Source organism: Paenibacillus sp. LK1 (assembly GCF_002750415.1).
In the GTDB taxonomy this organism is placed as follows: domain Bacteria; phylum Bacillota; class Bacilli; order Paenibacillales; family Paenibacillaceae; genus Paenibacillus; species Paenibacillus taichungensis.
The window spans coordinates 403,701-461,371 of sequence record NZ_PEII01000004.1 but is presented as its reverse complement, the minus strand read 5'-3'; the positions used below and the strand labels follow the sequence as shown (position 1 = coordinate 461,371).

Below are 57,671 nucleotides of genomic sequence, written 5' to 3'. Positions count from 1 at the left end.
GACAATCTTTGGCCAAGCTCCGGGTCAGACATAATCTCGACTAGGCGTGAAGCGGCTTCCTGCGGATGATGAGGATCAAAGTAAAGCCCAGCTTCCCCACATACTTCCGGAATGGACCCTCGAGAAGATACAATCACCGGACACCCGAGCGCCATCGCCTCCAGCGGCGGTAAGCCAAATCCTTCATACAACGACGGGAAAATGAAACCAGCAGCATGTTCGTACAACGCTTTTAACTCTTCGTCCGTCACATAACCCACCCAATTTATGCCATCCGATTCGCTCAATGCGTGATTGCTGAATACCTTGCTGTTTTTCGAACCAACAATGACCACACTCAAATTTTGCGCCTTCACCTCAGGCAAAATTTCTAAAATCAGCTTGAAGTTCTTATATGGATTCATGGTGCTGACAGCCAGGACGTACGGTGATTTAATCCCGTATTTCTCCAGCGTTCCTTGAGCAGCTTGCCTATGATGAATATGATCAATGCCCAAATGAGTGACGGTTACTTTCTGTGCGGCAATTTTGCAGTGTTGGATCAGTTCTCCTTTGGAGAAATTGGATACCGTGATCACCTTTTTGGAAATCTTCCCCAATCTAACGGTCAAAAACTGATACCATGAACGAAAAGCAAAAGAAAATGCCTTCGGATAACTGAATACGGATGCATCGTGGATTGTAACGACCTGATTTCGTTTGAACGCCGGGCCTGTGTTACAAAGGTTGATCAGTAATCCTTTCCTCGCATAGAGCGGAAGCTCAAGCTGCTCCCACACATGTCCCTTGAATCTGCCGACCACCTGGTGACGGATATGCTTTAATTCAAGTTTAGTGATAACATTTGCGGGTGAAAGCAGACAAAACTCATATCTTGTTCCATCCACCTCTCCTGCCTCAATGAGTTTGTCTATTTCCTTTATAAGCTCAATAGCATACCGCTGTACTCCGGTAACGGTCTGAGTTAGGAAGCGGGCATTAATATATATTCTGATCATGTTATTCTCCATTTCTCTTTGAAATTTCCAAACGTGAAGCAGGATGAACCCCCTGGAAGGCAACCCCGATATTCCTCGCTTCATAATAGAGACTAACGAACTCTTCATTCATTCGATCAGAGCTGAACTTCTCCTTGTAAATGCCATGACCTACTTCGCCCATGGCGGCCAGCGTCATTTTATCCAGACTCATAAGAATCTCTCTCAGCTCTTCGGGTCGGTCGAGATCAAAGATGTATCCGTTCATGCCATGTGAGACTAACTCCGGCAAAGAGGCCCGATTGCTTGCGATCACTGGCTTGTGGTTCTTCATAGCTTCCAGAGCTACCAAGGGTAATCCCTCCCACCTTGATGGCATGATAATTGCATCACATTGCTCGTAATAGTTATCAATTTCCGCATTGTCCACCCAACCCAACCGAACAACATTTTCAGGGAAGCTCCATTCATTCTTTTCCAGCACACTATCACCGATGACATATAGCCGGATTAACTGCTGAAGTTCAGGATATTTACCCATGACATCTAGAAGGATATCTAGTCCCTTCTGTCGATCATATCTGCCAACGAATAAGAGCTGAATGACACTCGTCTTATCCAAATCATCTTGAACAACTGGTGAAGAATGATCTGGTCGTTGGATATTTTTCCGATCACGCAGACCACTGTATACAAATCTCGATTTAGCAGGGGACATTCCTAGTCGAACGGATTGTTCCAACTCATACTTCGAAATATTGATGATAAAATCTGTTTTGAACTCCAGCACTTTCTCGATCATGAAATACGCCTTTTTATGTAAAGGCTTAGTATCCATTAGAAAGGACCATCCATGTGAGCAATAAAACACGCTCGCTTTTCGAGGCGTTATAAAAAATAAGCCCCTTGCGAGCATACCCGCAAATGAGCTGTGAACATGAATTATATCCGGTTGAATGCGTCGTATGGTTTGGTGAATCTGTCTCATGGCCGAAAAAAAGTGCTTGGGGTGCCGTTTATACTTGTAACGAAAAATGCGATCTGGCTCCAAATCAAAATCAGAAGCCGAATTATGGTCGCTCATCAGCAAATAAACATCAAAAATATGACGTTGGTATGCAACAAGCTCGTTTAAATATGTCGCTACCCCGCCAACAACGTATTCTCCTATATGCAAAACTTTCATTTAAGCTCACCCGCTTTGTAATGTATATCGTCTGCTTCGCGATACTGATAGAGAGCCATGCCAATGAACATCCAGAAGAAAACGTTGGCAGGAAGCAACTCAAGTACATTCGTTGTTAAACTTGCGGCTGCCACTCCTGCGCCAAGAGCGAGCCCTACCTGAGGCAGACGCAAAGAATTCGAATCAGGAAGTTTATCCATTCTCTTCACGAGCGAGACAACGATCCACATAAAAAATGCGATAAAATAAACGATTCCGATCCAACCTGTCTGTTCGTATAAGGAAAAGTACTGATTGTCTACCGCAAAATTACTGGAGTTTAGTCCTATCATATGTGTTCTCCGGCTTGCAGCCCCTACTGAGCCAATTCCATTACCGATCATTCCATTCATCGTGAACGGAGAGGTCAGATTGCTGCCCCATGACTGCAATCGATCTAATAGGGAAGAACTGGAAAGAAGATTTTTGGATTGCAGCATTTTTCCTCCGAAAAATACAGCTGCTGGGAGTAATATGAAAGTAACGCCTAAGATCAATGTATTTTTTTTGGTATATTTACGAATATGCAGAAAAAACATGCCTACTTGATATACGAACCATAGTAACAGTGCTGATCGAATGGTAGATAACAGCAAGAAGCTGATTGTCAACAGCTGGATCAATATTCGAAAACTCCGATGGTTCACTGCAGCTCTGGTTCGTTCAGCAATTATACCTGTCATAAGAAGGGCGTAAGCGTAGCCGTCAGGTGAATAGGTAATAGAAGACAGGCGTGGTACTCCCTCAAGATAGTTTTTGATATTCACTCCGTATACAAATCCCATGGTGATTAGCTTTTCTATGCCCAAAGAGTATTGAATTAACCATCCCGCAATTAGCATCATAAAAATGATCAGGTTAGTTCTGGCAAATGCATAAATTCCATCATATTGAGCTATAAGCATGCCTGTAAATAACATCACGAGAGGCAAAAACGTAATTTTGATACCATAGATCAGCGTAACCACACTTGAACCCAGCAATACGTTCAATGCTCCCAGCACTACAATGGATCCCAGTATAAACAGGAACGGATTTAAGAAGGAAACCTGATGACGATAAACTCTAGCAAAAGAAAAAATGGAAATGAACACCATACCTACGTCTTTCAAAGAACGAATCACAATATTATCTACATAAATTGAAATCAAACCGTAGATGGATAGATAGATAAGCAAAAAATGCATGGACACCGTAAACAATGAGGACGGGGATTCGGATCTCATCTGTGCAAACGAATGTGATCTGGTTCTGGCATCCAAAGAAGTCATGTACATGTTAACCTCCACACCTGATTAGCTTCTCATAGATGTTGGCGTGCTCCTTGAGAAGGTAATCTTCATTAAAGGATTGACTGTGTGCAAAGCATTGAAGCTTCATTTGATTTTTTTCCAATTCAGACAACTCATAATAGTTGAGAATCGCCTTACTAATCTCATCTGCACTGTGGGCTGCAAATGTAAATCTCCCTGAATCCATCAAAATCTCCGGCATTCCTCCAACCTTTGAAGCATAGACGGGTGTACCTACCTGATAAGACTCAATGACCACTCTACCAAAAGGTTCATCCCATGTAGAAGGCACGATGGTCAAATCCATCCCTGCCATCCTCCGGGCGATTTGTGATTTATCCAATTTGCCCTTAAAAATGATACGCGGTTCTGACTCAGCCAGTTCTTGCAATTGATGCAGCATCGGACCATCTCCGTGAATAAACAACTTTCCTAAAACCTTCTGATCTAATTTTTTCACTGCATCAATCAAATAATGAACACCCTTTACTTCGGTTAATTGTCCAAAATATCCTATGTTCAGCGGCTGATCATGACGAACCTCCTTGTCAGCATACAAGTCCTGAACATTATCATTATTCTCTACAATATTATGAATCACATGTTTAGAGGCGTGTTCGAAGAACCCCATCGCTGTATGCGTCCTGAGGATATGTTGCGATATGCCAATTACCGATGAGATCATGCGGCTGTATCTCTTCGAAATTTGTCTGTACACTCTGGAATACGCTGATATTTGAATAGGCTCAATCAGTGAGAAATCCCGAAGTGTATGCACCACTGGAATCTCCAGTTCAAACGCTGCTTTCCAGATCGCCAGGCTGAGACCAGGGATATTCTGGGTATGAACTACAACCGGACGTGTCAGCGCAAGATATCGTTTAATATACCGATACTGTCTGATGTTGAATATGTCCTGAACTCGCCATAACACTTTGTCAGAGGTAGATACTTGCCTCGAAGAATCACCAATCCAGTAACGATTGTTAAACGGCAATCTCAAGATTTCAATTCCGTTAACGGAATCTTTCCGCACTTCGCCCTCCTTGTGTCCCCCTACCGTAATGACCTTTACGTCATAACTTAGATCCAGAGTCTGAGCAAGGATTTGTGTGGATATTTCAGCCCCACCAATGACATGCGGTGGATATAAACTGTGGGCAATCAATATTTTATGCACTTATCTCAACTCACTTTGTTCAGCTTCATGAAGTTTCCTGCAGCATCGCCCGGTAATGGTCGATCGTAAGTTGTAATCCTTCTTCCAAGCCAATCTCAGGTTCCCAATTTAAAATTTCTCGAGCCTTGTCAATGACCGGACGTCTAACCTTAGGGTCATCTTCTGGCAAAGGTAAAAAAACGAGATTGCTGTCTGATTGCGTAAGCTCTTTAACCAAACGAGCAACTTCAAGTACGCTATATTCCGTGGGATTTCCAATGTTGATAATTTCTCCATTTGCTCTATCTACTGCCATCAGTTGCTGTAGTCCTCGAATGTTATCATCCACATAACAGAAGGAGCGAGTCTGTGATCCGTCACCATACACCGTGATATCCTGCCCCGTCAGTGCCTGTGTTACAAAGTTGGAAATGACACGACCGTCATCGTTTCGTAGTCCTGAGGAATACGTATTAAAAATACGCGCTACCTTCACGGGAACACTGTGTTTCGTGTAGTATTCATAACAAAAAACTTCTCCCAAACGCTTGGCCTCATCATAACAGGCCCTTGGTCCCCAAGTGTTCACATTACCTCGATAACTTTCAGGCTGTGGATGAACTTCAGGATCTCCATAAGCTTCACTCGTACTAGAATATAGGAACTTTGCTCCTTTGGTACGGGCGAGCTCCAACAAATGATAGGTTCCTCGAGTGTTCACCCAGATCGTCCCGATCGAATCTGCCTGATAGAACTTGGGTGAAGCAGGTGAAGCCAAATGATAGACTTCATCCACTGGCTGATCTACCAGAAAATCCAGTGAGTCGGGTAGCGTAACATCAGCTTCACGGAAAAAAAAGAGGGGGCTGTTAGCCACCTCTTGCAGATTTTTAGATATGCCTGTTGAAAGGTTATCTATTCCGGTAACCTGATGTCCTTGATCAATTAATGATTTGACTAGATGTGAGCCCAAAAAACCCGCCGCGCCAGTCACTACAACATGTTTCAATGCGATCACGCTCCATATTATCTAAAGAGTTGGTTAAAATGTATTACTTTTGATCATAACGCCAACGGTTTTAAAAATGATAATGATATCCATCTTCATAGAGACGTTGGAGATATAGTGAAAATCATATTGCAGATTATGGTGAATCGGTTCCTTGCGAACATCACTTACTTGCCATAATCCAGTAATCCCTGGTTTCACCAGAAAACGTCTGCGCTCCAGATCCGTATAGCTTTCTTCTACGATTCGCTTCATTTCAGGTCTAGGGCCTATGAAGCTCATGTCACCCTTGATAATATTAAGCAATTGTGGCAGCTCATCTAGGCTAGTTTTACGCAGTAATCTACCCAGTCGTGTAATTCTCGGATCATTGCTTGTCGTTGGAGATATGCCATATTTGGGCGCATCCGTACGCATCGTTCTGAATTTATAAATACTAAATTTAACTCCGTTTTTCCCGTAACGTTCTTGTCTGAATATTACAGGCCCTTTGGAATCAAGCTTAATCAAAATTGCTGCAACAAGCATGACCGGTGATGTAATCAGCAACAGCACAGCCGCAATAATAAAATCGATTAACGGTTTTATTATGTCAGCATATCCGCCAACACGCTGGGAGTAAGGCTGTTCCAATACTGCCGAAGTGCCATCCTTGGCCAGGGCTTCTCCACTCCCAAAGTATTCCGGTCTTGAAAGTTTCACAGACTATCCCCTCCTGCGACAAGCATTTGGTTCAATTGTTCCTTCATCAGAATCTCTTCAATCGCCATTAGGACCGGCGCACGCAATTCTTTATTTTTGAGAGCAAAATCAAGTGTGGTCAGGATATAGCCCAGTTTCTCACCGACGTCAAAACGGGACCCTTCAAAATCATAAGCACTAATTCCTTCATCCCGGTTCAACATTTGCAGCGCATCCGTGAGTTGGATCTCACCACCTGCACCTACATTTTGTTCTTCCAGATAATCAAATACTTTAGGTGTCAAAATGTAACGGCCCATAATAGCCAAGTTGGAAGGTGCTGTACCCAATGTTGGCTTCTCAACCATGCTGTTTACAGAAGATAAACGCCCCTCTGTATGCAAGGGATCAATAATTCCGTAGCGATAGGTTTCACTTGGACTTACTGTTTTCACTCCGAGTACAGACTGGTTGACCTTCTCATATTGCTGAATGAGTTGCTTCGTGCACGGCACATCCGAAACCACAATATCATCGCCGAGCAATACAGCAAATGGCTCATTTCCAATAAAGTTTCGAGCACACCATACAGCATGCCCGAGTCCCAGCGCTTCCTTCTGCCTTATGTAATGAATATCAACGTTGGAGGACTTCCGGACTTCTTCCAGTAAGCTGAGCTTTCCTTTTTCGAGCAGATTTTGCTCCAGTTCAAACGCGCTGTCAAAATGATCTTCAATCGCACGTTTTCCCTTGCCCGTTACAATAATAATGTCCTCAATCCCGGAAGCTACAGCTTCTTCAACGATGTATTGAATGGTTGGTTTATCCACAATAGGGAGCATTTCTTTAGGCATTGCCTTTGTAGCGGGTAAAAATCGGGTTCCCAATCCGGCTGCGGGAATGATTGCTTTCCTCACTTTAGTCATAAATACCACCCTATCCATTATTATTTTTTATGTTTAAAAGCATGAGTTGGATCATTTATTAAAATCCATGAAATCATGAAATAAATTGATGCAATTCTTACTTTTAATTTCATAAAAGGGCATTAAACCCATCCTCACATCACACCCTTGACGATATACGTCTAAGGTACACTACCCACAGTGTGACCGAGTGCCTACCTTGATAAAGGTATAGTAGACATCACCTTTGATGATATTATCTTTAGTTTAATGCGCACATTCGTTATGCATTTCCACCATAATAAGAACTTCGACTTTTGGGCAGCTGAACATTATTCAAGACGGCTCCAAGGATACGTGCGTTCACATGCTCAAGATGGGCTTTTGCCTTTTTGACAAGATCTTTTTTCACCTTGCCCGCGCTCACAACAAGAATTACTCCATCACACAATGAACTAATAATTAAAGCATCTGTAACCGCCAGAACAGGTGGTGTATCAAATAAAATCACATCGTATTCTTCTTTCAAATCCTGGAGCAAAGCCGTCATTTTACGAGATCCAATCATCTCTGAAGGATTAGGAGGTATAGGGCCGGAAGACAAAACATGCAGCCCTTCCACTCCGGTTTCTCGAAGTACTTCCGTAACTTTATATTGACTGGATAAAACACTCGTTAGCCCCACATGGTTAGGAACATTAAACATGCGATGCACCGTAGGTTTGCGTAAATCGGTATCCATCAGAAGGACCTTCTTCCCTTCCTGCGCGTATGTAACTGCCAGATTACCGATTGTTGTCGTTTTCCCTTCACCGGACAACGCCGAAGCAATCATGATCGTTTGAATCTGACTATCAATAGAAGAAAATTGAATATTGGTTCTTAACTTCCGGTAAGATTCAGATGAAGTAGATTTAGGATTAGCCATTGTTACAAGGGTCCCTTTCTCATTGGTTAACCGTGGCATACTGGCCATCACCTACCTGTTTTTGAGATGTTGTTGATTGCTTGGATAAACGAGCTTCCTCTTTTCTGATTCTGGAGATAACAGCAAGTGTGGGGATACCCAGTTCTTTTTCCAATTCATCCTCCGTCTTCAAGGTATCATCCAGATATTCCAACAGGAATATAAATCCTATAGATAGTAAGAGACCAACAAGGAAACTAATCAGAATGTTTATAACAGGATTTACATTAATAGGTTTAGAGGAATCCGTAGGCTTGGCTTCACTCAGAATGGTTACGTTGTCCACTTTCATGATTACGGGGATTTGGGATTTAAACACTTTGGCAACGGCGTTTACTGTTTTCGCTGCTTTTTCAGAAGATAAACCGGTGGCGGTCAAACTCATAACCTGGGATTCGTTCGCGGTCGTTACCCTTATGCTCTGTGCTAGTTGATTCCCGCTCATATCTAGATCGGGATATGTAGCAGCAACTTTATCGAGAATTGCTGAAGATTTAATAATTTCGATATAGGAATTAATCACTTTAATATTGGTTTGAATCGAACTAATATCAAGGCTTGGAACACCTTGAACGTTATATGCCTGGTTCACGATTAATTTGGCATTTGCCTCATATAAAGGTACAGTCAAAAAATAATTTTTAACACCTGCCCCTATGCAAGCAACCGCAACAAAGGCAACAATAATCCAAATTCGTTTTCGTAAAATTTGCATATACTCTTTTAACTCCATCTCGTATTCCTCCCATTTAAATCAGCAATTATGATGAAGAACGGTGTCTTATATATTTTCATCCAGTTACCAGAACAACAATTTACGCTTCATCATTACGGGTTTTTCCGGCTCTATGATTTGATTGTTCCATACCGACCAAGCATTATTTTGCAAACTTTGAACCAGTTGATTTCCAAATCGGCGTTCAAGCAAACGGTAAGCGGCTTTCATTGAAAATGTTCTTTTTTCCATATCATGGGCATCTGATGAAATGAAATGAAATCCGTTTTCTTTGCAAAAATGAAAACACCATCTCTGAACTTTTCGTCCGAAAAGTCCTATGACCGATTGAGCCGTGATTTGACATAGAGCACCTTGCCCAACATATTCAACCAATAAATCGGGATTGTTCTGGATTGGACGATTTCGTTCGGGATGAGCAATAATAGGAATGATACCCGCCAACTTAAGTTCATGGAGTATCCCGGGGAACTGCGAGGGGATATGACCAAAGGGCAATTCCAGCAACATGTATCGGCTCCCGGCGAGTGTACAGCACTTTCCTGCGTATAAGTCTGCAATCAGGTTGTCATGTACCCTGATCTCCTGTCCGGGACGGATCTCCAAGCAAATGTTGCGTTTGCGAAGTTCTGCATGTAGCAGGTCCACTGCTTGATTGACCACGTTGGGTTGATTGTTGTACTGCCCGTTCAGGTGATGCGGAGTAGCAATGATCGAGGTAATTCCTGAGGTTACCGCTTTCTCAGCCATCGCAATGGACTGCTCCATTCGAACAGGGCCATCATCCAGACCGGATAAAATGTGGCAGTGCATTTCAACCATATCTAAACTTCCTGAAATAGTATGATCCCCCTCGCCCCTTTATTCATTGCGCAAATGCTTTTGGTGTTAAAGAACTAATGCATAACGCTATGAAATATAGTAAAATGGCGTTAAGTACATGCTTGTTCAGAATATGTTTAGAATGTGTTCAACTCATATGGTAAAATCAATGTAATGATAGGGTTCCTTTAAGGCACATTGTTCGCTCGCTTTCTCATATTGAAAGCGGGAAACCGTGGGAAACTGAACGTCACGAATCATCGCATTTAACTGTCCCGTTATATATAGTGTCTGCTCTTGCCGAATATGCAAACTTGAATGATACAATGTGAGCTCTCCGAAGGGCTGTTTCCATTGCAACCTTGCGTGAAGTCGTACACATACATGGCTATCTTCTACATCCAAACCAATTAACATCTCTGATGATATTGGCAAGTCCAGGTCGCTCAGGAAGGTGATCGCTCGTGTGTCCATACCAAGCAACAGAACGGGGCGTCTTTTGCGGTCTACCAATTTGCCATGAAACTCCTGAATGTACATATGGACATTTAACTTGAGATCCGCCCATTCCTGAATCATTGAATTCATGGCTTCATTCCTTTAGAATGGATTAGCTTACAAGAGTTGCCTATACTCCTTCTCACAGGTATATTGGCTAGGCAACGTGGTCATACTTAAAATATCCCAAATGATACATTTTGTAACTCCATACGTCCAATTTACGATACAATTTGTATCATGTCAAGCAGTATTTGGACATGGTTCTTTTGATTTACGACAATATGAGATGTCCTTAGACAGACCTATATACAACTAGGACTACTAAGGCATTACGATGATGCAGGAAAGCTGCCCTGATCAAACACTTGGCTCAGGATTGTTCTAATATATATTTGATGGCGTTCAGGGGGAAATAGCATATGAGCTACGGAAATCGCATTGCTGAATTAAGGGAACAGCGGGGACTTACTCAAGAAGAACTTGCGAGCTCCATTCATATTACGAGAGCTGCTCTCTCCCACTACGAGAAAAACCGACGCAAACCGGATTTCGAAGTGTTAACGAGACTTGCTGACATCTTTGGTGTATCCATTGATTATCTCATTGGACGGACGAAACAAAGTGATGTCGTAATGGATGAGGACGTAAGAGAATTCGTGGACGCCCTTGAATTATCGGATAAGGAAGTGCTGGAACGCTTCGGCCTGATGATTGATGGCAAACCCTTAACAGAAGAAGAGGCACGTCGTTTTATTGCTTTTGTCCGTATGGAACGTAGTATGGATTAAACCGCAAAGAAGACCCAGTACCGAGAAATACCATTCTCCGGTTGCTGGGCTTTTTTATGTCTTGATTTCCCTCCATCTATTCTAGGCTTGTCGATGTGTTGTCAAGCGCGCTTGTTGTTGTCGGAGGATACGAAATGGTTCCAACGCTCCGGGTCGATTCCGCATTGCAGTAAAACTTTCATGATGTCCATCTGGGTTGCTTCGACTGGTTTACCTTTCGACTTACGATCGCCCCTGTTTGGTTGCTTCATATTCATTCCGCTAACCTCTCTTATCTTTATACTTTCCCTGCACTCCAAAACTAGCCTTATTATACTTGAGAAAGTTCTTCAATGTTGTCGTCTCATGGCGATAGCGTTTTTTGTACGGGTTCTAATTTTGTCGAAAACCAAATAGGAGCTCTACAGCGCCGCGTTGGACGCCATAAAGCTCCTATTATTCTTAATACAACCCGTTCATGAAATCGGACAGGAATATATTAACCTCCTGTACGTGCAAGTTCACGCATGTTTGCTTCAAATGCAGCCAGCAAAGCAGCCTCTCCGGTCAGGCCCGTTGCCTGAATCCGTTCGATTTGCTCAGTCATTCGTTTGAAGTCCTTTGGAATAACCCGAACAAATTGATCTAAAGATTGCTGCCAGTTATCCAGAATGCGCTGCCCCGCCTCACTGCCTGTGTTCGCAACATGACGTTGAATCATGCCTCGCAGATCTGCACTCTCAGAGACATCTTCGATACGCTCCAAAAGTACCATTTCCAGATTACAACGTTTCAGGAATGTGCCTTTCGGATCATACACATAAGCGATACCTCCGGACATCCCGGCTGCAAAGTTACGACCTGTATCACCCAGAACGACGACACGTCCCCCCGTCATGTACTCACAACCATGGTCGCCTACACCTTCAACAACCACTTTGGCACCCGAGTTCCGCACAGCGAACCGCTCTCCCGCAATACCACGAATATACGCTTCACCACTGGTTGCACCGTATAGAGCCGTGTTACCAATGATGATGTTATCTTCGGCATCAAATGTGGCTTTCGGTGAAGGCATGACGATCAGTTTACCTCCGGACAACCCTTTGCCTACATAGTCATTGGAATCCCCTTCAACGGTCAATGTCATACCTCTAGGTACAAAGGCCCCAAAGCTTTGTCCAGCGGACCCGACAAATTTGAATTGAACCGTATCTTCGGGCAATCCTGCTATTCCATATTTGCGCGTAATTTCACTACCCAAAATGGTACCTACTGCACGGTTTACATTGGTAATTGGAAGCACCGCTTCAACCGGTTGACCGGATTCAAGCGCAGGTTGCGCCAATGGCAGCAACTGCTGCATATCCAGCGTCTCTTCCAATTGGTGGTTTTGATGCTGTGTACGGTAACGTGCAGAGCCTTCTGGCATTTCAGGCACATGCAACAATACCGACAGATCTACACCTTTTTTCTTCCAGTGGTCTACAGCCTCTACCGTTTCGAGGCAATCGGTACGACCTACCATTTCCTGAATCGTACGGAATCCAAGATCAGCCATGATTTCGCGAACATCTTCAGCAACAAAACGCATGAAGTTAACGACATGAGCAGGATCTCCCGTGTAATTTTTACGCAATTCAGGGTTTTGTGTTGCTACACCTACCGGACATGTATCCATCTGGCAGACACGCATCATGATACAACCGAGTGCAACGAGTGGTGCTGTAGAGAATCCATACTCCTCAGCTCCGAGCAAAGCTGCGATAGCCAAGTCACGACCATTCAGCATTTTTCCGTCTGTTTCCAGTACGACACGGTCACGCAGATTGTTCAGCATCAACGTTTGATGCGTTTCTGCAAGTCCCAGCTCCCAAGGCATACCCGCGTGGCGAATCGAACCCTGTGGAGAAGCCCCAGTTCCACCGTCATAACCGCTGACGAGGATTATGTCGGCACGACCTTTAGCAACACCAGCAGCAATCGTTCCAACGCCGACTTCGGATACCAATTTAACGTTGATCTCTGCACGTGGATTGGCATTTTTCAAGTCATAGATCAACTCGGCCAGATCCTCAATCGAGTAGATATCATGATGCGGTGGCGGAGAGATCAGACCTACACCCGGTGTTGATCCACGAACCTCAGCAACCCAAGGGTACACCTTACGTCCAGGCAACTGTCCACCTTCACCCGGTTTTGCTCCCTGTGCCATCTTGATCTGAATCTCGTCGGCATTAACCAGATAGTTGGATGTTACACCAAAACGTCCGGATGCCACCTGTTTGATCGCACTGCGGCGAGAATCACCGTTACTATCTTTAATGAAGCGAGCCGGATCTTCGCCGCCTTCACCTGTATTGGATTTACCACCAACACGGTTCATCGCAATAGCAAGATCTTCGTGTGCCTCTTTGCTGATCGAACCGAAGGACATTGCCCCTGTTTTGAATCGGCGCATAATATCTTCGACGGACTCTACTTCTTCCAAAGGAATCGCAGGACCGACTGGTTTCAGTCTCAGCATGGAGCGAATGGTCAGCAACTGATCATTTTCGCCTTGCACGAGTTTGGAATACTTTTTATACAGTTTGTAATCACCAGTGCGTACTGCATGCTGCAGCGTATGGATCGTTTGCGGATTGAACAGATGCTCTTCTCCGTCGTTACGCCATTGGTATTCCCCGCCGGAATCCAGCACTTTGTCATTGCCATCTTTGTCCGTAAAAGCACGGTTGTGATGAGTCAATGCTTCGGCAGCCACTTCTTCCAGGCCAATCCCGCCAATTCGGGAAGGCGTCCACGTAAAGTAACGATCAACGAAGTCCGATTTCAGACCCACCGCTTCGAAAATTTGGGCCCCACGATAGGATTGAATCGTCGAAATTCCCATTTTGGACAATATTTTAATAACGCCTTTGGTAGCGGCTTTAATGTAGTTCTTCACGGCTTTCTCATGTGAGATGCCACGCAGCAGCCCTTGCTGAATCATGTCATCCAGCGTTTCAAACGCCAGATATGGGTTCACCGCACTTACGCCGTAACCAAGCAACAAGGCATAGTGATGAATATCACGCGGCTCTGCCGATTCCAGCAAAATGCTGACTTTGGTTCTGGTTCCTTTACGAATCAGATGATGATGCAAACCTGCTACAGCCAGCAATGCTGGAATAGCCGCATTCTCGGCGTCCACACCACGGTCAGACAGGATCAAAATGTTGTGACCTTTGTCAATGACACGGTCTGAAGCTTCGAAGAGCAGTTCCATCGCTTTGCGAAGTCCTTCTGCGCCCTCTTTTGCTGTAAAGAAGATCGGAATCGTCATGGAACGGAAGCCCGGACGACGAACATGGCGAATCTTCGCAAAATCTTCATTAGAAAGTACCGGTGTATCCAAACGAATCTGACGACAGCTCTCCGGTTCAGGATTCAGCAGGTTACGCTCAGGTCCGATCGTTGTTGCTGTAGACGTTACAATCTCTTCACGAATTGCGTCGATCGGTGGATTGGTAACTTGTGCAAACATTTGTTTAAAATAGTTATACAGACGCTGCGGACGATCCGATAGAACCGCCAGTGGTGCATCATAACCCATGGAGCCTGTAGCTTCCATACCTGTTGAAGCCATTGGCTCCAACACTTTGCGCAACTCTTCAAATGTATATCCATACGCCAGCTGAAGCTGCGTCACGTTATCATGTTTTGGATCAGGCAGTTCCGGTGCATCCGGCAGCTCATTCAGATCCATCAGATGCTCATCGAGCCAATCCTGATACGGATTCTCGGCCGCAATGAGAGCTTTCACTTCCTCATCCGCAATTATACGTCCTTGTTGTGTATCGACAAGCAGCATACGTCCAGGACGCAGACGATCTTTGTAGAGAATTTCTTCAGGAGCGATATCAAGTACCCCAACCTCAGAGGACAAAATAATGCGGTCGTCTTTCGTTACATAGTAACGTGCAGGACGCAGACCATTACGGTCAAGAGTTGCACCAATCTGTAAACCGTCTGTAAAGGCCATTGCTGCCGGTCCATCCCACGGCTCCATCATCGTGCTGTGATATTCATAGAATGCCTTCTTGGCAGGATCCATTCCCTCATCTGTACTCCAAGGCTCAGGAACCATCATCATGGCCACGTGTGGCAATGAACGGCCGCTCAAATACAGGAACTCCAGTGTGTTATCAAACATGGCCGTATCCGAACCATCCGGATTGATAACCGGTTTTACTTTCGAGATGTCGTTACCGAACAATTCGCTCTCAAACAGCGACTGCCGGGCATGCATCCAGTTCACGTTACCACGCATCGTATTGATCTCACCGTTGTGGATCATGAAGCGATACGGGTGGGCACGTTCCCAGCTTGGGAATGTATTCGTACTGAAACGGGAGTGAACAAGCGCAATCGCTGATTCCACGAGATCTTCCTGAAGATCCAGATAGAACTGTCCCACCTGTTCCGTTGTCAGCATGCCTTTGTAGACGATTTTTCGACAGGACAAGCTTGGCAGGTAGAATGAACCACCTTCTGCTTCATCCGCCGAATAACGAATAGCCAGCTCCGCACGTCTACGAATGACGTACAATTTCCGTTCAAATCCCAATTCATCCTTAACATCTGCCGATCTTCCAATGAACACCTGACGCACATAAGGCTTCGCTGCAAGCGCAGAACGTCCCAGCATCTCATCAAACGTAGGCACATCCCGGAAACCCAGGAACGTCTGGCCTTCTTCTTCGATGATCTTCTTAAGGCTCTCTTCATGCGCGCTCCGAATGACAGGGTCCTGTGAAAGGAACAGCATCCCTACGCCGTAAAAGCCCTGTTCAGGTAATGCAAAACCAAGACGGTCCGCTTCCTGTGCAAAATAGCGATGTGGAATCTGGATCAAGATACCGGCTCCGTCACCGGAATTCGGCTCACTGCCCTGTCCTCCGCGGTGTTCCATGTTACTGAGCATGGTCAGTGCCTGACTAACGATGTCGTGTGAAGGTACTCCTTTGATGTTGGCAACAAAACCCATTCCGCATGCGTCTTTTTCGAACTGTGGGTCGTACAGACCCTGTTTAGGAGGTAATCCGATGTGTCTCATGGAACGCAACCTTTCTATAGTGAAGTATTTCGGAAAGATCAAGAACATAGGCAACAAGCAACAATAAAACGGGAGGGGCGGGCATTTTCAACCTGAAAAATTGCCTGCTGGATGAACGAGGGCGACAGCAATAAGGGCTGTCAATCTTATAAATGCTGCTATTGCGGCAGAGGCCATCCATGAGATGAGCTGGTCCGGATCACCCGGTAAACAGCTTGGTATAACAACACGCAACCGCTGGCACGGCCGCTGATATGGAGCGACGTTTTTTGATATAGTTCTATTATTTTAACACCGACCTAACATCAGCGCAATTTAAACTTTTTAATACCTCTGATAAGAAATGTTTTGCAGTACAGCTTTAGTGTACTGATGCTAAAATTCATCTCTTTTTCGAATAATTATACACATTTTATGTCAGAGTACAACTAATTTTAATTACTGACAAAAGAAAATCATTCCATATGTGGCCTGCGTTTAACCATAGTTGGGCCAATTTCTCTTGCCATGATCCTGCGAATATCTTCATCCTTATGCATTTGTATACAAAAAGAGTCTGCAGCCCATTTTCGGGTCGCAGACTCTTTGCACTATTTGACTACTATATTGCATAATTTTGATACTTGAGTTCAAAGTTTATTTTCACTATTCTGTCCTATTCCGGTTTAATTCGGCTTATGCCGTCACCACTTGACCGGATTCAGTCACTTCGGCTTCTTTTTTGCGACGTCTGCCGCTCCAAAGGAAGAAAGCCAAGGTCAGCAACACAGATATACCTGCATAGATTGCCAGAATACCGACCTGATGCCACATCACATCGAAATTGCCACTGGATACAACTGCTTTGAAGCCCATGATGCTGTGCGTCATTGGCAGCCAAGGGCTAAATGCCTGAAGCCACGACGGAATCAGCTCTACCGGGAAGGTTCCCGCACTTGCTGCAAGCTGGAAGACCAATAACAGAATGACAACATAACGCCCTGGCAAGTCAAGCCAAGTTACGAGGGCTTGAACAATAAACATAAAGGTCAGTCCCGTAAAGATCGTGAACAGATAGAACAGCGGTACGCTGTGTGTTTCCAGTCCAAGACCGTACAGCATGAAGCTTGCCACGATCACGGATTGGATAATGCTCACAAAACCGAATACGAGTGTACGGCTGACAAAACGGTTCCAACCTGTTGCACCCGGTACGGAAGTTTCCCGCATTTTCAAAACAATCGTTGAAATCAGCGATCCAACAAACAAACCGATGGACAGGAAGAACGGCGTCAACCCTGTACCATAATTGCTCACGTTCTCTGTTGTGTTCTCGGACGTATTCACAGGTTCAGCGAACATATTCACCACATCGTCCGTTTTCTTGACTTCTGATGTTTTCTGAGCCGCATCGTTCAGCTTGGTAGCCAGTTCGCTTGAGCCGTCTTTCAGCTCAGTTAAACCGTCTGCCAGCTTGCCTGCTCCGTCACCGAGTTGTTTGGAGCCGTCCGTTAGCGAACTCACACCACCGCTCAGTTTACCCACACCCGTTTGCAGGGCTGTAGTTCCGGACCCCAGTTGCTTGGCTCCATCTGCCAGCAATGTGCCGCCACTTGCAGCCTCGCCCAGCTTGCCGCTAAATTGCTTCAGACCATCGGAGAGTTTCGCTCCGCCTTGGCTAAGCTGTCCAGCGCCCGCCAGCAATTGCTGCTGACCATCCACCAACTGGTTCGCACCTGTCAGAAGCTGCTCTTGGCCTCCATGCAGCTCGGACGCACCTGCTGCCAGTTGCTGATTGCCCTGGTGTAATTGATCTGCACCTTGCGCAAGCTTCTGTTCGCTCTCATGCAGTTGCTTACTGCCTTCAGCGACCGCTGCACTGGCTGCCAGCAGCTTCTGTACGTCTTCACTGGCTGCCAGTTCAGGGTTGGATGCAGCTAACTGCTTCAACCCATCAGCAACGCCCTGAGCACCGTCAGCAACCTTACTGCTGCCATCTACTGCCGATTGAAGGCCAGTGGCCAAGGTGCCACTGCCTTGGACTGCACTTTGCAGACCCTGAGACAGCTTCGCACTGCCTTGCTCTGACGATTGCAGACCCGCTTGCAGCTTGCCTGCTCCGTCCACGGAAGATTTAAGTCCAGTTTCCAGCTTGGCACTGCCGTCCTTCAACTGGTCTGCACCGCTCTGAAGCTGGCTTGTCGCCGCAGCTTGAAGCTGCTGCAAACCGGATACCAGATTCGATGTACCACTTTCAAGTTTGGTTGCCCCCGTGTGTAGTGCATTGACACCATCACTTAATGGAGACAAGCCATCCTGAAGTTCCAATGTACCAGATGCCAGTTTCGCCAGATTATCCTTGAGCTTCACAGCTCCATCATCCAGCTTGCCTGCGCCCGTATTCAAGTCTCCTGCACCATCGCCAGCTTCAGCCAATCCGTCCGATACTTCGGAAAATTTGTCGAGCAGGGTCTCCGCATAGGATTCCGTTACTTTGGCCGAAACTTTAGCTTTCAGATCTTTGATGGCCGTTTTGCCAATCTGCGCACCCACAAAGCTGTAATTTCCATTTGGTTCGTAGATCAGATCAGCCGGTTCTGGCTTATCATCAAGCAACGTGGTTGCCTGGGATGAAAAGTTTTCCGGGATCGTAATTTGCATATAATACTTGTCGTTTTCCATGCCTTCTTTGGCTTGGATGGCACTGACAAAATCCCATTTAAAATCTGCATTTTTCTTCAGTTCATCCACGAGGTCACTACCGACATGCAATGATTTACCTTCCAGTTCTGCACCTTTATCAAGGTTAACAACCGCAACCGGCATTTCATCGACATGACCATATGGGTCCCAGTAGGCAGCCAAATAGATACCACTATATAGAATCGGTATAAACAAAATTGCAATAACGGGGATCAACACCTTCGGGTTTCTCACGGCCGATCCCACATCCTTGAAAAACACGGATAAAGATTTCATGTCATTTTCTCCCCTTGTTCTCTCTGCTTCCTAAGCAGAATAACCATAATGAAATTAATTTGACGCGTTTCGGAAATTTACGGAAACACGAAGTGACTACTTTCCTCAAACGGTCACTTTAGAGCAAAAAAACAAACCTGTCTCTCGACAAGCCTCACTGCCTTCAATCGTATGACTAACCCATATTATAGTAATAATAAATTCGGGTTACGTTGCTGCAGCAATTCCTTCCATTAAGAAAAGGCGAAAGTAATTCTTGATTTCCTCTTTGCTCAGCGGCTCGTGTTGCTTGCTCCAGTCTGAGGTGAGGGCAATGTACAAACGAATCATCATAAAGGAAACTACCTGTGGATCACAATCACGAATCTCTCCGTTGTCTCTTGCCTTCTCAAGCTCCCGTGCCAGAAAATCGGAGATAACTTTCTCCACTTTCTCCAAACCTTCCTTGGCCTGAAGAGTTCCAAAATCCTTAAGCTCCTGGGACAATTTAACCAGCAAATCGTGATCACGACGAAACTCTAGCAATGAATCAAGCACACGAAACAGATTATCAAAAAAAGCACTTTCCTGATGAACTTCACGATGAGCAATGTTTTTCATTTCCTGGATTACTTCAACCAAAATCTGATCAAACAATTGTTCTTTATTCGTAAAGAACGTGTAGATCGTTCCCTTGCCAACATTCGCAATCTTCGCTACCTGATCCATCGTGGTTGCCTTGTATCCAAACATGGCAAAAGACTGCGCGGCTGCATGAATGACCTGCTGTCTCCTGTCAATCGGAGCCATCATATCCCTCCTCGTTTTCGTTGATCGTCCTCTTTAAATGACCAGAAATACAATTCGGTCATTCGGTCAAAACCAAGATTACCACTCTCCTCATCAGATTGCAACCCTAACATTAAAAAATTGTGTTAATTTTTTTTAACCGAAATGCAGTGGAAACTGCTTCTATCGTCGTCTATAGTGTATGATGACTCCAACAACTCGGATAAAGACGAAGTTTTGATGTATCAGAACATTAACTATGGTGTAAATATGTAACGAATGAACATGATTTTCCGCTTCGCTGTATATTCATGTAGTAATGCAACGTGCGGTATGACTGTGAATGTTAAATTTAAATTGATGAATAAAGGTGAACTCATGCGAAAACCAAGAGTGCTCTTGTTATCCGAAGGTTTCGGCACCGGTCACACCCAGGCCGCCCATGCGCTCGCAAGCGGCATTAAGAAAGTCAGTCCACATGTGCATAGTCGGGTTATTGAGCTCGGCAAATTTTTAAATCCAACCATGGCTCCGCTTATTCTGTCTGCATACCGCAAGACACTAACCGTTCAGCCCAAGCTGGTCAGTCTGCTGTATCGGACACAATATAACAAATCACTAAACGGATTTACCAAACTGGCCTTGCATCGGATTTTCTATACACAGACGGCTCAGGTCGTATCCCAATTGAAACCCGATGCCGTGATCTGTACTCATCCATTTCCGAATGCGGTCATCTCACGACTGAAACGTCAGGGACTTAATATTCCACTATATACACTGGTCACAGACTACGACGTACATGCAACGTGGATTAATCCCGAGGTCAACAAATATTTGGTATCCACGCCACAAGTTAAGGCTCTGCTTGAGATCAGGGGTGTTGAACCCTCTCGCATCCAAATCACCGGTATTCCTGTTCATCCTGACTTCTGGGAAGCAGGAGACAAGGTAAGCCTCCGACAGGAAATGGGGCTTCAGAACATGCCCACTGCTCTGCTAATGGGTGGCGGATGGGGACTTTCCTTTGATGAAGAGCATATGAAGACCCTCACGTCATGGGCGGATCGGGTACAGCTGCTTTTCTGTCTTGGAAGCAATGAGAAAATGATTGCCAAGCTGAAGGAAATGTCCTGCTTCCAACATCCGAATATACGCATTCTTGGGTATACTCGTGAGGTCAGCAAACTGATGGACGTATCCGATGTGCTCATTACGAAACCAGGTGGCATGACTTGTACAGAAGCATTGGCTAAAGGCTTGCCGATGTTATTCGTACCTCCATTGCCGGGACAGGAAGAAGAGAACTGTGAATATTTTGTACAAGCCGGATACGGTCAAATCATTCACTCTGCTGACGTTATTACCAATCGCTTCAGGCATTTGTGTGAGCAGATCTATGCACCACGTGAAGCTGAAAGCCAGCTGAAAGCAGTCCACAAACCAGGGAACAGAAACACCTACGATCCAACGTGTTGTGCCCAGGCTGTCCATGATTTATTGTTCCCGGCTACAGCGGAAGTCACATCGGCGCCCAAGGAGCGCTTCACAGCCGGAATCGGGGCAACTTCGCTGTCAGGTACCAGAATTCCATTCTAGCAGCTCTATGACCCCTTCTAGTCGTTCTACGAAGGTGTTTCATCTCTTAAAGACATGCACAAAGAAGGTTCCCCTCCATTAATCCGGAAGGGAACCTTCTTTTATTTCATTCTTATCTCCGTATGATTTGCTGCAAAAAAGGGTAATTTAAATAACAAACTCTCATCGCCAATAAAGTTAAAAACGACGAAATAAAACTGCATTACAGGGCTTTTCAAGGTCTATGTAGCGAATACATAGTTAACTACCCTGCCTGTTTGCAGAATTTACAGATCAATTACTTGTAAAAAGTATGATGCCCGATCGTTTTTACTTTTTTCTGGGAGCGAGCCACTGTCAGATCGTCCGCAAGCGTCAATGACAAGAAATAATACGTATCATCAGCGACTTCCTTTTTCCCATTCAACGCTGCATTAACTGCCTTGATACTGTCCTCATTAGGAGTAACACGTTTCAAGCGCCCGTTCGCTACAGGACTGAATTGAGATTTCTGGTAGATTACTTTGTAAATGGTATCGGGAAAATTGGCTGACCGCAGCCGGTTTAAGACAACATTGGCAACTGCCACTTTGCCTTCGTACGGTTCACCTTCCGCCTCTGCCATGACAATTTTTTGCAGCAGAAGCAGCTCTTTATCGGACACACTGTATGACCAGGTTGCAAGTTTCGAGTCTTCCTGGTTCAGGAGTTTGGTCCGTGTAAAGTAAAGTTTTTGGGGGGGAGTCGTAATTGCAGCTACCGCTTTGGCATGCTCTATCTTGGCCAATTTCAGAGCAGCCTCTTTCTTCGCTTTGGCCGCTGCTGCAGCTCTGGCCGCATGTTTAGCCTTGGCTTCTTTCTGTTCCTGCTCTTCCTGGGCAGCCGTCAGCCAGTTCTTGGCCGGGAGCGAATTGGTCCAGTTATCAGTCTGTGTAGACGCATCAGAAGATAGACTTGTCCCGTCTTGCATCATACGCCTGTCTCCGCTAAAAGAATTTTCGCTATTTTCTGCAGATGCCGCAAGTTCGGTCATCTGTTTGCTATCACTTGCCTCATTCCATTTTCCAGTCGCCTGAACGACGTTAGCCCCCACTATACATACAAGCAGCACAGATAACATCGGTGCCACCCAACGATTCTTGCTTATAATATCCATTCGAAGATTCCTCCTGTCGAAACAATTCCCTAAACTAAGTAACCACAAAAAAAGAATTTGAATAACGATGGCTAATATTACATAGGGAATAACGTTATGTCAATGTGATTTTATGTCATATCAATGAGTTTCAGGAAAAAGAAAACGTATCCACAACCTCATACATCGGCGCCTGACCTGGCTGTGTCACATAAAGCACAAAATCTTGGACCATCCAAGAATTAACACCTAAAAATTGCCCTGGAAGCACTCCAAATATTCCTTTATCTTCATTTCCTGGGTTCTGGCCCAGAAATTTACGCGCAATCGTAATATGAGGAGAATAAGGTCTTAATTCGGCCTCAAATCCAAGGGAAGCAGTTGCGCCCACGATCTGTTTTTGCAGAAGATGAAGTTGGTCCACTTCTCCTTTAACACCTTTCCACAATACCTTTGGTGCCTCTTCCAAACCGAACGTTCCCCATCCGGATAATTGCAGTTCAAACGGCCGGAACCCGACCGTTGCCAAACGCAGCGCTTTCCGCAGATGTCCAATGTCACTAACAAGGGTATCCCCCAGAAATTGCAATGTAATATGATAATCCCGGTAGTCCGCCCATTTGCGAAAATCAAGCTTTCCTTGCACCTGTTCCGCAGATATCCGAAGTGAATTCTGAATATGTGCCGGCACCCGGAGTGCAATAAACAATCGTTCCCGTCGGGATGGAAGATCCGTATGTGAATGTGAATAGTTATTCATGGTATACACCTCTTCTAGAGTTCGTTTTATTATTTCACAGTCGTCTCTATGGTTTCAAGCTGGTTAAGTATAGAGTGACACAATTTTTGGGATTTGCACATGAGGCTGTATTCCTGCCTTTTACGCACATCGCCTTCTTTTCTGCTAAACTAATACCACAACTTATTTCAATTCAGGAGGCCACTAACTATGGGTAAAATTGTATGTTTTCCATCCTTATCGACAAAGCAGCAACAACGTATTCTGGATGCAGCACCAGGTTATACACTTACGGTTGGCAAAGCCAAAGAGATTGACACATCGGAGTTAAAAGAAGCCGAAATTGTCTTAGGCTGGTCTCCTCTGGTAACCGAACATGCACTGAAAGAAAACAGCCCTTTAAAATGGGTTCAAGTCTGGTCCGCAGGTGTGGACAACCTTCCTTTCTCAGATTTGGAACAAAAAAGCATATTGGTAACCAGTGCTAATGGCGTACACGCCATTCCCATAACCGAGATTATTCTTGGTATGATGTTGTCCCACAGCCGCTGGCTCAGACAAGCGATGCTGCACCAGCAGCAGGCAGAATGGAAATCCCCAGGCAAACCACTTCCGGAATTGCATGGCAAAACAGCGGTTATCGTCGGCGTTGGAGAGATTGGAACAGAAACCGCACGTATTCTCAAAGCACTAGGCATGAACGTCATCGGGGTTCGTCGCTCCGGAAAAGACGTTCCAAATGTAGACCAAATGTACAATATGTCCGGCTTACACGAAGCACTGGGGCAAGGCGATTACGTCATCAATATTTTGCCACTCACAGATGAAACGCATCATATCTATAATCAGTCTGCATTTGAGCATTTCAAATCCGGTTCCTGTTTCGTCAACGTGGGACGTGGCCCAAGCGTAAATACGGAGGCTCTGCTGGGTGCACTGGACAGTGGACAGGTTGCCTTTGCTGCACTTGATGTATTCGAGGAGGAACCGCTCCCCGCAGATCATCCACTATGGGGTAAGGATAACGTCTTGATTACTCCGCATATTGCAGGCAGTACAGAGCAATACACCGAGCGGGCACTTGATATTTTTGTTCAAAATTTGGAAGCATATATCGCCGGAAAAACCCTTCCGCTCAATCTGGTGAATTATGGTCATAAATACTAAAAATTCTAGATGGTCCTAGGTGAAATTGTACAAATTCATGTAAGGTAGTTTCCCTACGAAAATCAAAAACCTCCATACCGGAAAATGGATTTTTTCCGGTATGGAGGTTTTTTCTGTTATTTTCAGCGCAGCCGTTCTAAGTGCATAGCCAAATGTGACGTATAAACGTGCCTTTGCTCACCATTCGATACTGATCAATGTTCCATCCGGCATCCAGAATGTGCCCCTCCACCCATTCGGTGGAAACGATCACTGCCCGTCCTGCAAGTCTCTTCAAACTCGTCAACATGGCAAGTTGTTCCTCATCCGGAAGAACAGAACAGAGATTATATGGCATGTCCAGAATGGCTGCATCGTAGAAACCTTCCAGATCATTCATATCCCCGAGGGTAATTCTGGTTGGATCATACCCATAATGAGGAAGATTAATGCGTGCACCCTGTACCGCCAAAGGGTTCAAATCATTTCCTTTGACCTCAATTCCCATCGACAATGCCTCAATTACAACGGTTCCCATTCCGCAGCATGGATCGAGCAACTGATGCCCCTCCACTTGCGGAATAGCAATATTGACTAACGCTCTGGCTAACGTAACACCAAGGCCTGTGGAGTAATTTTGCGGCTTCTGATGATGGGTTTGCCACGAGCGATCGGCTTCTGTCCATTGACCGAAGAGCCATTTTCCATTCACATGCATTAGTCCAAAAGTCACGTCAGGCTGTTTCATCATAGCTTTGCCTTTAATGCACATGCCCAGCTCTTTTTCCAGCAAACGAGAATGCGCATAATCCGGCATGTCATCGCCCTCTTTCAAGCAGACAACCTTGAACGTTTCACGAGATGACAAGGCGACTTGTGAAGCAGCAGGTTTCAGACCTGCTACTGTATCCGCTTCGGCTATCACATCCAGTCTGCCCCGGACAAATGGACTTCTACCTGGTGGAATGCAAATATTGGAGCGTACATAGGCGTGATCTCCTGAACCAATATCTGTCCCAGGAACGAGCATCGTTTCCAATTCCAATTCACATAGGGCACGTTCATTCTCATGGCAAGCGAAGGTATATACGTAACTTCCGACAACTGAATCTTTGCTGTTTGTAGAGCTCAATATGGTAGCCGTCCTTCATGTTTCTTCTATTATAAGAAGAGGTTTTATATTTTTAATTTTTCAATGGAAGAAAGCAGATCTACGGACAGATCTTTCAGGGTTTGAATATTGCCGCTAATCGTTTCCATTGAACTCACCTGTTCTTCGGCTGAAGCTGACACTTCCTCTACACTTGCCGCGGATTCCTCGGATACTGCCGAAATTTGTTGACTGAAATCATTCATCCGTCCGCTCGCTTCCTGCATACCTTCCAGACCATCCGTCATTGTACCAATGACTTGAACCATACCCTCTACCGACTCACTAATGGTACGGAACAGATTGCCGGAATTACGTACTTGCTGCTGCCCACGTTCTGTTTCCAGTACACCTGTTCGTAATTCCTCAACAACGCCCTGAGAATCCTTCTGGATGTCCTCCGTGATGACGGTAATCTCTTCCACAGAAGTTCGAACGGCTTCGGACAACTTCCGCACTTCTGCTGCAACAACTGCAAATCCGCGTCCACTCTCTCCTGCCCGGGCAGCTTCAATGGAAGCATTCAATGCGAGCAGGTTGGTCTGGCGCGCAATGTCATGAATGACTTGAACCAACTGCGATATATCTTTGTTTTTACGGTCTAGCTGTTCCATCTTGTTCATGGAAGAGGAAACTGCGCCAGCAATCTGTAGCATTTGGTTCACGGATTGCTCCATGGACTCGCGGCCGGTCTGTCCTTGTTTCAAAATCAGGTCTGACATCAGACGAAGCTGATTCCCCTGTTCCGAATGTTGCTGAATATTTGCGTTCAGCCCCTCGACGGTACGGGCGGACTCAACAGCCGTTTCTGCCTGACTCTCTGCCGCTTTTGCGGACTCTTCCATCGTTATGGCAATTTGGCGACTGCCGATCTTAACCTCTTCAGAGGAAATAGCCAATTCACTACTTTGGCGGTTGACGGCTTCAGCAATTCGTCTAACATTCAATACCATGGACGTCAGATTACCTTTCATGTCATTCACGGCTTTGGCAAGAACACCAACTTCGTCTTCATGTTTGGTATGTATGTCCTGGACATTCAATTGACCTTCCGCAATCAGTTTCACGGCACTGATCACCCGAAGCAGTGGTTTAACGACTTGTGAACGGATAATTGGGATCGCAATTGCTGTAATGATAATCATCACAAGAACACCAATGACGATAATGATTCGGCCATCTTGGACGGATCTGATCGTCTGAGCCGCAGAGAGATCGGACTGCTGCTGATTGTAATCCACCAGATAGTCCAGATGGACTTGCATAGCATCGAAGGAGGCGGCCCCTTTTTCGGATACTTCCTTAGCCAGTTGTTCCTGACCTTCATCACTCAGCTTGATGGATTGCGTGTTAATCTTGAGGTAAGCTTCCCACTTGCTCTTTAATGCTTCCCATTGCTCTTTTTCTTCAGCTGTCTTCTCCTGCTGATCATATATTTTAATAGCCTGGGCCGTTTCGCGAATGTATTTGGTGCGCTCTTCAGCAAGGTCCGCTTTGGCCCCTGCCTGTGCATCAAAGTGACGATAGCTCAATGACAAAATATGTTCTGTTGTATAATTCAATCGGTTAATCTGCTGGATGGAGGGCATCCAGTTATTGGTGATCATATTCGTGTTTTTTTCCATCGAGTTCATTTGTGTAACAATCGTGACACTAAGAAGAATTAAACAGAGGATTAATAGATAGAACGCGATGCTGATACGCAGACCGATACTCTTGATCTTGAATCTGCTGAACATATGATTTCCCCCTTGTGCCCATCTTCGGCCACTTCCGTATTTTAGGTGCTTTTGTCGTTGTTTTACCCTTCTTTTGGCATCTTGCAAATTACTCTTTTCTATATTATATCTATAGGAAAAGAGACGTAAAGTATTATAACATTCTTTTATTTTAGTCATGCTTTATTTTGTAAAATCTTGTGATTATTTCACATCATCTGTTGAACGGAATCGAATGATGTAAAATTCAGACTTAAATGAAGCAAAAAAGAGCTGCAGCATACGGCAAATATCCGATCTGCAGCTCTTACGATTTGAATCCATACAGATGACCGGAATGGAACCCGCCATTCTTTGTATCATAACGGCTAGCAGCCGCCCCCTTATGCGTTCACCAGCAACTTGTAGGAGGCCAACCTTCTCTCGTAATCCGGTCCAGTTGTCACTACAAGCAGCCGATCCGTATTCAGCCTTTGGCACACCTGCTGCAACTGTTTCGAGACTTGTTCAGGTGTACCGGCATAATGCCGTTGCACCTCATTCTCATTGGCATCGGTCATGTCATTGGTGCCGGTACTTGTGCTGACATAGTCAGACTGCGTTGAAATTTCTTTTCCAATAGCTCTGCGTCTCTCCGCCATTTCGCGGCTCCAGGACAACGCCTCTTCCTGCGTCTCCGCACACAGCACACTTACAGCAACCATAACCTCCGGCTCTTTCCTATTGGCGCTGGGGATAAAACCCTCCCGATAACGCCGCACAGCTTCCGTACCATCCGCATCACTCATGAATTGTCCGAATACATATCCCATACCGAAGCGAGCGGCAAATTCAGCACTCTTCACGTTGGTACCCAACATCCATAAGGATAATGGAAGCTCCGGAATCGGACGGGCCGTCACCGGATGTTCCTCATAAGTGTATCGATCTTCCAGTAGTTCGGTTAGTGCCGCGAGCGATTCAGGCAACTTGGACACATGCTGCAAGTAATTGCCACTCAAGGCCATCGTTGCATGGGGACCGCCCCCAGGAGCACGTCCCAAGCCTAACTCTATGCGCCCCGGGTAGAGCGCCGCCAACAGTCGGAACGACTCCGCTACCTTAAGCGGGCTATAATGTGGTAACAGTACGGCACCGGAGCCAAGCTGGATCGTGTTCGTTCGCGCGCCAATATGGGCAAGTAACACTTCCGGTGATGCTGATGCAAGTTCGTCCATGTCATGGTGCTCCGACGTCCAGTACCTTGAATAGCCCCAGGCTTCAGCATGCTGCGCAAGTGTAACGGATTGTTGTAGCGCCTGTTCTGCTGTGGCGCCGTTCAACCTTGGAACAAGGTCAAGTACGCCCAGATTGTATTTTCCACTGATGTTCGCACCCAAGCGTCTCATCTCCCTTCGTCATGCTTATCTCTAATCTAGATCGTAGATGGAACCGACCTTGAGACCGTATAGTTCATTGTATATTTTCTCGGCAAAAGCATCCGTCATCCCGGCTATATAATCGATCACCATGTGCTCCCAAGTCCAGATCGGATTCGCCTTCGCCTGATCCTTCTCATAACGTTGCAGCCAATCGGACGGAATAATGGATTTGGACGTTTCCGGGTCAAGAAAAGCATCCCACAGACGCTTAATCATCCATTCACTGCGCTTTTGCAACCTCTGCACACGCAGGTCACGAATCATGGTCACCCAGGCAAAGCTCTTAAGCACACTTACCGTACGCAGCATGTCGAGATCCTCGGCGCCTTCACGGACAAACGTCACCTTTTTCCAGTCTCCGTTATCAATAACCCCCAGGCTAGCGACAAAAAGGCTGACCCAGTAAGCCTTGACCTCACGGCGGGTACGTGAGTAATCATGCTCGCAGAACGGCATCTTTTCATTCCAGATGCGCAGGAACGAAGCGAGGACTTCTTCAACTTTTTTGCCAATCGCTTCCCTTGTCCATCCGTTCCAGAACAGATCCTCCAGTGTCGTAATCTTATCCACAATCAGTCGATTGATATGCGGATCTTGCAGGAAATGCTCGTGTACTTCAATTTTACCTGCTTTGATGCCATCTTCCAGATCATGTGCGGAATACGCAATATCGTCGCAGAGGTCCATAAGCTGCGCTTCAAGCGTCTTTTTGCCAGCAGGAATGTTCCAACGATCACGAATCTCGCGGATATACTGCCATTCATGATGATACATACCTTTCTTGCTCTCCGTGCCAGGATACGGGTACTTATTGATGCCAAGCAGCACCGCATCCGACAGGTTCAGCCCATCGATATCTTCCCGTTTTTCCAAATACATAATGAGACGGAAGTTATGCGCGTTGCCTTCAAAGTGCTCATACTTCCGCTTGAGCTCTGCACGAATTTCCGGTTCCGGTTGAGGCGATTTGGCCCCGCGATTTTTCTTCATGATTTTCTTGACCTCTGTGTTGATGAGATCATCGAGGATGCCATCCAGCACTTCTTCCCCTTTATGTCCAAAAGGCGGGTGACCGAAATCATGCGCAATCGCGGCACACTCCACCACTTCAGAATCAATAATCAGTCCGGGGCTGTCCGCCTGGTTCAACTCCACCTCCGGGTAGCGACGCAGCAAGCTTCTTGCCGCTTCTCGTGCAATCTGCGCCACCTCCAGGGAGTGGGTCAATCGTGTGCGATAATAATCGCCCGTTCCTGCACCAAACACCTGCGATTTGCCTTGCAGCCGACGAAAGGTCGGTGAATGTATCAGTCTGGAATAGTCGCGCTCATAGGCTGCACGAGCCCCATCCAGTTTCGTTAGTTCAGGGTATTGTCTATGTTCTCTCAGATCGTTCCATTGCATGTTGATCACTCCTAGCCGACTGTCTCTATTTTGAGTGATTATACACATATTCTGCAGTTTCGAAAAGCAAAACCTGTCTGCGATTGTCATCTCTTCTCACATCAACTTGTGATGCACAGTCGTCTACTCTTATTATACCCCGCCAGACTATCATCCGTGCACCTAAATGATAATGATTAATATTGAAAGTAACTTATGACGAAAAAAAGTGCCTTATACAGTTTGCGTGGCCGTTCCGGTTACGGATCGTTCTTTTGATCGCTGTTATTCCCAAATTTCCTTGATTCCCTTTAGAAAGGGAGAAATTCGGGAATAAAGGCGAACGCTTCGCTTCTTCAGAATCGATTCCGTCCCCTTCACTACTTTCGCTGTTTGATTCACACCCAATCTAAAATGACATTACATCCCCTATAAAGGGGGACTTCAAACAAGACTTTGAGAGGCTAAAGAATACCATTAAATTGTTCATTCATTACTTCAATGATAGTCTGTCTTCCCCGTCCCCTCCGCTGTATGGGTGAGGAGATAAAAATAAAAAAACCGACAGGGCAAATGCCCTGTCGGGTGAAGAAGGTAGTTTAGACCATAACTTTGCAGATATCGTTGGTGAACTCTACCGGGTCTTGAATCGGCAATCCTTCGATCAGCAATGCTTGATGATACAGCAAGCTTGTGTAAAGGCTTAGTTTTTCTTTATCCTTTGCGAATGCGTCTTTCAGAGATTTGAAGACATCGTGATTTACGTTGATCTCCAGCACTTTATCTGCCTGTACATTTTCACTGTTCGGCATAGCCTTCAGGATTTTCTCCATCTCAATCGTCAGCTCACCTTCAGTAGACAAACATACCGGGTGGCTTCTGAGGCGTTTGGAAGCTTTAACAGCTTTTACTTTGCCGCCGAGCTGTGCTTGCATTGCTTCGAACAACTCTTTGTTGTCGTTGTCCTGTGCGTCCGTCTCTTCTTTATCTGCACTGTCCTCGATGCCCAGGTCACCGCTGGAGATGGATTTGAATTCTTTCTCTTTGTAGTTCGTAATCATCTTGATTGCAAACTCATCGATGTCGTCCGTGAAGTACAAGACTTCGTATCCTTTATCGAGTACACCCTCGATCTGTGGCAGCTTCTCGATCCGTTCAATGGATTCACCGGATGCGTAGTAGATGTACTTCTGATCTTCCGGCATTCTGGAAACGTACTCGTCCAGGCTAACCAGCTTCTTCTCTTTGGAAGAAGAGAACAAGAGCAGATCCTGCAGGGTATCCTTGTTCACGCCATAGTCGCTGTATACGCCATACTTCAGCTGACGGCCAAACGCTTGATAGAACTTCTCGTAATTCTCACGCTCATCCTTAAGCAAGCTTTGCAGTTGGCTCTTGATCTTGTTCTTGATGTTCTTCGCGATCAGACTGAGCTGACGGTCATGTTGCAGCATTTCACGGGAGATGTTCAGGGACAGATCTTCGGAATCCACCATACCTTTTACAAATCCGAAGTAATCTGGCAGCAAATCACCACATTTGTCCATGATCAATACACCGTTAGAGTACAGTTCAAGCCCTTTTTCATACTCTTTTGTATAATAATCAAATGGTGTGTTCTCCGGTATAAACAGGATCGCATTATATACCACTGCGCCATCAGCGCTGATGTGCAGATGTTTGAGCGGTTTATCAAAACCGTAGCGTTTTTCCATATAGAAGTTGTTGTAGTCTTCTTCGGTCAGTTCGCTTTTATTTTTACGCCAGATCGGCACCATGCTGTTCACGGTTTGCTCTTCTTTGTACTCCTCGAACTCGTTCTCTGTACCCTCTTTTGCACGCTGACCTGTCACATCCATCTTGATTGGGTAGCGAATGAAGTCAGAGTATTTCTTGATGATGGATCTCAGGCGGTACTCTTCCAAAAATTCGTCATAGGAATCTTCTTCCGTATTTTGTTTGATCGTCAGGACGATTTCCGTACCCACAGAATCTTTCTCGGCTGGAGAGATCGTGTACCCGTCCGCGCCTTCGGATTCCCATTTCCAAGCTTCGTCGCTGCCCAGCGTTTTACTCGTTACCGTCAGCTTGTCCGCCACCATAAACGCGGAGTAGAAACCAACCCCGAATTGTCCGATGATGTTGTGGCCGTCTTTGGCTTCATTCTCTTTCTTGAACGCCAGTGAGCCACTCTTCGCGATAACCCCCAGATTGTTCTCCAGCTCTTCCTGGGTCATCCCGATTCCTGTATCAGTGAGCGTAAGCGTACGGTTCTCTTTGTCGATGGTGAGCTTGATGTAGTAGTCCTCTTTGTTAAAGACGAGTGTGTCGTCCGTCAGTGCTTTGTAATATATTTTGTCAATGGCGTCACTGGAGTTGGAGATCAGTTCTCTCAAAAAGATTTCTCTTTGGGTGTAAATGGAGTTGATCATCATATCTAGCAAGCGTTTGGATTCAGCCTGGAATTCTTTTTTAGCCATGAATGGGTGTCTCCTTTCAAATTGGGGATAGAATGATTGGGTTAAATATAGAAAGTAAACCTTTGAATCCTCACATGCAGAATGTTACGTTACTAGAAAAGCCTTCAATCGCTTTGATACCTAGATTTTTTTGATTCACTCTATTCCTCATTTAAAATAAGCGCATGATTTTGTGCGGTCTAGCCGTTCCGGTTACGAATCGTTCTTTCGATCGCTGTTATCCCCTAATTTCCTTGATCTCCTTTTAACAAGGGAGAAATTAGGGGATAGCGTATGCTTCCGTAGCAGCTTTCCTTCAGAAAGCTTTTAGGCGAACGCTTCGCTTCTACAGAATCGATTTCGTCCCCTTCACTATTGCCGTACCATTCACCAACTGATTTTAAACATTGAGATTTTAATCAATTGAAAATCTATTGATCATTCTTTCGCGTGCCAGGCTTTTTCTGGCTCATTCCACTCTCATGTCCTATTCAAGGTTAATTAAATCCATATTCAAAAACACAATCATTCCATATGTAGTCGTGTAGTAAAAATATCATTTATTAGCACTCTGATGATTGGAGTGCTAAACCCTTTCCTTTTATATAACATATGGGAAAATTGGGTGTCAATACGATGGCGGTTATTTTAACAAAATCATCGAATAACACTTCATGTTCTGCACATCTCTAACCATTTTATCTCAATACATCATGCAACACAAAAGCCGCCTCGAACCAAAGTTCGAACCGGCTTGGAGACAGATTGTAATGTTGGAATAGTAGCTTGTATCACATCATCCCCATCTAATGTATTTCGAAGGGTCATCCACCTTGCTGTGTCGCAACTAGTGCGCTGGTTGACTGTCTTGGGCGGGTGACAGTAGAAATTCACACACTATCGAACCTTGCAGACGTTAATTGGTCCCTTTAGGATGATTTCATTATCTAACGAATCGTAGAGACGCTATTTCTCATCTTTAGCCGACCTTTCGAGACTTTCCGCAGGTTTTTCGCAACATAGCGTGTGTGAAATTCGTTAGATTGGCAAATGGGCAGTAAATTGCAGAATAAGGCTTGCTAGGTTCGTTAGATTGGGGAAGAAGTTAGCGTTACAGCTACAAGTTACACTTACGGTTAGGCGTTGGCGTTAAGCGGCGTTACCGTAAAAGTTAGAGTTACAGAGAAAGGGTTACAGTTACGGTTACAGTTACGGTTACAGTTATGGTTATGGTTATGGTTATGGTTTGGTTGGAGACGCAAGCCTCTATTTTTTGGCCATCTTTGGATCAAGGGTGTCGCGCAGGCCGTCCCCGAGCAAGTTGAAACCGAGCACGGTGAACATGATAGAAAGTCCGGGGAAAATAAGCGTCCACGGCGCTTTTTGCAGAAACTGGCGGGAATCCGACAACATTTTGCCCCACTCCGGGTCAGGTGGTTGCGCCCCCATGCCTAGGAATCCAAGTGCAGCCGCTTCAATAATTGCTGTTCCAATCCCCAGTGTGCCTTGTACGATGAGCGGGGTGAGACTATTGGGCAAGATGTGCCGGAACAGAATTCGCATATTGCCAGCCCCCAGCGTACGCGCTGACGTAATGAATTCCTCCTGTCTCAAGCTAAGTACCCTTGAACGTACCAGTCGTCCGTAGGTCGGGATGTTCACGATTGCTATCGCGAGCAGTGCATTTTGCAAAGACGGACCGAGAATCGCCACAATGGCGATTGCCAGCAGAATAGCGGGGAAAGCAAGCAAGATATCGAACAAACGTGAGATGAGCATGTCTGCCCATTTTCCATAATATCCGGCAATCAGACCAAGCAAAGCCCCCGCAATAATAGAGCCTATAACAGAAAAGAAACCAACCCACAATGAAATGCGCGCTCCATGCAGCACTCTGGAGAATACGTCACGCCCGAGATCATCCGTACCAAACCAATGCTCTGCCGAAGGGGCTTGCAGACGATCTGTGAGCACCTGCTCTTTATAGTCATACGGGGCAATATACGGGGCAGCAAAGGCCAGCAGGATGAAAAAAACGATAATAATCAAACCTGCCAGCGCAAGCCGATTTCTCCGAAACGTTCTCCAGGCTTCCCGCCATGGACCCGAGGCAGGTGCCGACGCGGCGTCAACGGATGCTCCGGTATTGGTCGATAATTTGGCCATGCGGCGTCTCCCTTCTTGGATATGAATGAAATACAAGATCAACGATTTCTATTACACCCAAGCACTACGATTGCAGCACCATCTTCCGATCGCTGTTATCCCCAGATTTTATTGAACCACCTATTTAAAGGTGAAAATCCGGTGATAAATGCGAACACTTCGCTTCTACAGATTGGTTCTGCACTCTTCGTGTCGTGTAATTTTTTAAAGATCTTATATTAAGTTCCATTCATCAACCCAAATGATGAATTTCCTATTTATAACTAATCCGCGGATCGAATACGGCGTACAGCAAGTCCACAATCAGGTTGATTACTACGAAAAAAAAGGCCACAATTAGAATGCCGCTCTGGATCACCGGATAGTCCCGCGAACTAATTGCTTCATATATATAGCGACCGACACCGGGCCAAGCAAAGATCGTTTCAGTCAGTACGGCTCCACCCAGCAAAGATCCGGTCTGTATGCCGATGACGGTGAGCACGGGAATAAACGCATTTTTCAACGCATGTCCATATACGACGAAAAACGGGCCGAGTCCTTTCGCCTTCGCAGTACGGATATAATCCGAACTCATCACTTCAAGCATACTGGAACGCGTCATCCGGGCAATAACAGCCATCGGAATTGTCCCAAGCGCGATACTTGGCAGCAGCAAATGTTTCGTAACCGTCCACAGCTGATCCCAGCGTCCGGCAATCATTGTATCCAGTACATATAAGCCCGTAATGGCTTCAATGGGATCACGCGCATTCATTCTGCCGATGGATGGTAGCCAGTGCAATTTGTTCGCAAACAGCCACTGTTCCATCAGCCCAAGCCAAAAGATCGGCATCGATACACCAACCAATGCAATGACCATGCAGCAGTAATCGAACCACGAGTTATGTTTCCACGCACTGACAATCCCGGCGTTCACGCCAATAATGATCGCAAACAGCATACTCGCCATCGTTAATTCGAGGGTCGCTGTCAGATAGGGCACAATTTCCTGGGCAATGGGAACCTTGGTGCGGATGGATGTGCCCAGATCTCCCTTAAACAGATCGCCCAGATAAGCGAAATATTGTTGAATCCATGGTTTGTCCAGTCCGAGCTGGTCACGCAGAGCTTGCTTGGATTGTTCGGTTGCCTTTTGCCCGAGTATGGTCTCGGCCGGATCACCCGGAATGGCGTGGATAATGGAAAAGACGATCAGGGTCATGCCCAGCAGCACGGGCAGTAACACGAGTACACGTTTGACGATGTAACTGTTCACTCCTCATTCACCTGCCTTTAACGTATAAAAAGCGCTGGCAGACATGCATGCTTTAGGTCGTTACATCCTGATGTGGGTTCTGCCAAGCATTGCGTGTACGCCAGCGCTTTGAACTAATGGTTCCTATTTAATACTAAGTTCAGCTCGTGTATAAGTTATTCAAAGTAGGCATTGGCGTAGGATTCCGTTCCCAATGGGGACGGCACGAAATCTTTCAGGTTCGCTTTACCAGCCAAAATAGGAGTGGTGTGCACAAGTGGAATCCATGGAGCATCTTCCTTAATAATCACCTGCGCTTGCTTGTACAGTTCCGCACGTTTGTCCTGATCCGTTTCTTTCTGCGCACTCGTCAGCAACGTATGCAATTCTTCGTTTACGTAGAAGCTGCGGTTGTTGCCCGGGATCGCATCCTTATCGAGCAGCGTGTACAGGAAGTTATCCGGGTCACCGTTATCACCGGTCCAGCCGAGCATGTAAATGTCGTCTTTCTCCCCGGCTTTGGCATCATCCAGATACGTTGCCCACTCTGGTGATTCAATGTTGACGGTCACTCCGATTTTCTCAAAATCGGCCTGGATCGCTTCGGCAACCTTCTTGCCGTCAGGCATATACGGCCTGGATACCGGCATTGCATAGAATGTTACCGGGTCAGGCAATCCATCAGGATAGCCGGCTTCGGCAAGTAATGCTTTTGCTTTTTCCAGATCATAAGCATAGTCTTCAATACTGTCGTTATACCCCCAAAGCGTTGGCGGCATCGGGTTTACCGCTGGCTGCGCTTGTCCGGCAAAAAAAGCATCGATAATGCCTTGTTTGTTCACCGCGTGGTTGAGCGCTTGTCTTACTTTCACGTTATCAAACGGTTTTTTCTTAAAGTTGAAGCCAATATATGACACGTTAAATGGTGGACGCTCAATTTTTTGCAGCTCACTATTCCCCTCAAGGATGGACAGATCGTCCGGGTTCAAGTCTTCCATAATATCAATCTCGCCGTTTTGCAACGCATTGAAGCGAGCCGTGTTATCCGGAATGGAACGCACGATTACTTTGTTCAGCTTCGGCAGTCCCTCTTTCCAATAATTCGGATTCTTCTCCAGGGTGATGGAGTCGTTCCGCTTCCACTCTTTGAATACAAATGGGCCTGTGCCTACTGGCTCGCTCTTGAAATTTTCCTTTTTCTCCTGAATCGCGGTTGGACTTGCAATGCCAAATGGTGTCATCGCAATGTTTTGCAGGAAAGGCGCTTGTGGCTGGTTCAGAGTGAACTCGACCGTTGTCTCGTCAATCGCCTTTACTTCCTTGATCACGCGTCCGTCTTCCGGACCAAACATGGAATCGTAATAGTCGAAGGAATCTCCCTCGAATTTATATTCACTGGCAGGATCGCTCCATCGGTTGAAGTTGAACACTACTGCCTCTGCGTTGAAGTCAGTACCATCGTGGAATTTCACGCCGGACTTCAGCTTGAAGTCATACTTGAGTCCATCCGCCGAAATCTCCCAGCTCTCAGCCAGTCCCGGAACAACCTCGGTTCCACCTTCTTTGTAGTCCAGCAATGAGTCGAATACCTGATGTCCAATCTTCAGCGACTCCCCATCTGTTACGATTGCCGGGTCCAGCGCCACCGAATCTCCGCCGCGTCCCATTATCATCGTATCTTGTGCTGCCACTTCTGCCGGAGGCTCGCTACCTTCCGCCGGAGCGGGTGAATTGCCTGTACCCTCATTACTGGCGCTGGAGCAGCCCGATAGAATCAACACTGTACTCATGGCCATTGCCATGACCCCGGATAACCACTTTTTTCTCATTCGCATACGTACAACACCCTTCCCTGTCTCATAATGTGTGTGATACTGGCGTGAAAAAACTTCAATGATTACAATCGATCGGTTTGGTGCTTTGTATCATATGAAAGGCTTTAAATGCCTTCGATACCTGTGATGGATGTTTAGATAAGTTGAGGAGTAAATATGAAATGTGAAAACGGATGTAACCGTACACATTTTGTAAGTTTTTTCGGATGATGTGACGAGTTGTAAATGCCTGTGGTTGTTGCGTAATAATTTACCTTAGGTCAATAAGCAACAGTAGAATGGTACGGACTTGGTGGCGGCCAACAAGGCTGATTTAGAGAGAATTGTGGCGTTGTTTGGTATGGAGTTTGGCTTAAGGTTTGACTTGGAGCTAAACGTCATGGCTAAAGTGTAATAGGCAAAAATTTAATGGTGGTAAGTAGCTGAAACAGAAAGTTGGTAAACAAAACATTTTAGTGGTTTCTCAAACAGGTTGGGTTGGTTGAATTGTTTCAAAACATTTTGAGATTGATCTAGAGATGTTGGATTTTACAACAGGGAGACATTACAATAACTTTTGATGTTAAAGTCTTGTCATGATGAGGAGGATTGTGTAAATAAACAGTGGTGAAAATCGATTTCGTGTAACTTACTTTACATCAGATTCATCAATTAGACAAGAGATTTACGGACATAAGTCTTCAACTTTATTATATATGTTAATATCATTTACATAAAACACAAAAAAGGAACATCATTCGACAAAAAATCGCCGTGTGTCCCTTGTTGTGCTCCCTCTTTTAAAACCATGAACAACTTATATTTTAAGTTAGGTCAGGTTATTTTTTGAATAAACCTCTGCGGTACATGACCGTGATAAAACGGTAAAAATCATAACTCGCCCCACCATCGATGCTAAACAATGGATTTTTGGTGTCATATGCCAGTGCTGCGTCCACGGCCGCTTTTGCCCAGACTGGAACTTCCATCTGCTGGCGCGCCTGCAATTTATCGACCTGGGATTTCAACGCATCAAACGCTGCTTTCTCTTCGGCTGTCATCGGTTCGCCCCCTTTCGGTGGTTCGGTTGGATTCGTGGGATTGGTTGGTTCGGATGGCTCTGGCGGCTTTGGTGTTGCTGTTGCATATCTTGCTCTCAATTCCGCTGCCGATCCTTGGAACTCGTTCATATCCACGTTGCCGCTAATCCCGTTCACCTTGCCCGAGTCCGTATACTGCCAGAACGTCCAACGTTTCCAGGCAGGCTGGTCATCCGGTACACGCGTGTTGCTGTAACGTGCGATCCACAGATCGTATGAGCTGAGTGTTGTATCAAAATTGCCGGCAAATGAATTGCCCGTGTATATGATCGGTTTCACACCCGTGAGACGTTGCAATTCCGTTAAAAATGCCTTAGCTACCGTGTTGATCTGAGCTTTGCTCAGGTTACCCGGATTGTTCTCGTAGTCCATGACAGGAGGTAATTGCAGCGCCTTGGCGCCTCCTACTTTTTGCAGTGTATTGGCATAATGTGCCGCTTCTACCTTGGCACCATCGGTAGTCGTTGCGCGGAAAAAATGGTACGTCCCTACCAGCATGCCCGCCGCCAGCGCGCCTGTTACATTTTCCTGAAAATTCGGATCGGTATACGTCTGCCCTTCGGTAGCCTTAATGAACACAAACGTCATGCCGCTTACCTTCACTTTGGCCCAATCGATCGTGCCCTGATAACGGGAGACGTCAATGCCCTGTGTGTTGCCCGAGCTTCTCGTTTGCATGTTTCTCACACCCTTTATGCGGCAAATTGCCGTTTGTATATAGTTAATGCTTGGGGGTCAGGGGTTGCTTGTGTGCGTGTCCTGATTGTTGGTAAAAGGTAAGTTCGGATGGCTATGGTGGAGCTACTTAGTGCCATCTCTTGTTTGTGAATCTGTATCATCTGAATCTGCCTGTGAAAAAGAGTCTTTGGCACTCGGGGAGAAGTTGCTAGGGAGCTCCCCGGTTCCTCCCTTACCCTTAAGCACCTCAATGGCCTGCCTAATCGCAGGCGGGATTGGAGCGCCCAACTTGCCCCCGTTCTCAATAATGGACAACAACTCATTTGCGATATAAAAAAAGGCGACCGCATCCCTGAACAAATGTCCGTCTCCCAGAACACCATCCACCAGATGAGCCACCGATACCATTGCAAATATAAATACCTTTCGCGCGATTCCAAACATCCCGACATTACTCTCCAGCTTGCCACTCATACCCGCCGCCGCGATGCCAGTAAGGTAGTCGAGGATGACGAACACGAGTAGTACGCCAAGCACGCCTGACCAACCTCCGAAGAAGTAGGTTGCAGAGCTGGTTAGGAGCGCAAGGAGCCATTTCCATAGGGTGTCCCATCGTTCCATATTTTCACCTCCTTATACACGGTTTAAGAGCTTTTGTTCCCTCCATGACAAAACATCACTTCCGAACATACTACCTCCCTCATATTCTATTGTGTAAAACCACAATGTCCGTCTTATTTCATAGGTATAATCCTCGTGATACGAATTACTTACCTTGTCGAACTCAATAGCACCTTCCTGTTGTCCAGCATTAATGTTTAGAGTGTTTACGTGGTCCGCTTTTGCACCATGCACCACCACGATGAGACGGGTGATAAACATTATAATGAGTGCCAATCACAATGAGTTTACGATAAAACTGGTATCTGCCCAAAACGTCACACCTTTCTCTATTGATCCCCTTGATTAAATTAGACAACGTTCCAACGGTTATAGCATCATGTCACCATAACACATTTTTCTCTCTATGTGTCTGATCATCATGCGTATATCAAACGACCACCCACTGCGTATCTACAACCACCCTCAAACCCTGAAGCATTCCTTTCGAATACATAAGAAAGTCTGATGGGTCCTGTTATATCAAAGTTAGATGGCATCGGGAATTCTTTGTTCCTTGAATTAGGACCATCATTAATAAAGGTCATTATCCTATTGGTAAAATCAATATAAATAGACTTGATGTACATTGTGAAGCCGTTAGAAATCCAATCCATGCTTGCAACAATGTTATTTTTGTCTCTAATCACAACCGACGATATATAGTTTGAATAAGCGTATAGTGTTGTTTGATAACCGACATCTGCTGTTGTGGCATTCGTTGCAAACAAGGCGTATTTAGTCCCCGTCGGGAAAGTGTGTAAATCATAATATTTGATTTCCCCTACCGCCAATGGAACAGAACCGGAACCACTTAATACCACCGAAACAGGACCGCTAAATGCTCTTATCTTCGATGCCAATGTTGCCCATGTATCGGATGCGGATGCACTTCCACCCTTGGCGTTAATGGCACCCACAATACCATTTTTAGCATCAACGCCATATTGAAAAAGCGCAAGATCGTCAGCTTCGGCGGTGTATGGTACATCTGCTGCGCCTGCTGAAAACTTAATCCTTGAAATAGCTTTAACACTCCCAGATACTCCGGATGCTCCGCCCGATACGACCAGACGTATTTTTACGGATGTCACACCGGAAGGAATAGTTATTGTTTTTGATTTCCGATGCCAATTAGAATTAGAATCGGCCACAAGCGAATTGATTGTCACATCATCACTGGCATTTTTAACTTCAATAAGCAAAACTCCCGTTGTCATTCCTAATGTATAAAACATTGCTTGTAAGTTGTATGTCCCAGCGATGACATTGGTTGCGTTGGAATCAAGAACTGCATAAGCGTTAGCCGCCACAGCTCCTGTCACTTGAAAATACTTCAGCGTTCTAAAGTTAGTACCAACGGTCACTGACCATGGAGCTGACCCATAGTCAGTCCACCCATAAAGCCCTAAATTTGCGGACGAATTTTGAACAAGATTAGACGAATCCAAGCTGATAATAGGCGCTACCGCCGCATTAGCTTTTGTTGTCGCATCTGTAGTAGCTACATTAATAGCCGCCACTCTCGCATCACTTATCGCCTTCTCCGTTGCCGCCACCGTCTCAGACGTGCCATCCGTCTTGCTCGACAACTGCACCTTGCCTTTCTGCGTCAAAGACGCATCGGGAATATCCATCTTGCTCACCGCTTCACGAAGCGAATCCAGATCCGCCTTCGACGCAACTCCTGCATCAATCTTTTCAAAAATCCCATTAATACTCTCACGGGTAACGTTCTCGTTCCCCAAGGGAAGAGGCAACTTCAATCGATCTGTTTCTTTTGGCATTACGCCCACACCTCCAATTCATTCCACGTCAGGGACGCGGTGTCCAGTTCATCCCAGGTTATCTGTTTATTGTCCAGATAGTCCCAGATCAGATAGCGATACTCATACTCCACGGCCATGTGGGCCGGTTTCAGTTCATCAATCGCGCGTTTGAGATCGTCAATATTGGGCGGAATGCCCATCGTGTCCACAAAGCTCACCGTAAAGCTCCACGCTTCCGGCTGAAACGTTATATCCACCTTGCCCCCGGCATACGCCTCAGCTACGTTTGCGACCAGTCTGCCCGAAAATTTTCCGGCACCCCGCAGCTTGGACTCCACCACGGCACGCCGCTGCTCCATAGGTTTGAGACGATCCGTCTCAATGCCAAGCTCCTGTTCCCAGAAATCCAAACCCCACGTCGCCGTACGAACAAAGAACTGATCCAATGTTTCACCCAGCGCCTGATACAGCAGATCCATCTCGTTTCCTTTGGACTGCATATCGGCCTGCATCACACGTGAAGTCTCATAATAACTCGGCAAATACGAGAACAGCTCCCGCCCTTTTTCACTCGTCAATCCAACATGAACAGCAGAAGGTGCATTCATGAGCAGCATCCTCCTTTCCTTTCACATCAACGTAAATAGCTTCACTCAAAAGCTGCGCTACCGAGCGGCGTACCACACGACCCAAGCACTCTTCTTGCCCGACACTTTCTTCATTTCCAGCTGAACCAGATACCGTATAGTCAGAACATTCCCGATGTCCCACACTACCGCTGCCACCACATCCACACTTCGCTTTCACCTTCTGCCGAACACTACTCATGCACATCCACCGTCCCCAGCACCGCCACCTGACTCGCAGTCATCTCGATATTCTGGTCGCTCACACCGTTCACGGTCAGCTCCGAATAGTCGATGATGGGCGGAATGTCGAGCAGGATCGCCGCAATACGGGTATAACGCACAAGCGGATCGGCAAAAGCCAACTGCTTTAGATACGCAGTCACCCCGCGCTCGATCAACGCCCTTACATCCGCTAACGTCGCATCACTTGCCAGCGTCAGCTTCACCTGAATGTTCATCGGTACTTCCTCTGCTGGCATTACGGTCACCACCGGGCCAGCCGGGGCAACGCCTTCACCCTGTCCATCCTGCGTTGGGTCCACGTACTTCTGCACAGCCGCCACCAGATCGCTTCCCGCCGCACGTTTGTCCGTATCCAGCAAATACAGTCCCACCGTGCCTGGCCCCTGCCATAACGGAATCACCCGCGTTGCACCAACACCTGGCACCTCACTGGCCCATTGCACATATTGCGATTTGTTGCCGCTTGTCCCCTGATTGCGGACTTTGGCATAAAAGCGCTCCAACAGAGCGGTATCCGCCTCCACATCCGCACCGCCCTTAATGACATCCATGTTCACCACAGATGTAACGCCACTCATGGGTGTAGACAGCACAGTTACAGTGCCCGCAGGCACATTGCTCTCTTTTCCGGCAACAAGCGCCCGCACACCAACACTGCCCAGACCGTCTTCTCCCAGCTCCACACGACTAACGGTTTCATATTCGAGTGAAGCCTCACCGGAGATTTCATCTGCCAACGTAGCCACAACCGTACCCGCAAGAATCACCTTGCCCGGCGTACCCACGAACCTCACCGTACCTTGTGCCGCCACCGCAGCCCGCCGCGTAAGGCCATGCTCTCCCGCCCGCAGATCCAGCTCTTCCGAACGAAAATTCGGATCACTGCTCGCAGCCGTACTTGCAAATCCACGCCGCAGCAGTTCCTGCGCCCACAAAGCCGCCTCAGACAGCATAAACGCAACCGGAGCCTCCGCATCCCACAGAAAAGACCCTTCCGACTTATCCAGATCCGCGGGCAGACGATCCAGCATGCGCTGCATAATCTGTTCCTCCATCTGGTCCTCCAAATAACGTGGAATCTCAGCCATCCCGTCAGATCACCTCACTTTCCAAAATAAACATCTCTTCCTGTACACTCGCCACACGACACGAGAACATGCACTGCTCCCGATTCCAATCGAACGTAAACTGGTCTATCGAATCCGTGCGTGGATCAGCGAGCAGTGTCTCTGTAACCATCCGGGTTATCTCACTTTCGATCACTCCCCGGCTGTCCCCCTGACCAACTAACTCCTCCAGCTCCGAACCATAGTTTCGGGAGTAGATCACATGTCTGTACCTTGGCGTTTTTACCGCCTTGATGCACCATTGCACCCAAGCTTCATTCCCACTCGCCGCAGCGACTTTGCCACTTGGAGTCAGCACAAAATCCCCCGCATCGTAATCGAATCGCCAGCTCCGTCCAAACCTCACCTCTTCCGAAGCCGCCCCCGACAGATCTTCCTCATCTCCCCATACCAAACCCGTTTCCGGGAACAAACTAGGCATTCGCACTCACCACCTTACACAGCACCACAATGTCGTTACCGCCATTCACTCGCATCGCCAGCACACGGTCACCGGCTTTCAATCCTTTACCAAGAGACCACACCGCTTCTTCCACTTCCCCTTTTTGCAAAAGAAACCGTCCCGTGCCCGTCGTTCTGCCGTTTGCCACGTCAGGTATACCGGAAATCGCGCCAGCAGCCTCGCGCTCCGGCAACCCAAGTGTGCCCGGCAGCTCGGCCACGAGATAGTCCTGCACTTCGTGCTTGAAGTCATCCAGCTTTACGCCGGATGAAGTCATCGTTCCCAGCACCGCGCCCATGCCGCTCACGGCCTGACGGGTATGGGTACTCATCGCTCCGCGCATGACCTCGGCAAAATGCCCATACGGATCATCTTTATTCAAGGTAAAACCTCCTTTTCACCAGCTCGGCTGTCCCCAGCTCCAACGTCATCGTTCCAGGTCCAGCGGACAGATCACGGCTAACCGACATGACGATCAGTTTCAACCCTTTGAGCAGCACCGCGTCTCCGGCACGAATCGTATTCACATCTGGTGCAGATACGGTAAAGGTCTCCTGAACACCCGTCAGCTTGCTTTTCGCCAGCTTCTTGGCGGCCGTCGCTGTTTTGACCTGATCGTCCTCGATCAGCTTTTGCAGTGTGCCCAGCTCGGCTACACCATCCTGCTCAATCGCGAGCACTTTGGAAGGAACCTCTTTGCCACTGCTGGACTCGGAGGCCGCCATCACTTTAACTTTCGTAACCGCGCCTTCGAGCGTACGCATCTGAGTCAGATCGATCAGCCGATCCAGCTCGTGCACCTTCGCATTACTGCCTACCTTGAACAACTGCAACCCACTCGGCGTCATCCGCGGATGATACATATCACCACCGGACTTCACCGTTTCTTTCAGATCGGCAAACATCATCGAAAAAATCGTCTGCGACCGATATACCGCTTTGCTCAGCTTCGTTTTGGTATCCGGCAGCGCGGTGTAGGGAATTTTCCATTCCTTAGCGTACGTTTTCAGTCGTTGCGTGGCAGTCTGGTCTTTCGGCAGAAGGAACTCATCCTCTGATTTTTCCAGATAAATCATCCGGTCGTAGACGGTCAGGGACAGTCGCTTGGTGCCGCTGTTAGAGCTTTCCACTTCCCAAATGACGGCAGGGTGCAGCAAGTGAACCATTGATTTTTCGCCAAAAGGAATCCCGCTGATCCGCACCGCCATACCCGGTGAGATCGCAGGCAGACCCGAAGACGCTGACACCGCCAGCCGGATGTTCGCCTGATAGGCAATCTGGTCGAGCGAATCCTTCAACGTAATCGTCTCCACCAGCTTGGTGATGTCATATTTGTCGTCGACAATGACCTTGTAGGTCATGGCATCACCAGCTTTTGTCCCGGCTTGATCCGGTTGGGATCGCTGCCGATGGTCTTCACATTGAGCTTATAAATCTCGTTCCATTTGGAACTGCTGCCCAGCTCAAGCTTTGCTATTTTAGACAGGGAATCGCCAGATTTGACGGCGTAGGTCTTGCTGCTCGTTTTCAGATCCGTACGAGAACCGGACTTACTCGCAGATGTTGCGCCGCCAACCTTCTCCACTTTGGAATCCCGCCACGTTCGCAGCGTAATGTCAAAGTAAATATCCCCGCTTTCACCGCCCCGAAAGGTCGTATTGTGTGAGATCAGATACACGGGCACGTTTACCCCTGTGTTGGTAATGATGAAGCGCAGCGGTTTTTTCGATACCAGAAACGTGTTCAGCATATTCATCGCTACACGCGGATCAGGCAAAGGCTCGTACATGCAATAGGACGCATCATATTCTTTTGGAAAAAAAGAAGAGAAGGTGATCTCCTTCACCTTCTCTCCCTGAGCAAAATCAAACTCGCCATACTCCAGCATATTAATCGTTTCGTACCCTTTGGATCGGGAGATCGTCAGTTCTTCCGGTTTCACCGGAAATTGAAATTTCGTTTTCCCATCGATCAGGGTGAATTCCATTTTGATACCTTCCACGTTATCTTCAAATACAGTCATGACAGGCCTCCTTTCTGCTTAGGCCATAATCGTTTTTCGATTTTCCATCGCACGGCGCACTTCGCCTGCAAATCTCATTCCAACTTGATGCGAGATCGCATCGTAGTCGATGGCGTTTTCACGGACAGTCACCTGCACAGCTCCTTGTGGTACGTTTACGGAGATCTGATTGGTCGTCTCGGTTTTAAAATCCTTGAGGTAACTGGACAGACTGCTCATCTGGTCTTCGGATATTTGTACCGTCATCGTAGATGATTTCCCATTTGTCTGTGCACCGTTACCGAGCGCCATCGCTTGGGACTGCATCACGCTTGTTCCCATGAAACCAGCAGATGTAGACTGGCCGACTTTACTGTTCAAATATGCTGCTGGACCGGTCATTGTCAGTGCCGGTGGCACATAGGCAGGTGTCATCTGCGGACCTGTTGCTACTTGCGACGGTGAAGCCAACGATGCCACGGATACGCTCTTGTCCTCCTTCTTGGAGCCGAAACCGAAGAAACTGGATATGCCATCGGTGATGTTCTTCGTTTTCTCAGAGATGTAATCCGCTGCACCCGACAATGCATTACCTACCCCCTCGGTAGCGTTGGACATGAATTTCCCGATATCCTTGGATTTGTCCCCAATCCAGCCGCCTGCTGCACTGCCAGCCCAACCGCCGACTGCACCGCCTATATACGTGCCAATGACGGGTGAAATGACGCTACCAATTGCACTACCAATCGCCGTACCTGCGGCACCGCCAATCATTGAGCCCACTGCGCGGCCCCTCTCTTCCGGCGGTGCGCTTGCGATGTTGGCCACATCAGCGAGCATGCTGATTGGACGAACCAGTTTTCCAGCACCTTTGGCAAGGCCGCCGCCCAATTTACCCAACATGCCATCTCCCGAGAATAGATTGGACATCGCCATGGGTGAACTAGACATCAAGCCTGATACCAAATTTGACTTTTTACCGCCACCAATTCTTCGGTTTCTGTCCATTTTTTTAGCTTCCTGAAAGGCACGCTCAGATGTGTCTGTATCAATTTGGGACATACTCGGCGTTGGTGCAGGAGTTGGTGTAGCTGCTCTGGAAGCAAACCTTCCTCCCCCTCGTCCACCAGATACTTTCCGGACAGGCGGTTTGCTTGATGTGTCACTACCTGTTCTTGAACTGTTTCGAGTTTGATTCTTGCCTATCTTACCTTCCGCCACTTCTGTACTCTTACTGGGATTAGAAGCCTTATCCTTTTTAGACTTTCTACCGAACATTTTTTTTGCTTTTTCACCAATATCTGTAATATTGTTTACAAAGTCCGTAAATTCATAAAGGTGTTCATACCACTTTTTATCCTCTTCTTTAGCTGCATTATTAATCGTTGTATTATGACTCCCAATCACAACTGACATAGAAGGCCCACTCGCCGGGTTCATTTTCCCCATCGCCACTTCAACCTTCTGCCGAACCTCCACTGACACAGTCCCCGAAGCCTTAACTACCTGGTTCCTGAAGCTGTTCAGTTTCAGTAGTGCACGGTCAAGTGCCGGACTAAGTTGGTCATCCAATCCAATCTTAGGTGTAATCCGCAACCTACTCAATCGCACAGCCGTGCTATAAATGCTCTCCAGCCTGCGCCCGGTTGTTCTCAGCTCATTGTTCACCTTGATCAGACTCTGATATCGAACCCTGCCCAGACGTTCGGTAGAACGCTGGATCTGATCCAGATACCGGATCGTCGTTCGCATTTCCGCGTTTGATTTGGACAAGCCCACAATCATTTCTGCCATTTCTTTCACCCCCTGTCCGATCTAATCATCGATTCATTTGCGAGGTGATCGCTGCCATTTCCTCTTCCGAGAAAGCAATCAACAGCGAGCGCTCCCCGCGTGGTAAAGACCAGAATTCTCCGGGCCGTAGATGATGACGAACCCACATGTGATATAAGAACGTAGTCATCCCGCCGGAGTGAATCAGTTTTTTAGGTCTTCAATCTCCACACCGAAGCCGGAAAGCTCAAGTACCTTGTCGCCAACGGCATCCAGCTCACCCGCGAGTAACATGCGGCGAACCGCTTGTTCCCCACCGGATAGCTTCATGCGACCCGTGATGCGGTTGTCTCCCCAACCGGACAGTTCGAGTCCGCGTACATTCATTTTCACCGTAGCTTCGGAAATCAGCAGCGCGTTAAACGTTTCGGTATCCACCTTTTCCTCGGTGCGGCCTTTGACTGTTTTTCGAATCGTACAGCGTTCGCGAATCTGATCCACTTTGGAGGACGTCAATCCACGCAGGGTCAGCAACAGATCCAAACGTTGAATGCGTACATTCTCTTCCGGCAAACGTTCTGCTGCTTCAAACAACTGATCCAAAATTTGTTCTTCAGACATATTCTCATTCATACTCATTGGTTGTGATCTCCTTCTTAGCTACATAGTTTCAATTTAAAATAAAAGCAGCCCTGGCTAGGGCTGCTCAATAATAATTCTACAAACACACATCATTATTCAAGAATAATCTGATTATTGGAATAAGTAATCGTACCAAAAGTTCCAGGGGACGGAATCTTTTTGATTACTTCTTGTTCTCCTTTAATCGTATTTCCATTCATCAATTTCCTTGCCGGACCAGTAATCGTATTATTTTGAATTGTAATATTATTCATTACATCCGAAGATAACTTCGTTTGCATCGTGATCGCTGGTAAATAGGAAGATTTGGATGCGGTTGTCATATCCCAATCATGAATTGTATTGTTATTGATCACAATATTGTTACGGCTGAAAAATAATTTGATCGCTTCTAAATATGAGTAATGAATAGAGTTTCCTTCAATTACCGAGTTAGTCTGAGGAAACAATCCCTCTTTCGAAGGCGTCGTGAAATGAGGATAATAACCAGAATATTTCATCGTATTATTGAATGCGTGAAAGTTCCCTTCAATGAAGTTCTCTCCGCAATATTCAATAGTGCAGTTGGAAATTTTAACGTCAGCGGCAGTCCCCTGCGGATTACGAACAAAAATCCCATTTGTAGCATCACCTTGTAGGGTCTGGTTTAACTCCCCTGTTCTTCTGATTTCACATTCCGTAATCTCCATGTTACGCACAGAATCTGCTGCCGAGCCCGAATCGGAACCATACGTTTGAATTCCACGATAAGCAGTATCCTCAATGATACAATTGGTGATCTTGATATCACTTGAACTTCGTACCGTAATGGCGGATTGCCCCCAAATATCATGCATTTCACAATTCTCGATAAATACTGTAGCAGCATTTTGAACATAAACGGCATTACCCTGAACAACAATATTGGTAATGTTTCTACCTATATTTTCGAAATTGCAGTCTGTGATACTAACATTTTGATGACTTTTGTTCTCAAAATAAATAGCCGTTTCCATGATATTTTCAAAGTCACAATGATGAACACTTACATTCATAGTATTATGCAGATGAATGGCCCGAACTTGCTTTTCACTCCTAAACTTAAGATCGTTGAGATTGATATTGGAGCCTTCAATTTGCAAAGGAGCTTCAAGCATTAAAATTGCTTCATTCCCATAAATATTCTTCGGCTTAGTAATCTTAAGTGTGTATTTAAGCAGATATGTGCCCGAAGGAATCATTACATTTATCTCGTTACTTTGCATCAGCTTATCAAATGCCTTGGTCCAGTCCCATTGGGAAACAGGCAAACTTTTATCAGGTACCAAACTTTCAAAATCTTTAATGGATAACATATCAATCGTCTCCTCAGTAATAAAGATTTATATTCCCATGATGTAGTATGCACTGTTGAGAAAAAGGTTTTTTTTCGGGCCTATAACACAGAAACTAGATATCACATGAAAATAAATGTTTCTACTACGATGTTTGCAGAAGCCGGCTCTGAAAAATTTTAGTTCGCTACAATCGGGTTCAACAATTCAAATCCTTCAAATGTAAAACTTGTTTCCTCCGGTACTTCCTCACCCGCTGTCCAGTTAGCAAGTTGGATTTTGTCCACCATGCAACCTTTCAGCAGGACACTCTCATGTCCATAGGATTCAGGATCGTCTACCTTCGAGATGATCTGAAACTTGGTGAAGCCGCGCTGGATCATGTCCGAAGTGACTTTGTAACCTGTCATGGTACCTGTTCCTTTTTTAGCACCATTCTTGTGTACTTTCCAATCGTTGCCGACCAGATTCAGCTCACGTTTCTCAATTTCAACGCTGGCCTCCAGCTTATTAATATTGGTCTGCCACACACCATCGATATGCAGCTGACCATGGGTACCGAGAATGACTCTTGACGCATCCAACATGACAATTCCTCCTTGGAATGGTTGGCTGATCATTGTTACACGGTATAACTCCGCGGGCAGAACAATCTTCCGATCGCTGTTATCCCCAGATTTTATTGATCCTCTTTTCAAAAGGGAAAATCCGGAGATAAAGGCGAGCACTTTGTTTCTCCAAATTTTTTCTGCCCTCTCCGTTATCGTGTAAAACACCAGCTCAAATAATTTTTAGTCAATCTAATAACCGATCTTCTCTCCTACACAAATCTTATTGCACGTAAAACGTTCCAAACAACTGCTCCATTACATCCGTCAGCCTCACATTCCATTGCAGGAATACCTGATCTGCCTCTGGCTTGAGAATTGGTGCAGCACCATAATACGCCGGATCGAGAACGACATCGTATCCCTCAGCTTCAATGACATTGCTCTGTGCGAGCATCGCCAGATAGGCTTTCATCGCACCGATCAGCGCCTGACGTCCTTCTTCCGTATTGTTCACTTTGCCGATATACGTATCTTCAGCAGAGCGCTGCAAATCTGTATTAATTGCATCCATCACACGAATGGAACGGATTTTTTTCCAGGCATTATTCTGTCCTGCGGCAGGGGTCACGAGTGTATTCACTCCGCGAAGCGCCTTCACCTGACGTCCATCATGGAAGAAAATAAATACACCATTCTGAACCGCCTGCTCCTGTTCTGCACGAGTCCAGCGACGCGTCACGTCATCGAACGGAGATGCTGCGTATGTGGTGGATTCATTCAGACGTTGTCCGGCAATCAGACCCGCAACATAAGCAGACGTTTCCGCCGAGCTGTAGAACGCATCTCCCAGACGCACACCCGTACCAACATTAATCACACCCTCATGATTCAACGTAAGTGAACGTGCTGCTGCCTTCTGTGCTGCAGTCGCAGAGGTGTCGTCTGCCGTAGTACCACCGAATACAGCCATCACGGGTTTACCCTCATTGCGCACACGTTTCACCCAAGCTGCAAAGCTCGCCAGCAAAGGCGCATCCGCCGCATGATCCAATGCCAAAACGTCAAATTGCTCACCTTCCAGCGCGCCCTGCACGGCGATATACTCCGCATTGGTCAGTCCATCGTTGCCACTTGCACCACCTTTGAACGCCGCTCCCGCAACGGTTGCAACAACACCTGTACCCTCGCCAATCGCCTGCGCGTTAATCCAAATGTTGCTTTCATCCGCGTTGATCTCTTTCGCCAGCGACGCTGCCGAAATATCCGCAGTCAGCAGTGCATATAGCATCCGGTTGCCTTCAAACAAGCGTACTTCATGCTTTGTAATATCAATTACACCCGGTTGAATGGTGACATAGAACCCGTTACCTCGGTCACCCGGATACTTGGCGTCCAGTTGCAGAACGGCTGCATCACTGCTGTCTTTCAGCGTAAGCGTCGCTGCTTTCGCCGATTCTCCGGCTACCCGATAAGCGAGCAGCTTTTTCGGCCCTCCTAGCAGGGCGAGCTTCAAGGATGTATAAGCTGTTCCATTATCCAGGGCATGCGCCGAGAAAATACGCTCAATTGCAGCTTCACTGCCGACTTCTACAAAAGTGCCCACCGGACCCCAGTTGGCCTTGATCGGCACAACAACCGTTCCGCGATTACCAGCCTGAATAGCTGAAGACGCTGCCGCCTGAAAATTCATATATAAGCCCGGAAGTACCGGACGATTCGTTTGCTCCCAAGTTCCGCCTGCCATTATCCCTTCACCTTCGCTTTCATAAATTGGTTGATACGTTCCTTCGCTTCCTCTATGGAAAACGTCTCTTGCGCTGCTTCGTACAGCGCACCATACAGCACCTCTGCCTTAACGGCAAAGAGGGCTTCGGCATGATTCATCAGCTCGGCCTGCGTATACTGCGGGGCAGCCTGTTTGTTATTTTTCACGGAGCTTGCCATTACCATTTCACCTCATCTGTTGGACTGCTGCATTCTTTGAACCAGATCTTGGCCTATAATTTTGACCTATGAATTTTTGTCCCTATGACCCTATACAAGCTATTCGATTTCGAAGCTATGAACCTATGAATTTGAAGCTAAAGTATGATATTGAATTTCTCATCTGGAACCCCATCTAGAGTCCCTCTCGACTAGCGCTTACTCTATCCCTTTGCTATGGTGAATCTCACGAATTAATGGCACATCCGTACCCGGACGGCGAATACGCTGCTGCAACGTCAGACGAATCTGCCCGTTTAAGTAAGCGTCTGCCTGCAAGTCGGCAGAAACTTCATCCACCGTCACATATCGCGTACCGTCTGTATCCGTCAAAGCAATACGGGGTTGCACAGCCAGTTGTTCAACCAGATGTGTGACCGTTTGATGGACATCTCCCACATTCGCAGCCAGCACATGCCCAATCCATTGCTTACGAATCTCCAGCGCAGAAGTCCCTGCGGTGGTTGTGCTGCATCCCGTCAATCGCCACAGTACGGACTTGGCCTTATAACCTCCAGGCCAGGCATCCCCATATACGGACCACTCCTGTCCGAGCTGAGTTCGTGTCCAGCCCTGAAGTGCAGCCATCCACAAATCTGTGGTTTCAGCCTGAGCGTATTCCAGCATTTCTGGAACATACACCCCAAACCGCAGGCTGCGCGTAACCAGTCCAGAACTGGCATCCACACGATCACCATCCGAAGAACCCAGATAAATACAGGTAAATGCCCCGCCCTCTTCATCCTCCAGCCTGACCTGATGTAGTCCTTCCATCAGCGCTGCTGACCAAGTCTCTACTTGTTCAGCACCTCCATCTTCGGGGCGTGCGTATGGAGAGATTTTGATGATCCTCCTATACCCCGCCCAAGCAGACTTCGGTACTTCTTCTGCAAAAGCAATCACGGCACAAGGTCCGGCTAACACCTCTCCCGGTGCAGGGATGTCCTTTACTCGGCCATTCCATGCCGGAACAAGAGCCTCCAGCTTCTGCTTCAGCGTTCGTCTGATGACGTTACTCGCTTGCCCTGTGCTGTCCGTGTTGTTTAAGTCACTACTCATAGACACATTTATTTCGCCCCCTTCAGCTGCAAGTTTCGATCTGCCCGCATTGTGCAGCGACAATGTGGCAGCAACGAACTCCCCCCTTTAACCGATCTGCTAATGGAAAAAGGAAATCATCGTCAGTACGTCTCTGTGCTAACGGTTCTCCACCGGCGCCAAAGCTGGACACCATTCACCGCAACAAAAAAGACCGGCCCCTTGTGGCCGATCTGTACATTAGCGTATGTGCTTTCGGTGTGTGTCCTTGCTATTGATCCGATAATACAATCTTACACCCTTTCATCCCTAGCGCGGATGGTGATTCGTACGACTTCGGTGCGAATAAGAGTGTATCTGGGGTGGAAAAAAGACGACTCAGCGTGGCTCATGCCATTAACACCCTATTTCAGCGTAACTTTCGGATTCAACGTAATCTCAAACGCACGTCCCCAAATGAAATCGGGATTCGCATATTCCAGCAGTGCACTGCAATACTCCGCATAAGCTGCTTCGCCATTACAAATTTGTTTGATCGCTACATTACCTTGAACAAAGGCGGTTTTGTTCGCCAGTGCCGTGGTGTGGGTCTGCATCAGATCCCTGAGTAAAGTCTGCAAATGAGCATAATCTTCTTCTGAGTTAAACAACACCATATTCTGATCCGCTAGAGTTGCCACATTGGTATAGAGCGCATGTGCTCTGGAATACGTACGGATATCTGCAATTGCTACTGCTTTATAGTAGTAATCTTTCAGGAAACGTTTGAACAACAATGACCCCTGTGCATTCATGGCATCTCGCAACGCATGGGCATGTGTTTCTGTTGTAATCAAAGCATAACGGGATTGTCCCATACCCACAGCCATACCGATTTTGTTCCCCGGCGTATTCCATGCACTGTAACCCAGAACCCGGCCCGTATACGGACTGTTCAGGAGTGCTTCGGCCACATCGACGTTGGCTGGACCTTTTCCTACAAAATCAATCAGCACCGAAGGAAGACCCTTCTCACTATTACTGGTCAATTGCGCCACAGCCGCCTGCACCTGATCCAGGGCCGTAATGGCAATAATCTCAATGTCCACCGGCTTTTTACCCGGTTTGCCTGGATGACGATTCGTCATGCGATCCAGCTCAGACGCCATATCAAACGAAGAAGCTTCATCGACAGATGTAGCATTCGTCAATTTATTTTCATTTTCCACATCGGAAGTTGTATCCGTTGCCACATCAGGCTCTGGATAAGCAGAATCCGCTACAACCACACCACCAACAATATCCACATGACGCACTACATTCTCGTGCACATTCATATATTCGTAGGTATTGATAATCGTGGAACCATGAGGGCCAAAATATTTCACGGCATAACGCGTTTTTTTCCCACCACGAAGCAATTGGTTAGCCATACGTGCCACCAAAGCATGACCCAGGCCATCTGCATCTGGAAGAATGATCGCCCGATCGGGATTTTGTCCATCCGTCCCACCAAGCCATTCATTGATCCGTGCTTCCACATATTTAATCTCATTAATCTGAACGCCTTGCGTATTGGCATCGTCGACGCCTACGGCGAGGAAATCAATATATCCTTTGCGAGCAAGCTTATCCAGAATATACAGATTGGTTTTGAATTTATGTTGTCTAGTGTTGTAGTACTGTTCTTTATTAAAATACGTCGTTTCCCCATATTCCGTAGACTCTGGAGATAGGTTGTACCCGTTCACAATATCCTCGAATGCCGTAAAAGACTGGCGTGGCTGCTGCATCAGTGCACGTGACTCGTTGTAGGCATCCAATGCGAGACCATCTGCAAATGAGGTGGTGGCGAGTCGCATAATGGTATCCATTACAAACACCGGTTTGCGTGGATATTTCCCTTTAATCGCTTTGATCACATCGAGCAAACGGGTTGTTTCCTGATCGTAATCAGGATATGTGCAACCTCCATCTTCACGAAGCTGACGACTGCCAATCAGACCACCATAAGCCAGCATATCCGAAGAGATGATGAATCCATCCACTTTGGCGGCATTTTTCAAAATGAAATCATGAATGTTGGACGGTTTACCGTACGTAGGCGTAGACGTTCCAAGCAATGTGGTGCCTTCTACCGTTTTCTCGGAATCCAGACGATTTTGAATGTCACCCAGGTGCGGTGTAATGATATGGATACCGGCTGCTTTTCCTTGTACAACGACGTCATCCAGATTCGCTGGACGATCATCCAGTGGAACATACAATACTGTTTTCATATCCGAAAACCTCCTGTTAGATAAGTTGAACTAAAGATGTTACACCTTGTCACTGCGATTGCAGTACCATCTTCCGATCGCTCTTATCCCCAGATTTTCTTGCTCCCTTCGTTCAAGGGTAAAATCCGGTGCTAAAGGCGAGAGTATGCTTACGAAGTAGCTTTCTTGCAGAAAGCTTTTAACTTCGCTTCTTCAGATTGGTTCTGCACTCTCCGTTTTGGTGTAAAAATTAAATTCAACTTATAATGATATATTCAGTCTTTCTTTAGTACCCGATCAGAGCAAGGGTGCAATCACCGCATCAAAAAACCGGCCCCTGGCCGGTCTGTACATTAGCGTATGTGCTTATCGGGATATGTCACTTGCTACTGATCCGATAATACAATCTTACATGTATAAATTGGTCGTGCTGACGGTTATCCGCATGGATTACGTCTATTTGTTGTTGCCATCATGGCGGTTAAATGTCGGTTTCTTGCTGAGACTTCTGCCGGATAATCCAACAAATCTATTCCTGATGCTGTTTATATGATATAAGTGGCATTTCTAACCTTATTTACAATAAAGGATGGATACGATCATGAATAAAAAGCTCTGGTTCTATCTATGGATTGCTATTACCAGTTATATGGCCGGCCCTATTATGTATGCTTTGACAATGTACACCTTTTATCAGGAAACAGATGTTCTAACTACTTCACTCATTGGATGGACCGCTGCAACATTCTCTTCCGTTGGTATCCTGTTTATCCTGGTCACAGTCATTCTGCTTCGAGTGCTCCACATCTATTATTTCTGGCTACAAACCCTGCTATTTGAGTTACTTTTCCTTGTGCTCGTCTATAGGCAATACAGGTCTGCCCTCGCTGTCCTTTCCATTTACGCCCGAAGGCATTCCCTTGTGGGCGTTCTGGGGGAGTATTGCATTTATGAGTTCCTGGGGAATATGGTCAGCGCGTCAGCCCATACGAAAATCACCATTCATGCTGATATCCAGAGTCATTATAATCCTGTTTATCCTTGAAATTTGGCTCCTTTAAAAAGATAAAAAGAAACACAGCCTTCTCAGGCTGTGCTCTCTTAAAAGTATTTTGCTCACGCGATAATATAGCGGAAGTTTTCCCAGCTTTCCGGAACCGAATTTCCGTATCTGGCATGATGGTAGAAGCTGAATGGAAATTTGAACACATGACCTCCATGCCAATCGCGGGAACGTCTGTCGGTGAGCCAGTATTCCAGTTCATGTGGGAGTGCAACAGAGCGTTCTGCACGAATCAATGGCAGACGGTCAACTGGAGATTGCAACGTTGGCATCTCCTGTTCAACATCCACATCCCGGCTCAGTCGCAGCGCCTTGACCATCCTGAGAAAAGGCGGAATGCCTTTATGGAACAAAGCAGGATAATCCAGTTCAAATAATATATTAAGCGCGTGCCCGTAGGTTAGCATGTGGCCGATCAGATCATGATGTGCTTCTGCCTGATATATGTTACGAAATGCGCCAAGCTCATCCAGAATCAGCCGGGACAATTGTTCCGGTCGTTCTATATCAGGGAATCCGTCTGCCTCACTTAACTTCAAGCTGCGAATTTCTTTCACAGTTGTGTTTACCCAGGATCTACCTGGAATGGTTCGTTCAAAAGAATCAATAA

Annotated in this window: 48 protein-coding genes (2 of these 48 cut by a window edge); 4 read left to right on the top strand and 44 right to left on the bottom strand. The window is 46.5% G+C overall.

Annotated elements, in window-relative coordinates; genetic code table 11:
• The 11 genes from CS562_RS11800 to CS562_RS11750 all read right to left on the bottom strand — a co-directional run.
• On the bottom strand, positions 1–998 hold the 5' portion of the coding sequence (locus tag CS562_RS11800; protein ID WP_175383687.1) for a glycosyltransferase family 4 protein. The gene continues 85 nt to the left of window position 1, outside the view; only the first 998 of its 1,083 coding nucleotides appear in the window; the start codon lies at positions 996–998; its stop codon lies beyond the left edge, outside the window.
• Position 999: 1 nt separating this feature from the next.
• Positions 1,000–2,163, bottom strand: coding sequence for a glycosyltransferase (locus CS562_RS11795; RefSeq protein ID WP_099855825.1), 1,164 nt, complete (start codon positions 2,161–2,163; stop codon positions 1,000–1,002).
• Positions 2,160–3,473, bottom strand: a complete 1,314-nt coding sequence (locus tag CS562_RS11790; protein WP_125477269.1) for a hypothetical protein — start codon at positions 3,471–3,473, stop codon at positions 2,160–2,162. The genes CS562_RS11795 and CS562_RS11790 overlap by 4 nt, the downstream gene beginning before the upstream one ends.
• Before the next feature lie 7 nt (positions 3,474–3,480).
• A complete protein-coding gene (locus CS562_RS11785; RefSeq protein ID WP_099855821.1) occupies positions 3,481–4,674 on the bottom strand; it encodes a glycosyltransferase family 4 protein in 1,194 nt (397 codons plus the stop codon).
• Between the two features lie 25 nt (positions 4,675–4,699).
• Positions 4,700–5,662 (bottom strand): NAD-dependent epimerase/dehydratase family protein, encoded by a 963-nt coding sequence (locus CS562_RS11780; RefSeq protein ID WP_099855819.1) that lies wholly within the window; start codon positions 5,660–5,662, stop codon positions 4,700–4,702.
• 33 nt (positions 5,663–5,695) lie between these two features.
• A complete protein-coding gene (locus tag CS562_RS11775; RefSeq protein WP_257219460.1) occupies positions 5,696–6,364 on the bottom strand; it encodes a sugar transferase in 669 nt (222 codons plus the stop codon).
• Positions 6,361–7,269 carry a UTP--glucose-1-phosphate uridylyltransferase GalU gene (galU, locus tag CS562_RS11770; protein WP_099855817.1) on the bottom strand — a complete coding sequence of 303 codons (909 nt, stop codon included), beginning with the start codon at positions 7,267–7,269 and terminating at the stop codon, positions 6,361–6,363. The genes CS562_RS11775 and galU overlap by 4 nt, the downstream gene beginning before the upstream one ends.
• Positions 7,270–7,531: 262 nt before the next feature.
• The gene (locus CS562_RS11765) at positions 7,532–8,215 is read right to left on the bottom strand and encodes a CpsD/CapB family tyrosine-protein kinase (protein ID WP_099855815.1); all 684 of its coding nucleotides are present in this window, start codon (positions 8,213–8,215) and stop codon (positions 7,532–7,534) included.
• Complete coding sequence (locus tag CS562_RS11760; RefSeq protein ID WP_099855813.1) at positions 8,196–8,948, bottom strand: YveK family protein; 753 nt, start codon at positions 8,946–8,948, stop codon at positions 8,196–8,198. The genes CS562_RS11765 and CS562_RS11760 overlap by 20 nt, the downstream gene beginning before the upstream one ends.
• Before the next feature lie 66 nt (positions 8,949–9,014).
• Complete coding sequence (locus tag CS562_RS11755; RefSeq protein WP_099855811.1) at positions 9,015–9,773, bottom strand: tyrosine-protein phosphatase; 759 nt, start codon at positions 9,771–9,773, stop codon at positions 9,015–9,017.
• Positions 9,774–9,926: 153 nt separating this feature from the next.
• Positions 9,927–10,361 (bottom strand): hypothetical protein, encoded by a 435-nt coding sequence (locus CS562_RS11750; protein WP_099855810.1) that lies wholly within the window; start codon positions 10,359–10,361, stop codon positions 9,927–9,929.
• A 332-nt stretch (positions 10,362–10,693) separates the two neighbouring features.
• On the opposite strand from CS562_RS11750, the gene CS562_RS11745 reads away from it, so the two are divergent.
• The gene (locus CS562_RS11745) at positions 10,694–11,062 is read left to right on the top strand and encodes a helix-turn-helix domain-containing protein (protein WP_024632898.1); all 369 of its coding nucleotides are present in this window, start codon (positions 10,694–10,696) and stop codon (positions 11,060–11,062) included.
• A gap of 101 nt (positions 11,063–11,163) precedes the next feature.
• On the opposite strand, the gene CS562_RS32905 is transcribed toward CS562_RS11745, so the two are convergent.
• The 4 genes from CS562_RS32905 to CS562_RS11730 form a co-directional block, all read right to left on the bottom strand.
• Positions 11,164–11,319: a hypothetical protein gene (locus CS562_RS32905; protein ID WP_180287105.1), complete on the bottom strand. Its 156-nt coding sequence runs from the start codon at positions 11,317–11,319 to the stop codon at positions 11,164–11,166.
• Between the two features lie 221 nt (positions 11,320–11,540).
• Positions 11,541–16,139, bottom strand: coding sequence for a glutamate synthase large subunit (gene gltB, locus CS562_RS11740; RefSeq protein ID WP_076291488.1), 4,599 nt, complete (start codon positions 16,137–16,139; stop codon positions 11,541–11,543).
• A gap of 675 nt (positions 16,140–16,814) precedes the next feature.
• Positions 16,815–19,097, bottom strand: a complete 2,283-nt coding sequence (locus CS562_RS11735; RefSeq protein WP_099855808.1) for a YhgE/Pip family protein — start codon at positions 19,095–19,097, stop codon at positions 16,815–16,817.
• A 207-nt stretch (positions 19,098–19,304) separates the two neighbouring features.
• Entirely contained in the window at positions 19,305–19,886 is a 582-nt protein-coding gene (locus CS562_RS11730) for a TetR/AcrR family transcriptional regulator (protein WP_076291486.1), read from the bottom strand.
• A gap of 357 nt (positions 19,887–20,243) precedes the next feature.
• On the opposite strand from CS562_RS11730, the gene CS562_RS11725 reads away from it, so the two are divergent.
• On the top strand, positions 20,244–21,464 hold the full coding sequence (locus CS562_RS11725) for an MGDG synthase family glycosyltransferase (protein ID WP_076291485.1): 1,221 nt from the start codon (positions 20,244–20,246) through the stop codon (positions 21,462–21,464).
• A gap of 277 nt (positions 21,465–21,741) precedes the next feature.
• Here the strand turns inward: CS562_RS11725 and CS562_RS11720 are convergent, their stop codons facing one another.
• Both CS562_RS11720 and thpR read right to left on the bottom strand, forming a co-directional pair.
• Positions 21,742–22,599: a cell wall hydrolase gene (locus tag CS562_RS11720; protein WP_099855806.1), complete on the bottom strand. Its 858-nt coding sequence runs from the start codon at positions 22,597–22,599 to the stop codon at positions 21,742–21,744.
• Between the two features lie 130 nt (positions 22,600–22,729).
• Positions 22,730–23,338 carry an RNA 2',3'-cyclic phosphodiesterase gene (thpR, locus tag CS562_RS11715; RefSeq protein ID WP_099855804.1) on the bottom strand — a complete coding sequence of 203 codons (609 nt, stop codon included), beginning with the start codon at positions 23,336–23,338 and terminating at the stop codon, positions 22,730–22,732.
• A gap of 189 nt (positions 23,339–23,527) precedes the next feature.
• On the opposite strand from thpR, the gene CS562_RS11710 reads away from it, so the two are divergent.
• A complete protein-coding gene (locus tag CS562_RS11710; protein ID WP_099855803.1) occupies positions 23,528–24,484 on the top strand; it encodes a D-2-hydroxyacid dehydrogenase in 957 nt (318 codons plus the stop codon).
• 136 nt (positions 24,485–24,620) lie between these two features.
• On the opposite strand, the gene CS562_RS11705 is transcribed toward CS562_RS11710, so the two are convergent.
• The 26 genes from CS562_RS11705 to CS562_RS11585 all read right to left on the bottom strand — a co-directional run bounded on the left by CS562_RS11705 (position 24,621) and on the right by CS562_RS11585 (position 56,019).
• A complete protein-coding gene (locus CS562_RS11705; protein WP_257219459.1) occupies positions 24,621–25,595 on the bottom strand; it encodes a TRM11 family SAM-dependent methyltransferase in 975 nt (324 codons plus the stop codon).
• A 44-nt stretch (positions 25,596–25,639) separates the two neighbouring features.
• Positions 25,640–27,352, bottom strand: coding sequence for a methyl-accepting chemotaxis protein (locus CS562_RS11700; RefSeq protein ID WP_180287104.1), 1,713 nt, complete (start codon positions 27,350–27,352; stop codon positions 25,640–25,642).
• A gap of 362 nt (positions 27,353–27,714) precedes the next feature.
• Positions 27,715–28,710, bottom strand: coding sequence for an MsnO8 family LLM class oxidoreductase (locus CS562_RS11695; protein ID WP_257219458.1), 996 nt, complete (start codon positions 28,708–28,710; stop codon positions 27,715–27,717).
• 30 nt (positions 28,711–28,740) lie between these two features.
• The gene (locus CS562_RS11690; RefSeq protein ID WP_064640144.1) at positions 28,741–30,156 is read right to left on the bottom strand and encodes a deoxyguanosinetriphosphate triphosphohydrolase family protein; all 1,416 of its coding nucleotides are present in this window, start codon (positions 30,154–30,156) and stop codon (positions 28,741–28,743) included.
• A gap of 578 nt (positions 30,157–30,734) precedes the next feature.
• The gene (gene htpG, locus CS562_RS11685; RefSeq protein ID WP_099855799.1) at positions 30,735–32,615 is read right to left on the bottom strand and encodes a molecular chaperone HtpG; all 1,881 of its coding nucleotides are present in this window, start codon (positions 32,613–32,615) and stop codon (positions 30,735–30,737) included.
• A 1,245-nt stretch (positions 32,616–33,860) separates the two neighbouring features.
• Positions 33,861–34,760 (bottom strand): nickel transporter permease, encoded by a 900-nt coding sequence (gene nikC, locus CS562_RS11680; protein ID WP_099855797.1) that lies wholly within the window; start codon positions 34,758–34,760, stop codon positions 33,861–33,863.
• Positions 34,761–35,013: 253 nt separating this feature from the next.
• Positions 35,014–36,018 (bottom strand): ABC transporter permease, encoded by a 1,005-nt coding sequence (locus CS562_RS11675; protein WP_099855795.1) that lies wholly within the window; start codon positions 36,016–36,018, stop codon positions 35,014–35,016.
• Between the two features lie 155 nt (positions 36,019–36,173).
• Complete coding sequence (locus CS562_RS11670; RefSeq protein ID WP_076291570.1) at positions 36,174–37,826, bottom strand: ABC transporter substrate-binding protein; 1,653 nt, start codon at positions 37,824–37,826, stop codon at positions 36,174–36,176.
• Positions 37,827–38,650: 824 nt separating this feature from the next.
• Positions 38,651–39,589 (bottom strand): glycoside hydrolase family 25 protein, encoded by a 939-nt coding sequence (locus CS562_RS11665; protein ID WP_099855794.1) that lies wholly within the window; start codon positions 39,587–39,589, stop codon positions 38,651–38,653.
• A 123-nt stretch (positions 39,590–39,712) separates the two neighbouring features.
• Positions 39,713–40,210, bottom strand: a complete 498-nt coding sequence (locus tag CS562_RS11660) for a phage holin family protein (RefSeq protein ID WP_099855792.1) — start codon at positions 40,208–40,210, stop codon at positions 39,713–39,715.
• Between the two features lie 419 nt (positions 40,211–40,629).
• A complete protein-coding gene (locus CS562_RS11655) occupies positions 40,630–42,036 on the bottom strand; it encodes a tail fiber protein (RefSeq protein WP_099855790.1) in 1,407 nt (468 codons plus the stop codon).
• The gene (locus tag CS562_RS11650) at positions 42,036–42,626 is read right to left on the bottom strand and encodes a YmfQ family protein (RefSeq protein WP_099855788.1); all 591 of its coding nucleotides are present in this window, start codon (positions 42,624–42,626) and stop codon (positions 42,036–42,038) included. The genes CS562_RS11655 and CS562_RS11650 overlap by 1 nt, the downstream gene beginning before the upstream one ends.
• The gene (locus CS562_RS32585; protein WP_125477268.1) at positions 42,586–42,846 is read right to left on the bottom strand and encodes a hypothetical protein; all 261 of its coding nucleotides are present in this window, start codon (positions 42,844–42,846) and stop codon (positions 42,586–42,588) included. Before CS562_RS32585 ends, CS562_RS11650 begins: the two co-directional genes overlap by 41 nt.
• Positions 42,839–43,978: a baseplate J/gp47 family protein gene (locus CS562_RS11645; RefSeq protein WP_099855787.1), complete on the bottom strand. Its 1,140-nt coding sequence runs from the start codon at positions 43,976–43,978 to the stop codon at positions 42,839–42,841. The genes CS562_RS32585 and CS562_RS11645 overlap by 8 nt, the downstream gene beginning before the upstream one ends.
• Positions 43,979–43,982: 4 nt before the next feature.
• A complete protein-coding gene (locus CS562_RS11640; RefSeq protein ID WP_099855785.1) occupies positions 43,983–44,438 on the bottom strand; it encodes a DUF2634 domain-containing protein in 456 nt (151 codons plus the stop codon).
• Positions 44,431–44,841: a hypothetical protein gene (locus tag CS562_RS11635; protein WP_099855783.1), complete on the bottom strand. Its 411-nt coding sequence runs from the start codon at positions 44,839–44,841 to the stop codon at positions 44,431–44,433. The genes CS562_RS11640 and CS562_RS11635 overlap by 8 nt, the downstream gene beginning before the upstream one ends.
• Positions 44,834–45,820 carry an XkdQ/YqbQ family protein gene (locus tag CS562_RS11630; protein ID WP_099855781.1) on the bottom strand — a complete coding sequence of 329 codons (987 nt, stop codon included), beginning with the start codon at positions 45,818–45,820 and terminating at the stop codon, positions 44,834–44,836. The genes CS562_RS11635 and CS562_RS11630 overlap by 8 nt, the downstream gene beginning before the upstream one ends.
• Entirely contained in the window at positions 45,817–46,446 is a 630-nt protein-coding gene (locus CS562_RS11625; protein ID WP_099855955.1) for a LysM peptidoglycan-binding domain-containing protein, read from the bottom strand. Before CS562_RS11625 ends, CS562_RS11630 begins: the two co-directional genes overlap by 4 nt.
• Positions 46,447–46,500: 54 nt before the next feature.
• Positions 46,501–48,255, bottom strand: a complete 1,755-nt coding sequence (locus CS562_RS11620) for a hypothetical protein (RefSeq protein ID WP_099855779.1) — start codon at positions 48,253–48,255, stop codon at positions 46,501–46,503.
• Between the two features lie 183 nt (positions 48,256–48,438).
• Positions 48,439–48,873 carry a phage tail assembly chaperone gene (locus CS562_RS11615; protein ID WP_053783415.1) on the bottom strand — a complete coding sequence of 145 codons (435 nt, stop codon included), beginning with the start codon at positions 48,871–48,873 and terminating at the stop codon, positions 48,439–48,441.
• A gap of 95 nt (positions 48,874–48,968) precedes the next feature.
• A complete protein-coding gene (locus CS562_RS11610; protein WP_099855778.1) occupies positions 48,969–50,210 on the bottom strand; it encodes a right-handed parallel beta-helix repeat-containing protein in 1,242 nt (413 codons plus the stop codon).
• Positions 50,211–50,368: 158 nt separating this feature from the next.
• On the bottom strand, positions 50,369–50,776 hold the full coding sequence (locus CS562_RS11605; RefSeq protein ID WP_064640174.1) for a phage tail tube protein: 408 nt from the start codon (positions 50,774–50,776) through the stop codon (positions 50,369–50,371).
• A 244-nt stretch (positions 50,777–51,020) separates the two neighbouring features.
• Positions 51,021–52,484, bottom strand: coding sequence for a phage tail sheath family protein (locus tag CS562_RS11600; RefSeq protein WP_099855776.1), 1,464 nt, complete (start codon positions 52,482–52,484; stop codon positions 51,021–51,023).
• A complete protein-coding gene (locus CS562_RS11595; RefSeq protein ID WP_099855774.1) occupies positions 52,484–52,684 on the bottom strand; it encodes a YqzN/YkzM domain-containing protein in 201 nt (66 codons plus the stop codon). The genes CS562_RS11600 and CS562_RS11595 overlap by 1 nt, the downstream gene beginning before the upstream one ends.
• 198 nt (positions 52,685–52,882) lie before the next feature.
• Positions 52,883–53,788: a hypothetical protein gene (locus CS562_RS11590; protein WP_099855772.1), complete on the bottom strand. Its 906-nt coding sequence runs from the start codon at positions 53,786–53,788 to the stop codon at positions 52,883–52,885.
• A 377-nt stretch (positions 53,789–54,165) separates the two neighbouring features.
• On the bottom strand, positions 54,166–56,019 hold the full coding sequence (locus tag CS562_RS11585) for a DUF4127 family protein (protein ID WP_099855770.1): 1,854 nt from the start codon (positions 56,017–56,019) through the stop codon (positions 54,166–54,168).
• Positions 56,020–56,599: 580 nt separating this feature from the next.
• Between CS562_RS11585 and CS562_RS11580 the strand changes: the two genes are divergently transcribed.
• A complete protein-coding gene (locus CS562_RS11580; protein WP_099855768.1) occupies positions 56,600–57,043 on the top strand; it encodes a hypothetical protein in 444 nt (147 codons plus the stop codon).
• Positions 57,044–57,114: 71 nt separating this feature from the next.
• Here CS562_RS11580 and CS562_RS11575 read toward each other — a convergent pair whose 3' ends face one another.
• Positions 57,115–57,671 carry the 3' portion of a hypothetical protein gene (locus CS562_RS11575; RefSeq protein WP_373561712.1) on the bottom strand. Its footprint extends 394 nt past the window's final position, so the window shows 557 of its 951 coding nt (coding positions 395–951); the start codon falls outside the window, past its right edge; it ends in the stop codon at positions 57,115–57,117.

What these genes read in the sequence shown, in the direction of transcription:
- CS562_RS11755 (WP_099855811.1), bottom strand. Translation starts at nt 9,773, where the DNA reads ATGGTTGAAATGCACTGCCACATTTTATCCGGTCTGGATGATGGCCCT.
- nikC (WP_099855797.1), bottom strand. Translation starts at nt 34,760, where the DNA reads ATGGCCAAATTATCGACCAATACCGGAGCATCCGTTGACGCCGCGTCG.
- CS562_RS11690 (WP_064640144.1), bottom strand. Translation starts at nt 30,156, where the DNA reads ATGCAATGGAACGATCTGAGAGAACATAGACAATACCCTGAACTAACG.
- CS562_RS11750 (WP_099855810.1), bottom strand. Translation starts at nt 10,361, where the DNA reads ATGAATTCAATGATTCAGGAATGGGCGGATCTCAAGTTAAATGTCCAT.
- CS562_RS11625 (WP_099855955.1), bottom strand. Translation starts at nt 46,446, where the DNA reads ATGGAATTCACCCTGATCGATGGGAAAACGAAATTTCAATTTCCGGTG.
- CS562_RS11760 (WP_099855813.1), bottom strand. Translation starts at nt 8,948, where the DNA reads ATGGAGTTAAAAGAGTATATGCAAATTTTACGAAAACGAATTTGGATT.
- CS562_RS11735 (WP_099855808.1), bottom strand. Translation starts at nt 19,097, where the DNA reads ATGAAATCTTTATCCGTGTTTTTCAAGGATGTGGGATCGGCCGTGAGA.
- CS562_RS11595 (WP_099855774.1), bottom strand. Translation starts at nt 52,684, where the DNA reads ATGGCAAGCTCCGTGAAAAATAACAAACAGGCTGCCCCGCAGTATACG.
- CS562_RS11610 (WP_099855778.1), bottom strand. Translation starts at nt 50,210, where the DNA reads ATGTTATCCATTAAAGATTTTGAAAGTTTGGTACCTGATAAAAGTTTG.
- CS562_RS11665 (WP_099855794.1), bottom strand. Translation starts at nt 39,589, where the DNA reads ATGCAAACGAGAAGCTCGGGCAACACACAGGGCATTGACGTCTCCCGT.
- CS562_RS11650 (WP_099855788.1), bottom strand. Translation starts at nt 42,626, where the DNA reads ATGAATGCACCTTCTGCTGTTCATGTTGGATTGACGAGTGAAAAAGGG.
- CS562_RS11745 (WP_024632898.1), top strand. Translation starts at nt 10,694, where the DNA reads ATGAGCTACGGAAATCGCATTGCTGAATTAAGGGAACAGCGGGGACTT.
- CS562_RS11660 (WP_099855792.1), bottom strand. Translation starts at nt 40,210, where the DNA reads ATGGAACGATGGGACACCCTATGGAAATGGCTCCTTGCGCTCCTAACC.
- CS562_RS11655 (WP_099855790.1), bottom strand. Translation starts at nt 42,036, where the DNA reads ATGCCAAAAGAAACAGATCGATTGAAGTTGCCTCTTCCCTTGGGGAAC.
- gltB (WP_076291488.1), bottom strand. Translation starts at nt 16,139, where the DNA reads ATGAGACACATCGGATTACCTCCTAAACAGGGTCTGTACGACCCACAG.
- CS562_RS11710 (WP_099855803.1), top strand. Translation starts at nt 23,528, where the DNA reads ATGGGTAAAATTGTATGTTTTCCATCCTTATCGACAAAGCAGCAACAA.
- htpG (WP_099855799.1), bottom strand. Translation starts at nt 32,615, where the DNA reads ATGGCTAAAAAAGAATTCCAGGCTGAATCCAAACGCTTGCTAGATATG.
- CS562_RS11730 (WP_076291486.1), bottom strand. Translation starts at nt 19,886, where the DNA reads ATGGCTCCGATTGACAGGAGACAGCAGGTCATTCATGCAGCCGCGCAG.
- CS562_RS11795 (WP_099855825.1), bottom strand. Translation starts at nt 2,163, where the DNA reads ATGAAAGTTTTGCATATAGGAGAATACGTTGTTGGCGGGGTAGCGACA.
- CS562_RS11615 (WP_053783415.1), bottom strand. Translation starts at nt 48,873, where the DNA reads ATGAGTATGAATGAGAATATGTCTGAAGAACAAATTTTGGATCAGTTG.
- CS562_RS11670 (WP_076291570.1), bottom strand. Translation starts at nt 37,826, where the DNA reads ATGAGAAAAAAGTGGTTATCCGGGGTCATGGCAATGGCCATGAGTACA.
- CS562_RS11640 (WP_099855785.1), bottom strand. Translation starts at nt 44,438, where the DNA reads ATGCCTAGTTTGTTCCCGGAAACGGGTTTGGTATGGGGAGATGAGGAA.
- CS562_RS11600 (WP_099855776.1), bottom strand. Translation starts at nt 52,484, where the DNA reads ATGGCAGGCGGAACTTGGGAGCAAACGAATCGTCCGGTACTTCCGGGC.
- CS562_RS32585 (WP_125477268.1), bottom strand. Translation starts at nt 42,846, where the DNA reads ATGAGTAGTGTTCGGCAGAAGGTGAAAGCGAAGTGTGGATGTGGTGGC.
- CS562_RS11700 (WP_180287104.1), bottom strand. Translation starts at nt 27,352, where the DNA reads ATGTTCAGCAGATTCAAGATCAAGAGTATCGGTCTGCGTATCAGCATC.
- CS562_RS11645 (WP_099855787.1), bottom strand. Translation starts at nt 43,978, where the DNA reads ATGGCTGAGATTCCACGTTATTTGGAGGACCAGATGGAGGAACAGATT.
- CS562_RS11585 (WP_099855770.1), bottom strand. Translation starts at nt 56,019, where the DNA reads ATGAAAACAGTATTGTATGTTCCACTGGATGATCGTCCAGCGAATCTG.
- galU (WP_099855817.1), bottom strand. Translation starts at nt 7,269, where the DNA reads ATGACTAAAGTGAGGAAAGCAATCATTCCCGCAGCCGGATTGGGAACC.
- CS562_RS11620 (WP_099855779.1), bottom strand. Translation starts at nt 48,255, where the DNA reads ATGGCAGAAATGATTGTGGGCTTGTCCAAATCAAACGCGGAAATGCGA.
- CS562_RS11765 (WP_099855815.1), bottom strand. Translation starts at nt 8,215, where the DNA reads ATGCCACGGTTAACCAATGAGAAAGGGACCCTTGTAACAATGGCTAAT.
- thpR (WP_099855804.1), bottom strand. Translation starts at nt 23,338, where the DNA reads ATGAATAACTATTCACATTCACATACGGATCTTCCATCCCGACGGGAA.
- CS562_RS11725 (WP_076291485.1), top strand. Translation starts at nt 20,244, where the DNA reads ATGCGAAAACCAAGAGTGCTCTTGTTATCCGAAGGTTTCGGCACCGGT.
- CS562_RS32905 (WP_180287105.1), bottom strand. Translation starts at nt 11,319, where the DNA reads ATGAATATGAAGCAACCAAACAGGGGCGATCGTAAGTCGAAAGGTAAA.
- CS562_RS11790 (WP_125477269.1), bottom strand. Translation starts at nt 3,473, where the DNA reads ATGACTTCTTTGGATGCCAGAACCAGATCACATTCGTTTGCACAGATG.
- CS562_RS11605 (WP_064640174.1), bottom strand. Translation starts at nt 50,776, where the DNA reads ATGTTGGATGCGTCAAGAGTCATTCTCGGTACCCATGGTCAGCTGCAT.
- CS562_RS11630 (WP_099855781.1), bottom strand. Translation starts at nt 45,820, where the DNA reads ATGACCTACAAGGTCATTGTCGACGACAAATATGACATCACCAAGCTG.
- CS562_RS11580 (WP_099855768.1), top strand. Translation starts at nt 56,600, where the DNA reads ATGAATAAAAAGCTCTGGTTCTATCTATGGATTGCTATTACCAGTTAT.
- CS562_RS11720 (WP_099855806.1), bottom strand. Translation starts at nt 22,599, where the DNA reads ATGGATATTATAAGCAAGAATCGTTGGGTGGCACCGATGTTATCTGTG.